General features: G+C 63.8%; 52 protein-coding genes (2 of these 52 only partly in view). 27 read left to right on the forward strand and 25 right to left on the reverse strand.

Annotated elements, in window-relative coordinates; all coding sequences use genetic code 11:
- From BTHE68_RS30920 to BTHE68_RS30930, 3 genes are all read left to right on the forward strand, one after another.
- A protein-coding gene (locus BTHE68_RS30920; protein ID WP_061177343.1) for a cold-shock protein crosses the window boundary here: on the forward strand, positions 1-114 show its 3' portion. The gene continues 90 nt to the left of window position 1, outside the view; only the last 114 of its 204 coding nucleotides appear in the window; its start codon lies beyond the left edge, outside the window; it ends in the stop codon at positions 112-114.
- A gap of 171 nt (positions 115-285) precedes the next feature.
- Positions 286-504, forward strand: coding sequence for a hypothetical protein (locus tag BTHE68_RS30925; protein ID WP_162070103.1), 219 nt, complete (start codon positions 286-288; stop codon positions 502-504).
- Between the two features lie 147 nt (positions 505-651).
- Positions 652-1386 carry a S1 family peptidase gene (locus BTHE68_RS30930; RefSeq protein ID WP_162070104.1) on the forward strand — a complete coding sequence of 245 codons (735 nt, stop codon included), beginning with the start codon at positions 652-654 and terminating at the stop codon, positions 1384-1386.
- A gap of 9 nt (positions 1387-1395) precedes the next feature.
- Here BTHE68_RS30930 and rpoD read toward each other — a convergent pair whose 3' ends face one another.
- The 3 genes from rpoD to BTHE68_RS30945 all read right to left on the reverse strand — a co-directional run bounded on the left by rpoD (position 1396) and on the right by BTHE68_RS30945 (position 4207).
- Positions 1396-3300, reverse strand: a complete 1905-nt coding sequence (gene rpoD, locus BTHE68_RS30935; RefSeq protein ID WP_162070105.1) for an RNA polymerase sigma factor RpoD — start codon at positions 3298-3300, stop codon at positions 1396-1398.
- A gap of 365 nt (positions 3301-3665) precedes the next feature.
- Positions 3666-3881: a hypothetical protein gene (locus BTHE68_RS37045; RefSeq protein WP_225936478.1), complete on the reverse strand. Its 216-nt coding sequence runs from the start codon at positions 3879-3881 to the stop codon at positions 3666-3668.
- Between the two features lie 47 nt (positions 3882-3928).
- A complete protein-coding gene (locus BTHE68_RS30945) occupies positions 3929-4207 on the reverse strand; it encodes a hypothetical protein (RefSeq protein ID WP_162070107.1) in 279 nt (92 codons plus the stop codon).
- 445 nt (positions 4208-4652) lie between these two features.
- On the opposite strand from BTHE68_RS30945, the gene BTHE68_RS30950 reads away from it, so the two are divergent.
- Positions 4653-4922, forward strand: a complete 270-nt coding sequence (locus tag BTHE68_RS30950; RefSeq protein ID WP_162070108.1) for a hypothetical protein — start codon at positions 4653-4655, stop codon at positions 4920-4922.
- Between the two features lie 4 nt (positions 4923-4926).
- On the opposite strand, the gene BTHE68_RS30955 is transcribed toward BTHE68_RS30950, so the two are convergent.
- The 3 genes from BTHE68_RS30955 to BTHE68_RS37050 form a co-directional block, all read right to left on the reverse strand.
- Positions 4927-6456: a M12 family metallopeptidase gene (locus tag BTHE68_RS30955; protein WP_232078288.1), complete on the reverse strand. Its 1530-nt coding sequence runs from the start codon at positions 6454-6456 to the stop codon at positions 4927-4929.
- A gap of 401 nt (positions 6457-6857) precedes the next feature.
- A complete protein-coding gene (locus BTHE68_RS30960) occupies positions 6858-7796 on the reverse strand; it encodes an aldo/keto reductase (protein ID WP_162070109.1) in 939 nt (312 codons plus the stop codon).
- 87 nt (positions 7797-7883) lie between these two features.
- On the reverse strand, positions 7884-8264 hold the full coding sequence (locus BTHE68_RS37050; protein ID WP_232078290.1) for a DUF3563 family protein: 381 nt from the start codon (positions 8262-8264) through the stop codon (positions 7884-7886).
- Here BTHE68_RS37050 and BTHE68_RS30970 point away from each other — a divergent pair.
- From BTHE68_RS30970 to BTHE68_RS31020, 11 genes are all read left to right on the forward strand, one after another.
- A complete protein-coding gene (locus BTHE68_RS30970) occupies positions 8252-9034 on the forward strand; it encodes a bestrophin-like domain (RefSeq protein ID WP_162070110.1) in 783 nt (260 codons plus the stop codon). The genes BTHE68_RS37050 and BTHE68_RS30970 overlap by 13 nt on opposite strands.
- Before the next feature lie 148 nt (positions 9035-9182).
- Positions 9183-11057, forward strand: a complete 1875-nt coding sequence (locus tag BTHE68_RS30975; RefSeq protein WP_162070111.1) for a serine hydrolase domain-containing protein — start codon at positions 9183-9185, stop codon at positions 11055-11057.
- Positions 11058-11175: 118 nt separating this feature from the next.
- Positions 11176-13560, forward strand: coding sequence for a bifunctional salicylyl-CoA 5-hydroxylase/oxidoreductase (locus tag BTHE68_RS30980; RefSeq protein ID WP_162070112.1), 2385 nt, complete (start codon positions 11176-11178; stop codon positions 13558-13560).
- Positions 13561-13562: 2 nt separating this feature from the next.
- The gene (locus tag BTHE68_RS30985; protein ID WP_232078292.1) at positions 13563-14324 is read left to right on the forward strand and encodes an SDR family NAD(P)-dependent oxidoreductase; all 762 of its coding nucleotides are present in this window, start codon (positions 13563-13565) and stop codon (positions 14322-14324) included.
- A complete protein-coding gene (locus BTHE68_RS30990; protein ID WP_162070113.1) occupies positions 14321-14881 on the forward strand; it encodes a MarR family winged helix-turn-helix transcriptional regulator in 561 nt (186 codons plus the stop codon). Before BTHE68_RS30985 ends, BTHE68_RS30990 begins: the two co-directional genes overlap by 4 nt.
- Before the next feature lie 11 nt (positions 14882-14892).
- Positions 14893-15744, forward strand: coding sequence for an enoyl-CoA hydratase family protein (locus tag BTHE68_RS30995; protein ID WP_162070114.1), 852 nt, complete (start codon positions 14893-14895; stop codon positions 15742-15744).
- Complete coding sequence (locus BTHE68_RS31000; protein WP_162070115.1) at positions 15745-16926, forward strand: acyl-CoA dehydrogenase family protein; 1182 nt, start codon at positions 15745-15747, stop codon at positions 16924-16926.
- On the forward strand, positions 16923-17372 hold the full coding sequence (locus BTHE68_RS31005; protein ID WP_162070116.1) for an acyl-CoA thioesterase: 450 nt from the start codon (positions 16923-16925) through the stop codon (positions 17370-17372). Before BTHE68_RS31000 ends, BTHE68_RS31005 begins: the two co-directional genes overlap by 4 nt.
- Positions 17369-17764, forward strand: a complete 396-nt coding sequence (locus BTHE68_RS31010; RefSeq protein WP_162070117.1) for a RidA family protein — start codon at positions 17369-17371, stop codon at positions 17762-17764. Before BTHE68_RS31005 ends, BTHE68_RS31010 begins: the two co-directional genes overlap by 4 nt.
- A 12-nt stretch (positions 17765-17776) precedes the next feature.
- Positions 17777-19414, forward strand: coding sequence for an AMP-binding protein (locus tag BTHE68_RS31015; RefSeq protein ID WP_162070928.1), 1638 nt, complete (start codon positions 17777-17779; stop codon positions 19412-19414).
- An 85-nt stretch (positions 19415-19499) separates the two neighbouring features.
- Complete coding sequence (locus BTHE68_RS31020; RefSeq protein ID WP_162070118.1) at positions 19500-21107, forward strand: ABC transporter substrate-binding protein; 1608 nt, start codon at positions 19500-19502, stop codon at positions 21105-21107.
- Here the strand turns inward: BTHE68_RS31020 and BTHE68_RS31025 are convergent, their stop codons facing one another.
- Positions 21108-21389 (reverse strand): hypothetical protein, encoded by a 282-nt coding sequence (locus tag BTHE68_RS31025; RefSeq protein ID WP_162070119.1) that lies wholly within the window; start codon positions 21387-21389, stop codon positions 21108-21110.
- 349 nt (positions 21390-21738) lie between these two features.
- Here BTHE68_RS31025 and proP point away from each other — a divergent pair, with 349 nt between their 5' ends.
- Positions 21739-23211: a glycine betaine/L-proline transporter ProP gene (proP, locus tag BTHE68_RS31030; protein WP_162070120.1), complete on the forward strand. Its 1473-nt coding sequence runs from the start codon at positions 21739-21741 to the stop codon at positions 23209-23211.
- A gap of 12 nt (positions 23212-23223) precedes the next feature.
- On the opposite strand, the gene BTHE68_RS31035 is transcribed toward proP, so the two are convergent.
- From BTHE68_RS31035 to BTHE68_RS31080, 10 genes are all read right to left on the reverse strand, one after another.
- Positions 23224-23850 (reverse strand): DAK2 domain-containing protein, encoded by a 627-nt coding sequence (locus tag BTHE68_RS31035; protein ID WP_162070121.1) that lies wholly within the window; start codon positions 23848-23850, stop codon positions 23224-23226.
- A 12-nt stretch (positions 23851-23862) separates the two neighbouring features.
- Complete coding sequence (locus tag BTHE68_RS31040; RefSeq protein ID WP_162070122.1) at positions 23863-24873, reverse strand: dihydroxyacetone kinase subunit DhaK; 1011 nt, start codon at positions 24871-24873, stop codon at positions 23863-23865.
- A gap of 663 nt (positions 24874-25536) precedes the next feature.
- Positions 25537-26538, reverse strand: coding sequence for an ABC transporter permease (locus tag BTHE68_RS31045; protein WP_162070123.1), 1002 nt, complete (start codon positions 26536-26538; stop codon positions 25537-25539).
- On the reverse strand, positions 26535-28079 hold the full coding sequence (locus BTHE68_RS31050; RefSeq protein WP_174258133.1) for a sugar ABC transporter ATP-binding protein: 1545 nt from the start codon (positions 28077-28079) through the stop codon (positions 26535-26537). The genes BTHE68_RS31045 and BTHE68_RS31050 overlap by 4 nt, the downstream gene beginning before the upstream one ends.
- A 49-nt stretch (positions 28080-28128) precedes the next feature.
- Entirely contained in the window at positions 28129-29229 is a 1101-nt protein-coding gene (locus tag BTHE68_RS31055; protein ID WP_162070125.1) for a sugar ABC transporter substrate-binding protein, read from the reverse strand.
- Between the two features lie 51 nt (positions 29230-29280).
- A complete protein-coding gene (locus tag BTHE68_RS31060; RefSeq protein WP_162070126.1) occupies positions 29281-29952 on the reverse strand; it encodes an L-fuculose-phosphate aldolase in 672 nt (223 codons plus the stop codon).
- Entirely contained in the window at positions 29949-31016 is a 1068-nt protein-coding gene (mtnA, locus tag BTHE68_RS31065) for an S-methyl-5-thioribose-1-phosphate isomerase (protein WP_162070127.1), read from the reverse strand. The genes BTHE68_RS31060 and mtnA overlap by 4 nt, the downstream gene beginning before the upstream one ends.
- A gap of 11 nt (positions 31017-31027) precedes the next feature.
- Positions 31028-32293, reverse strand: coding sequence for an S-methyl-5-thioribose kinase (gene mtnK / locus BTHE68_RS31070; protein ID WP_162070128.1), 1266 nt, complete (start codon positions 32291-32293; stop codon positions 31028-31030).
- A gap of 38 nt (positions 32294-32331) precedes the next feature.
- Positions 32332-33027, reverse strand: coding sequence for a GntR family transcriptional regulator (locus BTHE68_RS31075; RefSeq protein ID WP_225936475.1), 696 nt, complete (start codon positions 33025-33027; stop codon positions 32332-32334).
- A 198-nt stretch (positions 33028-33225) separates the two neighbouring features.
- Positions 33226-33840: a DJ-1/PfpI family protein gene (locus BTHE68_RS31080; protein ID WP_162070129.1), complete on the reverse strand. Its 615-nt coding sequence runs from the start codon at positions 33838-33840 to the stop codon at positions 33226-33228.
- A 99-nt stretch (positions 33841-33939) separates the two neighbouring features.
- Between BTHE68_RS31080 and BTHE68_RS31085 the strand changes: the two genes are divergently transcribed.
- A complete protein-coding gene (locus BTHE68_RS31085) occupies positions 33940-35277 on the forward strand; it encodes an aminotransferase-like domain-containing protein (protein WP_162070130.1) in 1338 nt (445 codons plus the stop codon).
- A gap of 62 nt (positions 35278-35339) precedes the next feature.
- On the opposite strand, the gene BTHE68_RS31090 is transcribed toward BTHE68_RS31085, so the two are convergent.
- Together BTHE68_RS31090 and BTHE68_RS31095 are read right to left on the reverse strand one after the other, a co-directional pair.
- A complete protein-coding gene (locus BTHE68_RS31090) occupies positions 35340-35660 on the reverse strand; it encodes a helix-turn-helix domain-containing protein (RefSeq protein WP_162070131.1) in 321 nt (106 codons plus the stop codon).
- Positions 35653-36018, reverse strand: a complete 366-nt coding sequence (locus tag BTHE68_RS31095; RefSeq protein WP_162070132.1) for a type II toxin-antitoxin system RelE/ParE family toxin — start codon at positions 36016-36018, stop codon at positions 35653-35655. Before BTHE68_RS31095 ends, BTHE68_RS31090 begins: the two co-directional genes overlap by 8 nt.
- Positions 36019-36181: 163 nt before the next feature.
- Between BTHE68_RS31095 and BTHE68_RS31100 the strand changes: the two genes are divergently transcribed.
- Positions 36182-38677, forward strand: a complete 2496-nt coding sequence (locus tag BTHE68_RS31100; protein ID WP_162070133.1) for a hybrid sensor histidine kinase/response regulator — start codon at positions 36182-36184, stop codon at positions 38675-38677.
- On the opposite strand, the gene BTHE68_RS31105 is transcribed toward BTHE68_RS31100, so the two are convergent.
- A complete protein-coding gene (locus BTHE68_RS31105; protein ID WP_162070134.1) occupies positions 38619-40550 on the reverse strand; it encodes a CaiB/BaiF CoA-transferase family protein in 1932 nt (643 codons plus the stop codon). The genes BTHE68_RS31100 and BTHE68_RS31105 overlap by 59 nt on opposite strands.
- Before the next feature lie 65 nt (positions 40551-40615).
- On the opposite strand from BTHE68_RS31105, the gene BTHE68_RS31110 reads away from it, so the two are divergent.
- On the forward strand, positions 40616-41515 hold the full coding sequence (locus BTHE68_RS31110) for a LysR substrate-binding domain-containing protein (protein ID WP_162070135.1): 900 nt from the start codon (positions 40616-40618) through the stop codon (positions 41513-41515).
- A gap of 690 nt (positions 41516-42205) precedes the next feature.
- Here the strand turns inward: BTHE68_RS31110 and BTHE68_RS31115 are convergent.
- Both BTHE68_RS31115 and BTHE68_RS31120 read right to left on the reverse strand, forming a co-directional pair.
- Complete coding sequence (locus BTHE68_RS31115; protein ID WP_162070136.1) at positions 42206-43009, reverse strand: enoyl-CoA hydratase/isomerase family protein; 804 nt, start codon at positions 43007-43009, stop codon at positions 42206-42208.
- Positions 43010-43024: 15 nt separating this feature from the next.
- A complete protein-coding gene (locus BTHE68_RS31120) occupies positions 43025-43780 on the reverse strand; it encodes an SDR family NAD(P)-dependent oxidoreductase (RefSeq protein WP_162070137.1) in 756 nt (251 codons plus the stop codon).
- Positions 43781-43983: 203 nt separating this feature from the next.
- Here BTHE68_RS31120 and BTHE68_RS31125 point away from each other — a divergent pair, with 203 nt between their 5' ends.
- Positions 43984-45285, forward strand: a complete 1302-nt coding sequence (locus BTHE68_RS31125) for an MFS transporter (RefSeq protein ID WP_162070138.1) — start codon at positions 43984-43986, stop codon at positions 45283-45285.
- A gap of 33 nt (positions 45286-45318) precedes the next feature.
- Positions 45319-46491 carry a thiolase family protein gene (locus tag BTHE68_RS31130; protein WP_162070139.1) on the forward strand — a complete coding sequence of 391 codons (1173 nt, stop codon included), beginning with the start codon at positions 45319-45321 and terminating at the stop codon, positions 46489-46491.
- Here the strand turns inward: BTHE68_RS31130 and BTHE68_RS31135 are convergent.
- Positions 46472-47251 carry a DeoR/GlpR family DNA-binding transcription regulator gene (locus BTHE68_RS31135; RefSeq protein ID WP_162070140.1) on the reverse strand — a complete coding sequence of 260 codons (780 nt, stop codon included), beginning with the start codon at positions 47249-47251 and terminating at the stop codon, positions 46472-46474. The genes BTHE68_RS31130 and BTHE68_RS31135 overlap by 20 nt on opposite strands.
- A 251-nt stretch (positions 47252-47502) precedes the next feature.
- On the opposite strand from BTHE68_RS31135, the gene BTHE68_RS31140 reads away from it, so the two are divergent.
- From BTHE68_RS31140 to BTHE68_RS31155, 4 genes are read left to right on the forward strand one after another with little or no spacing between them, the layout of a single operon-like run.
- Complete coding sequence (locus tag BTHE68_RS31140; RefSeq protein WP_162070141.1) at positions 47503-48501, forward strand: 2-keto-3-deoxygluconate permease; 999 nt, start codon at positions 47503-47505, stop codon at positions 48499-48501.
- Complete coding sequence (locus tag BTHE68_RS31145) at positions 48498-49781, forward strand: four-carbon acid sugar kinase family protein (RefSeq protein WP_162070142.1); 1284 nt, start codon at positions 48498-48500, stop codon at positions 49779-49781. The genes BTHE68_RS31140 and BTHE68_RS31145 overlap by 4 nt, the downstream gene beginning before the upstream one ends.
- The gene (pdxA, locus tag BTHE68_RS31150) at positions 49778-50779 is read left to right on the forward strand and encodes a 4-hydroxythreonine-4-phosphate dehydrogenase PdxA (RefSeq protein ID WP_162070143.1); all 1002 of its coding nucleotides are present in this window, start codon (positions 49778-49780) and stop codon (positions 50777-50779) included. Before BTHE68_RS31145 ends, pdxA begins: the two co-directional genes overlap by 4 nt.
- Positions 50780-50831: 52 nt before the next feature.
- Positions 50832-52211 (forward strand): CoA transferase, encoded by a 1380-nt coding sequence (locus BTHE68_RS31155; protein WP_162070144.1) that lies wholly within the window; start codon positions 50832-50834, stop codon positions 52209-52211.
- A gap of 10 nt (positions 52212-52221) precedes the next feature.
- On the opposite strand, the gene BTHE68_RS31160 is transcribed toward BTHE68_RS31155, so the two are convergent.
- Positions 52222-52845: an FMN-binding negative transcriptional regulator gene (locus BTHE68_RS31160; RefSeq protein WP_162070145.1), complete on the reverse strand. Its 624-nt coding sequence runs from the start codon at positions 52843-52845 to the stop codon at positions 52222-52224.
- Positions 52846-52932: 87 nt separating this feature from the next.
- Between BTHE68_RS31160 and pdxR the strand changes: the two genes are divergently transcribed.
- Positions 52933-54381, forward strand: coding sequence for a MocR-like pyridoxine biosynthesis transcription factor PdxR (pdxR, locus tag BTHE68_RS31165; RefSeq protein ID WP_162070146.1), 1449 nt, complete (start codon positions 52933-52935; stop codon positions 54379-54381).
- Between the two features lie 76 nt (positions 54382-54457).
- Positions 54458-56080: a D-alanyl-D-alanine carboxypeptidase/D-alanyl-D-alanine-endopeptidase gene (locus tag BTHE68_RS31170; protein ID WP_162070147.1), complete on the forward strand. Its 1623-nt coding sequence runs from the start codon at positions 54458-54460 to the stop codon at positions 56078-56080.
- A 7-nt stretch (positions 56081-56087) separates the two neighbouring features.
- Here the strand turns inward: BTHE68_RS31170 and BTHE68_RS31175 are convergent, their stop codons facing one another.
- Positions 56088-57349 carry the 3' portion of an L-lactate permease gene (locus tag BTHE68_RS31175; protein WP_162070148.1) on the reverse strand. 547 nt of this gene lie beyond the right edge of the window, so the window shows 1262 of its 1809 coding nt (coding positions 548-1809); the start codon falls outside the window, past its right edge; the stop codon is at positions 56088-56090.

The following is a 57349-nucleotide window of genomic DNA, read 5'->3' on the forward strand; positions in this document are numbered from 1 at the left end:
TTCTCCGAAATTCGCGCCGATGGTTTCAAGACCCTCGTCGAAGGTCAGAAAGTAAGCTTCGAAACGAAGCGCGGCCCCAAGGGCATGCAAGCGTCGAACATCAAGCCGCTGTAAGCGTAGTATCCGGGATCCGGCGTCCGGATCCCGTCCCTTCAGGTCCTTTCCCCGCACCCCCGCACCCCCGCTTCATCGCAGCGAGTCCCGACAACGGTCGGTATCTACGCACGCACTCCTCCATTTCCGCGTTCGAACCTAAGTGTCGACGCTCAAAAATATAAAATTCAAATGACATCCATTCAGAGCTACCGCGGCTATGCGGTACAAGCATCCGCACACCGTCTACCCGATCGAACCTTCTCGGCCAATGTGTCCGTCGACCGTTCGAACGAGCATTTTCCTGAATCGCAGTACACCTTTTATTCCATCGGTTATTTCTCGAAGGAAGGCGAGGCGATCTCCTACGCGCGCCGCTGGGCGAAGGACTGGATCGACACACGCGGATAGACGAAGCGAAAGATTCATTTTGCACGCGCGCTGAAGCGCGTACCATGAATCACTCCGCCCGGATGTCCGTTCTGGCGTGTCTTCCTTGCAGGAACCACCGCCATTTCCTATTTGCTCAACGAGCCTGACACAGCGCGCAAGCCCACGGTGGAAGCACTCTTGCTGACCGCCGTGCGAGTTCGCACATTTGCACAAACGCGCCATCTGACCAACGCGAGCGGTTTCTTCTTCGCGCGCGAGGAGCGTCTCTTTCTCGTCACGAGCCGTCATGTGCTCGTGGATGCGCCAAGCCAGCATTTTCCGGATCACGTCGAGATCGAACTGCACGTGGATCGCGGCAATCTGGGCGCTTCGGCGTGGGTGTCGCTGCCGCTCTATGCCACAGGCATGAGCCTGTGGCGGCAGGCATCGGATGCGGGCGGCGAGATCGACGTCGCCGTGCTCGAAGTTCCACGGGATCAGTTGCCGCGCACGGCGGTATTTGCCGCGTTTCGTCCTGAACATCTGCCTACATCGAGCGACTCGATGCCGATCGGCGCTTCCGTGCTGATCGTCGGTTTTCCGCTGGGATTTCACGACTCGCTGCATCATCTGCCGGTGGTGAGGCAGGGCGTCATCGCGTCCGCTTTCGGGCTGCGGTTTCAGGGCAAAGGCTGCTTCATCACCGATGCCCGCACACACCGGGGCACGAGCGGCGCGCCCGTCGTGATAAGCCACCTGTCGACCGATGCCAACGGCGCGTCGTGCGCGCTTCCCTGGCGCCTCCTGGGCATCCATTCATCGACCATCGACATGACCCAGCGCGACCTGCACGTCGACGAAACGCTCGGCCTCAACAGCGCCTGGTACGCCGATGTCCTGATGCGCCTCACCGAAAACTGATTCGGCAAGCTAACGATCGAGAAACGAACGCAGCTTGTCCGCGCGGCTGGGATGCATCAGCTTGCGGATAGCCTGGCTTTCGATCTGCCGGACGCGTTCGCGCGATACGCCCAGTTGCGTACCCAGCTCGCCAAGCGTGAATTCGCTGGGCATATCGATTCCGAAGCGCATTCGCAGCACCTTCGCCTCGCGTGGCAACAGCACGCTCAACGCATCGTTTATGGCGATACGCATGTCCGCGTGCTCGGCGGCCTGGAGCGGCGAAGCCTCGTTCGAATCCTCGATCATGTCGCCGAGCGTCGTTTCGGCTTCGTCGTTGGCCGGCGCGTCCAGCGAGATCAGATGCATCGCCATCTTCTGAATGCTGCTGATGCGCGCCTCGGGCAACTCCATGCGCTCGGCCAAAGCAGCCGACGGCGCAGGCTTGCCGGTCTGCTGCAGAATCTCGCTCGAAATGCGGTTGAGCTTGTTGATCGTCTCGACCATATGCACCGGCACGCGGATGGTGCGCGCCTGATCCGCGACCGCGCGCGTCACCGCCTGACGGACCCACCACGTCGCATACGTAGAGAATTTCCAGCCGCGCCTGTACTCGAATTTGTCGACGGCCTTCATCAAGCCGATATTGCCTTCCTGAACCAGATCCAGAAAGTGCACGCCGCGATTCACGTATTTCTTGGCGATCGAAATCACCAGGCGCAGATTCGCCTCGATCATGTCGTTCTTCGCGCGCCGCATGCGCGATTCAGCCGCGAGCAATTGCCGGCTGACTTGCTTCAACTGTTGAATCGGCATCGCCGCGAGCCGTTCGAGATCGATCAGACTGTGCTGCTCGGCCTGGATATCGGGCAGGCTGCGTTCCAGCGATGCGCCATATTCGTGCGATTTCGCGGCGGCTTTCGTAGTCCAGCCGAGATTGGTCTCGTGGCCCGGAAACGATGCAATGAAATGCTCGCGCGGCATCCCGCAACGGTCGATAGCGATGCTGCCGATCCGCCGCTCGATCTGACGCACATTCGCGAGGCGCTGCTGCATGTCGCTGCAAAGGCGATCGACGGTGCGTGCCGTGAAGCGCACGCGCGCAAGTTCGCTGCGAATGGCGTCGTGAGCCTTCGGGTCTTTGCGCGATCGATCGACGCACTCGCCCACGCGGGCAAACAGGACAAGTGCGCCGTCCCTGAGTTGCGTCAGCCGCAAGCGGTTCGCTTCGTCCTCTGAATCGGCGTCGCTTTCGTCATCGTCGCGCGTGGATTGCGCGACCTCCAGCGCTGCCGGCATGCTGTCGTCATCGATACCATCGATCAGTTCATCGATGCCGAGTTCGCCGGCCGCAACCTGGCGCGCGCTTGCGAGGATCATCGAGATGATCGGCGGGCAGGCCGCGATGGCCTGAATCATCTCATTGAGACTTTCTTCGATACGCCTGGCAATCTGAAGCTCGGCCGTGCGCGTCAGCAATTGCTTCGCGCCCATCTCACGCATGTACATACGCACCGGATCGGTCGTGCGGCCAAGTTCGGCATCGACGGTGGACAGCGCGCTTTCGGCATCCTCGTCCGACTGGTCGTCGAGCGTGACGATCGGGACCGTGTCACCGAGCAGCAGCGTCTCGGGGTTGGGCACGTGTTCGTAGACCGCTACGCCCATCTCGCGGAAGGTGCGCGAGATGTCGTCGAGCACGGCGGGTTGCGCGAGATCGCCCGGCAGATGATCGTTGATCTGTGCGTGCGTGACAAAGCCCTGATCCTTGCCCAGATGGATCAAGGCGCGCACTGCGTGTTGCTGTTCCGTCCGCAACATATCGACGGGTGCGGCCGCGATGACCAGCTTGCCCTTCTTCGCCGTTGCGGCGCGGGCCTTCGGCGCCTGTGAGCGCGAATCTTCAGTTGCTTCTTTTACGTGGGAACCGGCCATTCTCTCTCCGCCGCAAGCTGCATTGCCAATGTGAGACTCAGGGTCTGTTCACCTATAAAACGGCCATGCGAACGCCCGAAATCGGCTGCAGTGCAAGGAGCGCGTCGCGCCGTTTGGCCGCCCCAAACAAGCGACGCGCGACGCCGCAATGCGGCCGATTTCGGGCGTTCCCCTGACTTGAATTTAGAGCTAGGGGTTGCCCCGTAAAAGGGCCGCTCGCGGCGTCATGCTCCTCGCGAATACGCCCGGTATTAGCTTCGTCGCATTCCTTGCGATCGGCCCTTTTACGGGGCAACGCATGGCCGTTTTATAGGTGAACAGACCCTGGCCAGCACGCGTTTCAATCGACGGAAAAAGAAGCCGATTCAACCGAAACGAACATGGAGCCATTCCTGCGCCCAGTTCCTCGCGAACGCGACAGCTTCGTCACGCCGGTCGAAGCCGGCAAGATCGCCGCTGATGAAAACATCCGTTTCGCTGCCATCCACACCGTTGGTGCTGATGCGCGCATGCGCCATATACTCGCCGTCGGCCCGGCGCGGTGTTGGATCGATGCGAAAGCTGGTGGTGCTGGGTTGCATATCGTTGTCTCTCTCATGATCGCGGATTGCGAAGATGACGCGTATCGCTAATCGAGGAACGACCTCGCCTGCGGACACGTATCGATCATCTGCTCGGCATAGGCAGTCGATGCGCGACGCGCGTCGCCGGCGCTCTGAAACGGCTCCTCGCTGACTTTGAAGACGCGGCTTCGCGGTACGCCCATCGGCACTGGCGGTTCCTGGATACGCACGGCGGCGTCGTATCCCTCGTCCGGATTGGCACCATGTCCAGACCCCGCGGGCCGATGCGCAAAAACGAGCGGATAAATTTCCAGGCCACGATAAAGACGGATTTCGGCTGTCATCAGATGATCCCGCGCCGCATTCACGCGGCAATAAGGCAATTAAGTAAGGGTGCGTGGAGCAGTATCGGCAAAGCTGACTCACGACCGCGTTGCACGGTCTCCGATCTGAGACTGATCCCGTTCAGGGCAGGCGCTCAAGCGCCAGCGAGTGCGCGAAGTGTGCGCCGCTCACTTGATAGGCCCATCCTACGCGGTTTGCAGGTTTTGTATAGCGAAATTTTGCCTTGCAGCCCGGCCCGGCTGGGTAGACGATGTCTATTCTTCCCTGATCGCCGCGTGCCGAATGCGCGCGGACGCTTCGAATAGCGTGGGTACACGTATTGCGCGCCATCCACGCGCAAGACTTCCGCGAGAATTCGCGCATCCTTCGCGTGTTCACGACAAGGACGACAAGTGCCGCTGTCATCGCACCCCTCAACACTATGCCAACGATCCCGAGGTATGCATGAAAGTCCGCTTCATCACCTACGTGAACTGCCCCTGCGGTCATCGCGGCTCGATTGTCGAGAGCATCTACGATGATGGACAGTCTCACTGGTATCAGGCCACGCTACACGACCTGTCGCACGCCGGTCACTACGACGGAGCCGATCGGCTCTTCGCTGAGAACACGCCCGCGTGCGCCGCGTGCGGCCTTTCGCTGACGCCGGAACATGTCGATTCGAACGAGTACATGACCCGGCAGATCGGCAGGCACGCGGCGAACAGCGCTTAGGCGCTCAACGCGCCACGACCACGAAGGGCGCAACGTTGCTGTACACGGAACCGCTCGTGAACGACCGCATCCCGAGGTCGATGCTTCGGTACTTTCCGTTAGCCATCTGCTTCAACTGACTGACGGACCATGTGCCTTCCTGTTCGAGAAAGATCGATTGGGTCGTCGGCTCGTACTGGATGAAGTCGACCGGTTTCGAGGCGCTCAGCAAGGTCGCCTTGGCTCGTGTCGTCACGTCATAGAGAATGACCGGACTCGGGCTTGTAGCATGGTCATCGGCAAAGAGGATTTGCTGATTTCCGATGGCCGTGAGCGATGTCGGCTGCTTTTCCGCCAGATCGGTCAGCACACGCGTGATGCCGCTCTCCAGATCCATTTCCGTCAACCTGCCGTCGGCGAGCGGCGACGCAAAGCTGACGAAGTAGGCCTTCTTCGCATCAGGCGTCACGGTGAATTGATCACGGATCACGCTGGGCACCGAGCCCGCCGGATAACCGCCCGTGATCAACGCGCTGGCGATATCGATGCGAAGCACTTCCAGATTCGTCCCCGATGCGTTCGTCAGCGCGAACAGGGTTCCGGCGTCGTTTCTGGCCGTTGCCATCCGGATGACGGCATAGCCTTCGGGCACCGCGATTTTCCTGAGCAGCGCCCCCGAGTCCGTGTCGATGATGCCGACGAAGCCCTTGCTCGACAGATAGACCTGCCTTCCATCCGGCGCGGGCAGGAGGCTATAACCGGTAGAAGCCGCCAACAAAGGACCGATGGGCGTGACGTGCAGCACCGTATTGCTCGCGGTGTCGATGGTGGCGAGATCGATCGAGGTCGGACTTCTCTCCAGCAGCACATGCAGACGCTTTCCGTCGGTGCTGGCGAACATCTGATCGACCCGTTTGTAGTCGCCCGTCAGCGTAAGATCGATCGACGCCTTCACGGCGCGCGAAGCGAAATCATACGCGGTCACCTGCGCCGGAGCCTGAGCGCGCGTCAACGCATAGACGGTCTCGTCGGTCCTCGGAGGCCCGTAGTACTTCTGCGCCATTTCGATGTCGGTAGCACTTAATTTACCGTCGCCGTTCCAGTTCGGATTGCAGTAATTCATGATCGATGCGAGATCCCACTCGCCGATCATCGTGTCGCCCGAATTGCCTTGCACGGGCTCCTTGCAGGTCGAAGGTGTGTCGGGCCTGTTCTGTTCATGCGCGAAGCCCAGCGCGTGACCGAATTCGTGCGCGGCAATCCGGCGAATGCAGTACTCCTCGCGCCCCTGACAACTCGGACTCCAGTTCTTGAACGTGAAATCGAGCGTCATTCCACCCACGGCGTTATTCAGCATTGCGCCGAGGCCGAAGGTATGCGGTCCGGTCTCGGCATTGTCCTCGACCTTGACCCGTATGCCATAGTAGTTCGGATCGCTCTTGCATTGCTGCCAGCCCGTGAACCGTGCGCCGGAATGCTGCTCCCAGGTTTCCTGGACCGCGAGACGGCTCCAGTTGCGCTGCGCCGAGTAGCGCGCGAAATCGGCGTTGTTCATGTCCCAGCAAACGCCGATTGGTACGCGGTCCCAGATGACGGTCGACAACGCGTAACCCTTGGTCGTGGCCGCTCCCTGTGAGGCGGATTGTCCGGCGGTGCTCTTCGCGTTCGAGCCCAGTGCATCCGAGCCTGAGTCGCCGCCGCATCCACTAATCAATACTCCTGACGATATAGCCAGTGCCAGCGCGCATATCCTTCTCATTTTCGTCTCCGTGTATCGAGACCATGCGAACCTGCGCGCATGGCGGAAGGAAGGGTATTCTCAGCGTGTAATCAAACTGGAAGCTTTATTACGGAGTATTGCTGAAGCTTGTGCCCTACAGCATGAATACGTCAATCAATAATTCTCCGAATTGTCGGATCAGAGAGACGGCGCGCTTTGTGATCGCATAACGCGCTCTAAGCGCTGCGTGGAATGAAGCCGGGGCTGCCGGTTTTCACGACTTCGTTGAACCTGACCCGGGTCTGGATCGCGTTGATCGCGTCGAACGCATCATCGGGCAATGCGCAGATATCGAAGTTTTCCTGGGCGCGCTGCGCGCTCTTGGGCGTGGTCAGCAAAGCCGTGCCACGCTGCACGGCCCAGGCAAGCAACACCTGAGCAGGCGTGCGTTGCAATCGCGCGGCGAGCGCCGTGATGACCGGATCGTCCAGCGGCCCGGGCTTGATGCCGTGCCCGAGCGGCGCGAATGCGAGCAACACGATGTCATGCGACTTGCAGAAATCCAGCAGATCGGCTTCCGGAAGATAGGGATGCGCCTCCACCTGCACGACCGCCGGTTTGATTCTGGCGGATTCGTACAGCGGCCGCAGTTCCTCCAGTCCGATGTCGGACAGTCCGATGGCGCGGCATCGGCCACGGTCGACGAGGTCTTCCATCGCCGTCCACGTGTCGAGCAGCGTCACGCCATCGTCATAAACGATGTTGCCGTGTTCATCGCGCGGATCCTGCTCGTCGCCTGGCCGAAACGCAAACGGCGTATGCATGAGATAGAGGTCCACATAGTCGAGCCGAAGCCTTTCGCAACTCGCCTCGAAAGCCGGCCCGACGCGCTCTGGCCGATGATTCGAATTCCACAACTTGGTGGTAACGAAGATTTCATCGCGCGCGATTCTTTCGGACGATAGTCCCGCCTGCAACGCCTCGCCTACCTCGCGTTCGTTTCGATATCGCTCGGCGCAATCGAAATGCCGGTAGCCGACCTTCAGCGCATCGCGGGTCGCGCTTTTCGTCGTGGCGGCATCGGCAATGAGCGTGCCGAAACCGATGGCGGGCATCGCGCCGCTGCCTCGGGCGAGCGGCAACCTGACAAGCCGGAAATCTGAAAGCGTGGTCATAACGATACCCTCCGTAATCCGGAGAGTATGCGCCTCCATACCGGATGCCGCGGGACGACCGTTTCTGCTAGATTGGGCGCGATCCGCTCACTGCGCAAACGCATTCCGATCGCGCGATACGCTACCGCAAAACGCCATGCTGTAGGCGCGATCGTCGTATTCGACCTGACGCATGCGGCGTTCGAGATCCGCCATATCCGATGACGACGCGAGATAAGCGCGGTTCGAAGGAACGTCCGCGCTGGAAACCAGTTTGCCGATGAGATGCGAAAGAAGTGCGAACATGATGTGCTCCTTGTCCTGAAGATGGCGACGTTCGCGGAATGCCTCGCCGCCTGACGCAGCGCACGTAAAATCCGTTTCGTTGAATCGCTTCACATGCACCGCCGATGTGAAGCAGATTAATGCCTGAGAATTAGCTTCCAATGAGTGCGCCGAATGGGGAGCAGGCCGCAATGATGAGTACATGGCTGCACAATCTGCCGATCGGACTCATGGCGCTCGTCGTCTTCGGCGCGACGTTTCTCGCGGGCGCAGTGATTCATGTCATTACCAGCTCGCTCGCCGCCGGCAGGCACGGCAAGTCGTACAAGGCGATATCACCGGGCCTGCTTTCTCCGATCGGCGTCATCTTCGGTTTGTTCATCGCATTCACTGCCGCGCAGGTCTGGAACGACACGACGCGCGCCGATGCCGCCATCGATTCGGAAGCCGGCGCACTCAGATCGGTTGTCGTCATGTCGGCCGTTCTTCCACCGGAAGCGCAGACCGAATTGCGCAAGCTGATTCGAGACTACATTCGGGAAGTCGCCAGCTCCGAATGGCCGTTGATGGCGCAAGGCATCGTGACGCTGAACATCAGCCCTCCTGCGCTGAACAAGGCAATCCAGTTCACGCTGTCCCTCAAGGTCGATACGCCCGGACAGCAGACCGCGCAGCGCGACGTGGCGGCATCGCTGGAGCAGGCGCTCGCCGCGCGACGCGAGCGCATTCTGATCAGTCGCTCCGAAGTGAGCGGTGTCAAATGGGCATGTCTGTCGTTTCTGGCCGTCTGCCTGCTGTTCGCGATCGCGCTGGTTCATGGCGAGAGCCGGCTGACATCAGCCGTGGCGATCGGCTTGTTCTCGGCGGCGCTCGCAACGACCGTCCTGCTGATCCTCGCGCACGACCGGCCTTTCACGGGCGAAATCGCCCTGACGCCCGAACCGCTTCTGCAAGTAATGCCCGACGATCGTTGATCGTCGCGGAGGACTTTGCTTTGTAAGGAGCGGTTAACTATCCTTGCAATTCCCGTCGTATATTTCGCTACGGCGGCTCGGGACGACATTCGCCGTAACGCAGGGACCGCACACCGCAGATTCCGAAACAATAACAAGGAGAACGGCCGTGTCCAGAATCAAACGCAATTATCCAGACCCCTTCCGCGCCGGTCGCCGGCAATTTCTCGGCGTCACCGGCGCGGGCATGCTTGCGACGCTCTTGCCCGGTTGCAGCGGCAGCGACGACAACGGCTCGCCCTATCCCCAGACTATCGCGATGGGTCAGCAGATGATCCAGCAGGCCGTCAGCAATACCGCGCAACCTCCCGTGGCGGGGATTTCCATCGCCATGCTCAAAGGCACCAGCGTGGTCTGGCAGGAGGCGTTCGGCGTATCGTCCGTGCCGGGCCAGACCAAGGCGACGGCTCAGACGCGCTTCAATATCGGCTCGGTCAGCAAGCTCTTCGCGGCGCTCGCGGCTGCCATTCTTCAGGATCGCGGACTGATCGAACTCGATACGCCGATCGTCCATTATCTGCCGACCTTCACGATGCTTTCGCCCCAGTACGCGCAGATCACCACGCGGCATCTGCTGTCGCACGCGTCGGGGCTGCCAGGCACCAATTCGCGTAACCTGTTCACGTTCGCGCCGGTTCCCGGCTACGCCGCCGATACGCAAGCCGAATTGGCGAATACGCATCTGAAGCATCTGCCGGGCGAACTGGCCGTGTATTGCAACGACGGCTTCACGATGATCGAACAGATCGTCCTCGCGCTGACCGGGCAGAGCTTTGCGAGTTTCGTCGAAACGAACATCCTCGCACCGTTGAAGATGACGAACTCCAGCTATCTGACGAGCGTGCCCACCAGCGGCTCGTTCTCGTATCCGTTTGCAGATGGCACGCAGTATCAGGAATTCGTCAACGCTTACGCGACCGGCGGGCTGAGTTCCACGCCCGGCGACATGATGAATCTCGCACAGATGATTCTCGGCGGCGGCGTGTTTCAGGGGCAACGTGTGATATCCGCTGCGGCCATCGCCGAGATGGGCAAGGATCAATCTACCGGACTCCTGATCAACCCTTCACCCGAGTGGCGCTGGGGGCTCGGCTGGGATTCCGTCCAGCAGCCAGCGCTCGCCGCGGCCGGCGTTCTCGGATGGGAGAAGGACGGCGGAACCGCGTTCTACTCGAGCGAGTTCTTCGTCGTGCCGCAGGCGCAATTCGCGCTGATGGTGACGGGCAATTCAGGCTACGACGCTCGCAAGCTCGCCGAAACGCTCGTGTTGTCCGCGCTGAAGGAAGACGGCACGATCGCCGCGTTGCCGGCGCAGGTCGGCGGCACGGCACCGCCGGCCGCTTCGGGTCCGGCAATCGCGAACGCAGGCGGCATCTACGGCAACTCCGATTCTCCGCTGCAAGTGGTCGCCAACCCGGACGGCAGTGTGCAGCTCAATCAGTGGAACGGACCCAAGCGCGTCTGGACGCAGCTCGGCGCGTACCAGTACCGCAACGACGGCTGGTGGTGGAGCAACAGCGATCCCGCGTCGTATCGCTTTACCGTCGTCTCCGGAACCGACAGCGCCGGCAACGCGTTCAGCTATCGCTATCTGATGAAGCGCGTCGTGCCGGGCGCGGGCTACGCCTTTCTCACGCTGGCGATCGGTCAGCAACTCGCGCCGCTTGCACCGCTCGACAGCGCGTGGCAGCAGCGCCTCGGCACACAATGGACCTTGACCAATGATTCGCCGACGGCCGTGCCGATCGTCATCCTCGGCAACGAACCGGCTTATCTCACCACCTTGTCCGAGCTTCCGGGCTACGTCCTGTACGGCAATACGGACCTTCGCTATCAACTCTTCGTGCCGCTCTCGGACGATCGCGGCGGCATGTCGGTGAAGGTGCCCGGCAACTTCGGCCGCGACCTGTATGAGATCCGCTTCGCTTCGGCGAGCAGCGCTACTTCGCTAACGCTGGGTAGTTCGATCTACGCGCTCGCCTGATTGCGTTGGGGCGCGCAACGACGCGCCCCGATTCCTCATATCTGAAACCAATTGCTTGACATCTAAACTATCTAAGCCTAAATTACCATTTCGAGGAGACACCAGTCGGAGAGCAAGCATGCGCATCGTCTGCATCGGCGGAGGCCCGGCGGGCCTGTATTTCGCGCTTTTGATGAAACACCGCCACCCCACGTACGACGTCACCGTGGTGGAACGCAACCGCCCGTACGACACCTTCGGCTGGGGCGTCGTCTTCTCCGATCAGACCCTCGGCAACCTGCGCGCAGCGGACCCGCAAAGCGCCGACACCATCCTCGATGCCTTCAATCACTGGGATGACATCGAAGTGCATATCAACGGCCGCACGATCCGCTCGTCGGGTCACGGCTTCTGCGGCATCGGCCGCAAGCGCCTGCTGAACATCCTGCAAGCGCGTTGCGAAGAACTCGGCGTGAAGCTCGTATTCGAAACGCACGTCCTGAACGACGAAGACTACGACGCCGACCTCATCATCGCGAGCGATGGCGCGAACAGCGCGGTCCGTCAGAAATACGCGTCGACATATCAGCCCGATATCGATCTGCGCGAATGCCGCTTCGTGTGGCTCGGCACCAACAAGTGCTTCGAAGCCTTCACGTTCGCATTCGAAAAGACCGAATGGGGCTGGTTCCAGGCACATGCCTATCGTTTCGACGAGAACACCTCGACGTTCATCGTCGAAGCGCCCGAGGGCGTATGGCGCGCCGCGGGCCTCGCCGACATGAGCAAGGAAGAAGGCATCGCGTTCTGTGAAAAGCTCTTCGCGAAGTATCTCGACGGCCACGCGCTGATGTCGAACGCCACGCACTTGCGAGGCTCGGCGCAATGGATCCGCTTTCCGCGCGTCGTGAATCGCGAATGGGTGCATTGGCGTGACGGCGCGAACGGCAAGCGCACGCCCATTGTGCTGATGGGCGATGCCGCGCATACGGCGCACTTCTCCATCGGCTCGGGCACGAAGCTCGCGCTCGAAGATTCGATCGAACTCGCGAACAGCATCGACACGGCCTTCGCGAAACAGGACGGCGATCTCGATGGCGCGCTCGCGCATTACACGCAAGTACGCAGCGTCGATGTGCTGCGCATCCAGAACGCCGCGCGCAATTCGACCGAATGGTTCGAAAACGTGGACCGTTATGCGTCGTTCGAACCCGAGCAGTTCGCTTATTCGCTGCTCACGCGCTCGCAACGGATCTCGCATGAAAACCTGCGCGAACGCGATGCACGCTATCTCGCCTCGTTCGAAGACTGGCTGGCCGCGCGCGCGGGCATCGAACGCGACGCGCAGCAACGTTCCGTTCCGCCGATGTTCACGCCATTCACACTGCGCGGCGTCACGTTGAAGAACCGCGTGGTCGTCTCGCCGATGGCGCAGTACTCCGCCATCGACGGCATCGCGGGCGACTATCACCTGATGCATCTCGGCGCACGCGCGATGGGCGGCGCGGCGCTCGTGATGACGGAGATGACCTGCGTGTCGCCCGAAGCGCGCATCACGCCGGGATGCCCCGGCATGTACGCACCGGAGCATCTCGCGGCGTGGAAGCGCATCGTCGATTTCGTGCATGCGCAGTCGGACGCGAAGATCGGCATGCAGCTCGGTCACGCAGGCGCGAAGGCGTCGACGCGCGTGAGCTGGGAAGGCATCGATCAGCCGCTTCCCAGTGACAACTGGTCGCTCGTCTCCGCTTCGCCGCAGCAGTATGTGCAGGGCGTGAGCCAATGGTCGCGCGAGGCATCGCATGAAGCGTTGCGCGAGATCGAAGCGCAATTCGTGCGCTCCACCGAAATGGCCGCGCATGCAGGCTTCGACTGGCTCGAACTGCATTGCGCGCACGGCTATTTCCTGTCGGGCTTCCTGTCGCCGCTCACCAATCATCGCACTGACGAATACGGCGGTTCGCTCGAAAACCGTCTGCGTTATCCGCTCGAAGTATTCAAGGCGATGCGCGCCGCATGGCCGCAGGACAAGCCGATGTCGGTCCGCATCTCCGCGCACGACTGGGTCGATGGCGGCACGACACCGGACGATGCCGTCGAGATCGCGCGCGCGTTCAAGGCCGCGGGCGCGGACATGATCGACGTCTCGTCGGGGCAAGTCAGCAAACAGGAGAAGCCCGTGTATGGCCGCATGTTCCAGACGCCTTTCGCCGATCGCATCCGCAACGAAGCGGGCATCGCGACGATCGCGGTCGGTGCGATATCGGAAGCGGATCATGTGAACAGCATCATCGCGGCGGGACGCGCGGATCTGTGCGCGGTGGCGCGTCCGCATCTCGCGAATCCATCGTGGACCCTGAACGAAGCCGCGAAGATCGGCTACTTCGATATCGCGTGGCCGAAGCAATACGCCGCCGCGAAGTCGCAACTCGAACGCAATCTGGAACGCGAACGCTCGATGGCCGCCGACAATGCGCGCCTCACGCCGCAAGAACGTGCGCAACGCGCCGAAGGAACGGTCTGATCATGACAGGGCTTGCCAATCAACACGCGGTCGTCACGGGCGGAGGCAGCGGCATCGGCGCCGCGTGTGCAGAAGCGCTCGCGCGCGCCGGTGCGCGCATCACGCTGATGGGCCGCGATATCGCGCGTCTCGAAGCGCAGCGCGACGCGATGCGCGCGCATGGCGATGTCGCGTGCATCAGCGTCGATGTAACGAATGAAGCTGCCGTCGATGAGGCATTCGGGCGCGCCGGTCCGGTCGATATCCTCGTCAACAACGCCGGCCACGCGCAGGCCGCGCCGTTCACGCACACCGATGCCGCGCTCTGGCAACGCATGCTCGATGTGAACCTCACGGGCGTGTTCCTGTGCACACGCGCCGCGCTGCCTTCGATGCTCGAACGCGGCCATGGCCGCATCGTGAATGTCGCGAGCACGGCGGGGCAGATCGGCTATGCGTATGTCGCGGCCTATTGCGCCGCGAAGCACGGCGTGATCGGCCTCACGCGCGCGCTCGCCGCCGAAGTCGCGACGAAGGGCGTGACGGTCAACGCGGTCTGTCCCGGCTACACCGAAACCGAACTGTTGCGCGCATCGCTCGACCAGATCATGTCGAAGACAGCGCGCAGCGAACAGGACGCACGCGATGCGCTCGTGCGCCACAACCCGCAACGCCGCTTCGTGCAACCGGAAGAAGTCGCCAGCGCCGTGCTATGGCTATGCGCGCCCGGTTCCGAAGCGATGAACGGGCAATCCATTTCCGTATCCGGTGGAGAAGTAACGTGACCCAAGCCGCACGCAACAGAAAGACGACGTCCGCGACGGAGCCCAGGGCGCCGCGCAAGGGCATCGAGAAGCCGGCGGAAAACGTCGTCGATCTGGAGATGAGCACGGGCGCCGACAGCCACATGGGCCTGCGTCTGTGGCTGCGCATGCTGACCACGACGAACCTCGTGCAGACCGAATTGCGCAAGCGCCTGCGCGCCGAGTTCGATACGACCTTGCCGCGTTTCGATCTGATGGCGCAACTCGAACGGCATCCGGAAGGCCTGAAGATGACCGAGCTGTCGCGCCGCATGATGGTCACGGGCGGCAATGTGACGGGCATCACGGATCAGCTCGAAAAAGAAGGACTGGTGTCGCGCTATACCGATCCGAACGATCGCCGCTCGATCAGCGTGCGTCTCACGCCGCAGGGCCGCGCCGCGTTCGACAAAATGGCGACCGCGCATGAGCAATGGGTCGTCGAAATGTTCGGCGGTCTCGAACTCAACGAGAAATCGCAGACGCATCAGCGGCTCGGAAAGCTCAAGCAGCATCTCATGAATACATTGAAAGACTGAAGGAGATGGCGATGACCCGATCCTCCGCCGACGCGCTGCTCGCCGGCAATCGAACCACGCTCGCGGCCTATCGCGCGACGCATTTTCTCTGGTCCGTGACGAACGGCGTCGCGACCATCACGCTGAATCGTCCCGAGCGCAAGAACCCGCTGACGTTCGAATCGTATGCGGAGTTGCGCGATCTGTTTCGCCAGCTTGCCTACGCGAGCGACGTGAAAGCCGTCGTGATCCACGGCGCGGGCGACAACTTCTGTTCCGGCGGCGACGTGCATGAAATCATCGCGCCGCTGATCGATCTGCCGATGCCGGAACTGCTGCTCTTCACGCGCATGACGGGCGATCTCGTCAAGGCGATGCGCCATTGCCCGCAGCCGATCATCGCCGCTGTCGATGGCGTGTGCGCGGGCGCGGGCGCGATTCTCGCGATGGCCTCCGACATGCGTCTCGGCACCGCGCGCAGCAAGCTCGCGTTCCTGTTTGCGCGTGTCGGCCTCGCGGGCTGCGACATGGGCGCGTGCTCGATCCTGCCGCGCATCATCGGTCAGGGGCGCGCGGCGGAACTGCTCTTCACGGGCCGCTCGGCAACGGGCGATGAAGGCCGTGACTGGGGCTTCTACAACCGCCTCTGCACGCCCGAAACCCTGCTCGACGAAGCCGCGAAGCTCGCCTCCGAACTCGTCGCGGGCCCGACCTTCGCGCATGGCATCACGAAGAAGATGCTGCATCAGGAATGGAGCATGAGCATCGACGAAGCGATCGAGTCCGAAGCGCAGGCGCAAGCCATCTGCATGAGCACGCGTGACTTCGAGCGCGCCTATCGCGCGTTCGCGGCAAAAGCGCGGCCCGTGTTCGAAGGAGACTGAATGAACGCCGATCCACACAGCGCGCTCGCGTGGCCTTTCTTCGATGCGCGGCATCGCGAACTCGCAAGCGAGGTCGATGCATGGGCCACGGAGCATCTGCAGCACATCGATCATGCCGATACCGACGCAACCTGCAAGCGCCTCGTGCGCATGCTGGGCGATGCGGGGTGGCTGCGGCATTGCATCGGCGGCACGCAATACGGCGCGACGAACGACACGATCGATACGCGCGCCGTATGTCTTCTGCGCGAGACGCTCGCCAGGCACGATGGCCTCGCGGACTTCGCCTTCGCGATGCAGGGACTCGGCTCCGGCGCGATATCGCTCGCGGGCACGCACGAGCAGAAGGCGCGCTATCTGCCGCGCGTCGCGAACGGCACGGCACTGGCGGCGTTTGCGTTGTCCGAGCCCGAAGCGGGTTCGGATGTCGCGGCGATGTCGCTCGATGCGCGCGCCGATGGCGACGACTACGTGCTGAACGGCGACAAGACCTGGATCTCGAACGGCGGCATCGCGGATTTCTATGTCGTGTTCGCGCGCACGGGAGAAGCGCCGGGTGCGCGCGGCATCAGCGCGTTCATCGTCGATGCGGATACGCCGGGCCTGCAGATCGCCGAACGCATCGATGTGATCGCGCCGCATCCGCTCGCGCGCCTGCATTTCGCCAACGCCCGCGTGCCGCGCAGCCAGATGCTCGGTGCGGCAGCCGAAGGCTTCAAGATCGCGATGCGAACGCTCGATATCTTCCGCACGTCGGTTGCCGCCGCGTCGCTGGGCTTTGCGCGCCGCGCCATGCAGGAAGGGCTCGACCGCGCCGCATCGCGCAAGTTGTTCGGCCAGACGCTCGGCGATTTCCAGCTCACGCAAGCGAAGCTCGCGCAGATGGCATTGACCATCGACACGAGCGCGCTGCTCGTCTATCGCGCCGCGTGGCTGCGCGATCAGGGCGAGAACGTGACGCGCGAAGCGGCGATGGCGAAGTGGCACGCGAGCGAAGGCGCGCAGCAGGTGATCGATGCGGCCGTGCAGTTGTGGGGCGGGCTCGGCGTGAAAAGCGGCACGGCGGTGGAATCGCTGTATCGCGAGATTCGCGCGCTGCGCATCTACGAAGGCGCGACGGAAGTGCAGCAACTGATCGTCGGACGAGACTTGCTGAAAGCGCACGGAGAACGTCAACGATGAGCCGAACCTTCGACATGCCGGTGCGCATCCGCTTCTCACATTGCGACCCAGCGGGCATCGTCTATTTTCCGCAATACCTCGTGATGACGAACGCACTCGTCGAGGACTGGTTCAACGACGCGCTCGGTATCGACTATGCGCAGATGATCTCCGCGCGCCGTGTCGGACTGCCCATCGTCAGGCTCGGTTGCGATTTCTCGCGGCCGAGCCGCATGGGCGAAACGGTGACGCTCACGCTGTCGGTCGATTCCGTGGGACAGCGCTCGATTCGCATCGACATCGTCTGTCATTGCGATGGCGAAGTGCGCTTTCGCGCGAAGCAGGTTCTGGTGACGACATCGCTCGACGATGGACGCTCGATCGACATTCCCGGCGACATCGCCCGCGCCATCGAGCAGTTCGCGCCGGGCACGAGCCGCGCATTGCAAGAGGAGACACGCTCATGAAAAAGACCCTTCTGCCTTCGGGCTGGATCAAGCCGCGCGGCTATGCAAACGGCGTCGCGGCGCGCGGCACGCAGGTGTTCATCGCCGGACAGATCGGCTGGGACGAACAGGCGCGCTTCGTCAGCAGGGAGTTCGGCGCGCAGGCCGTGCAGGCGTTGCGCAACGTCGTGGCGATTCTGCGCGAAGCGGGCGGCAAGCCCGAACATCTCGTTCGCATGACGTGGTACGTGACCGACAAGCGCGCCTATCTCGCGGCGGCGAAGGAAATCGGCGCGGCGTTTCGCGAGCTGATCGGCGACTACGACATCGCCATGAGCGCGGTGCAGGTGGTCGCGCTCATCGAAGACGAGGCACTGGTGGAAATCGAAGCCACGGCTGTCATCCCCGACTAAGCGGAGAGCATGATGGAACGGTCAGCACACGTCGATACATTCGCGCGCGATCATCTGCCGCCAGAGGAGCAATGGCCGGTCTTCATGCTCGACGACGCGAATGTCGCCTACCCCGCGCGCATCAATTGCGCGACCGAATTGCTGGATCGCGCGATCGAAAGTGGACACGGCGATCGTCCCGCGATCTGGTCCGATGTCGACGGCAAGCCGCATGCAACGAGTTATCGCGCGTTGCGCGCGCTCGTGAATCGCAGCGCGCACGTGCTCGTCGATGAGATGCGCTTGCGTCCGGGCAATCGCGTGCTGCTGCGCGGGCCGAATACCTTGCAGATGGCCGTCGCGTTTTTCGCGGCGCTGAAGGCGGGTCTCGTCGTCGTGCCGACGATGCCGCTGCTGCGCGCGAAAGAGCTGAAGCAGATCATCGACAAGGCGCATATTTCAGCGGCGCTATGCGACGTGCGTCTCACCGACGAACTGCAACGCTGCGCAACCAGAGGCGACGAGTTCCATTGCGAAACGCTCGCGCAAATCCGCACGTTTCACGACGATGCAGCCGATTCGCTCGAAGCGCTCGCGGCCACCAGGCCCGATCAATTCGATGCCTGCGACACCGCCGCCGACGACGTATGCCTGATCGCATTCACGAGCGGCACCACTGGCGCGCCGAAGGGCTGCATGCACTTTCATCGCGACGTGCTCGCGATGTGCGATCTCTTCCCGCGCCATATCCTCAAACCGACCGCGAACGATGTGTTCTGCGGCACGCCGCCCCTCGCGTTCACATTCGGCCTCGGCGGCCTGTTGTGCTTTCCGCTGCGCGTCGGCGCATCGACGGTGCTGCTCGAAAAGCTCACGCCCGAAACGCTGCTGCAAACCGTCGAACGCTTTCACGCGACGATCATGTTCACCGCGCCGACGTTCTATCGGCAGATGGCGCCGCTCGTCGGGCGCTTCGACCTGTCGAGCCTGACGAAGACCGTATCGGCGGGCGAAGCCTTGCCCGATTCCACGCGTGCCTTATGGCGCGAAGCGAGCGGCATCGAGATGATCGACGGCATCGGCGGCACGGAGATGATCCATATCTTCATTTCGTCGGCGGGAGCGGACGTGCGCGAACATGCGATCGGCCGCGCGGTGCCGGGCTATATCGTGCAGGCCGTCGACGATGCGATGCAGCCTGTGCCGACCGGCACGATCGGCAAGCTCGCGGTGCGCGGTCCGACCGGCTGCCGCTATCTCGCCGACGAGCGCCAGTCGAAGTTCGTGCGCGACGGCTGGAACCTGCCCGGCGATTCCGTCGTGATCGATGAAGACGGCTACGTGTTCTATCAGGCGCGCGCCGACGACATGATCGTATCGGCGGGCTACAACATCTCAGGGCCGGAAGTCGAAAGCGTGCTGATGCAGCACGAAGCCGTTGCGGAATGCGGCGTGATCGGCGTACCCGACGAAACGCGCGGACAGATCGTGAAGGCGTTCGTCGTGCTCAATCCCGGCTTCACCGGCGACGACGCGCTCATTGCGCACTTGCAGGACTTCGTGAAGCGCAATGTCGCGCCGTATAAGTATCCGCGCGTCGTAATGTTTCTCGACGCGCTGCCGCGCACGGAGACCGGCAAGCTCAAGCGCTTCGCCTTGCGTTCGATGTAGCAAGCTCGCAAAACGTTTGCTTGGTAGAGTATGGCTCACGCCCGCCGCGAGGCGGCTTGCCCACTCTTCCGAGCAAACAAGAAAAATGGCTTCGACGCACCGACTCCTCGCCGTCTCCCTCTTTGCTGCATTCGCATTGACCTCACAGGCCGCATCGGCCGCGAGCAAGACGCTCGTGTTCTGCTCCGAAGGCAGTCCCGCCGGCTTCGATTCCGCGCAATACACCACCAGCACGGACTTCGACGCGGGCGCTCACGTCGTCTATGACCAGTTGGTCGAATTCAAGCGCGGCACGCTCGATCTCGTGCCGGGTCTCGCGGAGAAATGGGACGAGTCGCCGGACGCGAAGACCTTCACATTCCATCTTCGACGCGGCGTGAAGTTTCAATCGACGGCGTGGTTCAAGCCTACGCGCGACTTCAATGCGGACGATGTCGTGTTCACGTTCAAACGCATGATCGATCCGAACGAGCCGTTTCAGAAGGCGCATCCGGTCAGCTTTCCGTATCTGACCGATCTCGGCTACGACAAGAACATCGCATCCGTCGACAAGCTCGACGATTACACCGTGCGCTTCACGCTGAAGACCGCCGATGTCGTGTTCGTGCGCAACATCGCGATGGAATTCGCGTCGATTGTCTCGGCGGAATATGCGGCGCAACTGCTCAAGCAGGGCAAGCCGGAAGACTTCAATCAGAAGCCTGTGGGCACGGGCGCGTTCGTATTCCGCGACTATCAGAAGGATGCGACGATCCGCTACGACGCGAACCCGAGTTACTGGAACCGCAAGGACGTGCATATCGACAAGCTCATCTTCTCGATCACGCCCGATGCCGCCGTGCGTCAGCAAAAACTCTCGGGCGGCGAATGCCAGGTGACCTCATTCCCGCGCCCCGCCGATATCGCCGCATCGAAGCAGGACCCGAAGCTCACGGTGCTGTCGGGCGTGGGCTTCAACGTCGCATACGTGGGCTACAACACGACGCACAAGCCGCTCGATAACGTGAACGTGCGCCGCGCGCTCGACATGGCGATCGACAAGCAGGCGATCATCAGGACGGTCTACGAAGGCGCGGCTACCGTCGCGACCAACCCGATGCCGCCTTCGCAATGGTCGTATAACAAGGCATTGAAGGACGCGCCGCACGATCCCGCGAAGGCAAAGGCGCTGCTGAAGGACGCGGGCTTTCCGGACGGCTTCACGATCACGCTATGGGCCATGCCCGTGCAGCGCGGCTATAACCCGAACGCGCGTCTGATGGCGCAACTGATTCAGTCGGACTGGGCGAAGATCGGCGTGAAGGCAAACATCGTCACGTACGAATGGGCCGAGTACAACAAGCGCGCGAAGACCAACGGTGAGCACGACGCGATTCTCTACGGCTGGCTCGGCGACAACGGCGATCCGGACAACTGGCTCGGCACGACGCTCGGCTGCGATGCGGTGCACGGCAGCAATATGGCGAAGTGGTGCAACCGGCAGTTCGACGATCTGCTCGCGAAGGCGCGCCTCGTCACCGATCAGAACGCGCGCACGAAGCTCTACGAAGAGGCGCAAGTGGTGTTCAAGGATCAGGTGCCGTACACGCCGCTCGCGCACGCCAATATCTTTCAGCCGATCTCGAAGCGCGTGCACGGCTATCTGATCAGCCCGCTCGGCGGGCATCGTTTCGACGGCGTCACGTTCGACTGATCAGCCTCCGCGATACCACGCATCGATGCTGTCGCGCTGTTCCCGCTTGCCCGCCTGCATCCGGTACGTATCGGCGCCGCCGACCGCGCTGGTCGCGGCATCGGGCACGACGTGCGTGATGGGCTTCGCGCTCATCGCATGAACGGCGCGCGTGTCGTGCGATACCGGCGCGACCGCGCCACGGCAATGCATGCTTGCCGTGGCGCAATCGTCGGCGAAAGCGTGAATGGCTGAGAACGCCGCGCTCGCGGCCAAAAGAACAGCAATGGTCTTCGCTTGCATGGCGATCCCCGTGAACATGTCGATAAAAAGAGGCGCGTGCCGAAGCAAGGCGCCCGCGCCGACAAGTGCACGGCCTGTGCCAGGAATGGTTCCGATTCGCTGAGAGCCTTGCAGGCGGACGGTTTCGGCGTGACGCACGGTCACGCCGAAAGCGCCCGCATGTCGGGATCGCGCCAACGCTTTCGCCACGCCATGTGCGACGCAATCCGACAGCACGACTGTGCGGGTGTCGTTTTCTGCCGATTTCCGGACGCGTGAGCGAAGGCACGCGCGCCGCTCGATCCGCACACTCTATCGAACCATCATGCCGAGGGCCGCGCGCCTCATCGGCAAATCAGGAGTGAGACAATTGAGCCTTTCGCACGAGCGCAACGCCCGCATCGAATCGTCGCCGCATCTCACTGCAGGCGATATCACCGTCGTCGATCATGCCCTGCTGAAGCGCGCCGTCGGCGCGATGGCGCTCGGCAATGCCATGGAATGGTTCGACTTCGGCGTGTATAGCTACATTGCCGTCGTGCTCGGAAAGGTGTTCTTTCCGTCGAGCAGTCCATCCGCGCAATTGATCGCGACCTTCGGCACGTTCGCCGCCGCGTTCCTCGTGCGGCCGATCGGCGGCATGGTCTTCGGTCCGCTCGGCGACAGGATCGGCCGCCAGCGCGTGCTCGCGATGACGATGATCATGATGTCCGTCGGCACCTTCTGTATCGGCCTGATTCCCAGTTATGGCTCGATCGGCATTCTCGCGCCCGTGCTGCTGCTCGTCGCGCGGCTCGTGCAGGGCTTCTCCACGGGCGGCGAGTACGGCGGCGCGGCCACGTTCATCGCCGAGTTTTCGACCGATGCGCGGCGCGGCTTCTACGGCAGCTTTCTCGAAGTCGGCACGCTCGTCGGCTACATACTCGGCGCGGGCACGGTCGCATTGCTGACCGCGACGCTCTCGCACGACGCGCTGCTTTCGTGGGGATGGCGCGTGCCGTTCATGATCGCGGGGCCGCTCGGACTCGTCGGCCTGTATATTCGCGTGAAGCTCGAAGAAACCCCGGCCTTCAGGAAAGAAGCCGAGACGCGCGAGGCGCATGAACGTTCCCGGCCGAAGCAATCGTTCAAAGCACTGCTCTCGCAGCAGTTCAAGCCGATGATGCAATGCGTCGGGCTCGTGCTGATATTCAACGTCACCGACTACATGGCGCTGTCGTACCTGCCGAGCTTTCTCTCGGCGACGCTGCATTTCGATGAAACGCACGGCCTCTTTCTCGTGCTGCTCGTGATGGTGCTGATGATCCCGATGACGCTCTTCGCGGGCCATCTCTCCGACCTGATCGGCCGCAAGCCTGTGATGATGGCTGGCTGCATCGGCCTCTTCGCGCTGTCCATTCCGGCGCTGCTGCTGGTGCGAACGGGCGCGCTGCTGCCGGTGTTCCTCGGACTGCTGATTCTGGGGGCACTGCTTTCGACGTTCACCGGCGTCATGCCTTCTGCGCTGCCCGCGCTCTTCCCGACGCGCATACGTTACAGCGCGCTCGCCATCGGCTTCAACGTTTCGGTGTCGCTGTTCGGCGGCACGACGCCGCTCGTGACCGCATGGCTCGTCGATGCGACCGGCAATCTGATGATGCCCGCGTACTATCTGATGGCGGCATCGGCGATAGGCGTGGTGTCCGTGCTCGCGTTGCGCGAAACCGCGCGCCAGCCGTTGCTCGGCTCGGGACCATGCGTCGCCACGAAGGCGGAGGCGCTCGCCCTCGCGCGCAAGAAGCTGAAGGTCGTTCGTTCGGGCAGACGCGAGCGCGACGTCGTTCCGCAAAAGAAGCGCGCATGAATCGGGCGGCATTCATGCCGTCAGCGCATTTCTCAACGCTTCGAGAAACCTGACGTAAGCGGTCGCGCCGGGGTCCGCGTGCCCGATGCTGCGTTCCTGCACCCACGCGGCGCGGCCTTTCTTCGATTGCATCGCGGCCGTCGCGCTGACCTGCTCGCGCGCTTTCGCGATCATCGCGTCGAGCCTGTCGGTTGCGCTGCCTTGCGACGCAGCCAGTATGTCGAGACTAGGCACGAGTGCGTCGAGCACGGTCTTGTCGCCGACCTGACTCTTGCCGCGTTCGATGATGCGCGTCGCCACCGCCTGCCCGATCGCGAGCGCTTCGTCGGGGCCGATCGCGTCCTTCCCGTTGACCGTTTTGGCCGCCGCGAGCAGGCCGCCGCCGACGAGCGCCGCGAACGTGGACGGATTCGCCGTCGAGAACGCCTTGGCCGCGGCCAGCATGACTTCGTTCAGCGTGGCCTCTTCGGGCAGCGCGCTCAACGACTTCACGACAGCCGCCGAACCCGCCTGTACCGTGATGCCGAGATCGCCGTCGCCGAGCGCCGCATCGAGGTCGCGCAGTTCATCGGCGTGTGCGGGAAGCGCGCTCAGCGCGCGCGTGAGGATGTCCCGCAGTTCCTTGCTCGTCACACTCATCGCACGCTCCTTTCAGGATGTGGTGCCGTCACGGAAGAACGGCGAATGCGCGGGCGCGTCGAGCAGCGCATCGAGTTCGTCGTCGAGCAGCATCACGGTGATCGATGCGCCGGCCATCTCCAGGCTCGTCACATATTCACCGACATACGAGCGCGCGACCTTCAGTCCTTCATCGGCGATGAGTTTCGCCGAGCGCCGATACAGCAGATAGAGTTCTTCGAGCGGCGTCGCGCCGAGGCCGTTCACGAGCAGCGCGACGCGCGAACCTTTGGGCGCTGCGAGATCGCCGACGATCTGTCCGGTGAGACGTTCGGCGATGGCATCAGCGGATTCCAGCTTGCCGCGATGCGTGCCCGGTTCACCGTGAATGCCGATGCCGATTTCCATCTCGCCGTCGGGCAGCGTGAAGGTGGGCTTGCCTGCGGCGGGCAGGATCGTGGGTGACAGGCCGACGCCCATCGTGCGGCAGTTGGCGTTCGCCTTGGCGCAGATGCGTGCGACTTCATCGAGTGAATCGCCGCGTTCCGCGGCGGCGCCCGCGCATTTGAATGCGAACACCATGCCGGCGACGCCGCGACGGTCGGCGGCGCGTTCCTTGGGCGCGGAGGCTACATCGTCGGTGAGCACGACGGTTTTGATGTCGATGCCTTCGGCTTCAGCGAGGTCGGCGGCGAGGTCGAAGTTGAGTACGTCGCCGCCGTAGTTGCCGTAGACGTAGAGCACGCCTGCGCCGCCGTTCACGGCTTTCGTCGCTTCGAAGATCTGCTCCGATGAGGGAGAAGAGAAGACGTTGCCTACCGCTACGCCACTGCACAGGCCCTCGCCTACGTAGCCGAGGAAGCCCGGCATATGGCCCGAACCGCCGCCGGTGACGATGCCTACTCGGTCCGCGTTTGGTGCGTCGGCGCGGACTAATGCGCGGTGGTCTGCTGTTGCTGACTTGATCCAGTGCGGATGCGCAAGCAGCAAGGATTCGATGATCTCGTCGACGAATGCTTCCGGGTGGTTGATGATCTTTTTCATGTCTGTTTGTCTCCGTGAGTTTGGTTGGATTTGGCTTCTATGGATGGCCTGTGTTCGTGTCGGTCTATTAGCATTGCCCCTCCCCGGGGCGGGGGTCACTTTCTTTGCTGCTGCAAAGAAAGTAACCAAAGAAAGCAGCTTTCCCCATCCAAAGTACTTCATGCCGGCCCCGGCACAGGCGATCGGTCTTGGCACAGCAGTAGCGAGTGCCCTCAGAGGCCATCTCGGGCGTGGACCGCGCACGGTCTGACACATCGCGCCGCAAACGTGGCTGGTTCAGCACCAAATAGCTCCGGCCCGCTGCGCGGCCGACGGGTGCATCGGGTCTGCGAGTACTTCTACGTTTCCCTTTTTTTCGTCGGTTTCCCTTGCGTACCCAACGGCAGCGCGTAGCGCTGTGCCGGAACTCTTTCGTGCTGAACCGGCGCCTTAAAAGTCCTCGCTCGGCAGACCGTGCGCGGTCCAAGCCCGGTCAGGCCTACGAGAGCACTCGCTACAGAGGTCACGAACAACGAGAAGAACACTCAAATTGCGTATGACCGCGGGCGTCTCGAGCTGCTTTCTTTGGTTACTTTCTTTGCAGCAGCAAAGAAAGTGACTGCCGCCCCGCACAGGGGCAACGCCAATAAACCGACACCAATACGGGATCCGGCGAAAGAAACCTCAAACCTTCTTGCGCTGACTGAGCGCATCAAGCAAAACGGCAGCAAAAATAACCCCACCTTGAATGAACTGCGTCCAGAACGGATTCACGCCGAGCAACGAAAGCCCGACATTGATCACCCCGATGAGCACGACCCCGATGAAGGTGCCAACAATCGACCCTCGCCCGCCAGCAAGCGAAGTCCCCCCAATCACGATAGCCGCGATAACCTGCAACTCGAGCCCATTAGCCGCCGAAGGCAAAGCCGAGTTCAACCGCCCGGCAAGCACGATGCCCGCGATCGCCGCCGTGACTCCCGCCAGCATGTAAGTGAAGAACACGACGCGCCGAACCGGAATCCCCGCCAACCGCGCCGCCTCCTGGTTCCCGCCAACGGCGAACACCTGATGCCCAAACGTCGTCTTGCGCAGCAAAACGTGCCCGACGACAAAAACCACGAGCATCACGATCATCGGCATAGGCAAACCCGCAACAGTCTTCGCACCGAAAAATGTGAACGCGTTGGGAAAATCGAACTTGGTACGGCCATCGGAAATGGCGAGCGTGAGGCCTCGCGCCATGGCCATCGCCGCCAGCGTGACAATGAAGGGCACGAGCCTCAACCACGACACCACGAACCCATTGAGCGCGCCCGCAACCGCGCCGACTGCGAGCGCCACGCATAACCCCGTCACGCCCAAACCGACCGCGCCGGGACTCGACCCCGCCATCACAGTCGCGGCGACCATGCCGCTCAGCGCCACGAGCGATCCAACCGACAAGTCGATCCCCGATGTGATGATGACGAACGTGCCGCCCACCGCCGCGATTCCCACCACGGACACCTGCACCATGATGTTGGTGAGCGTGCTCGTCGTAAGAAACTCGGGCGAGGCGATCGACAATGCAATACAGATGATGACGAGCGCCGCGAACAAAGGCCCGATGCCGCTCCTCAACTGACGGATCACACGGCGCGACAGCGCCTCCGTATCCGAACGATTGGCTGCCGTGGAGGTCATGCGCCTGCTCCTGTCGTTGCCCACTGAATGACCGTTTCCGAATTCGCCTTGTCGCGCGCAATCTCGGTCACGATGCTGCCGCGATACATCACCAGCACGCGATCCGACATGCCGAGCAACTCCGGCAACTCCGAACTCACCATGACGACCGCCGCGCCCGCGCGCGCCATCGTCACCATGTGCGCGTAGATCTCGGACTTCGCGCCCACGTCGATGCCGCGCGTCGGTTCATCGAGCATGATGACCACAGGACTCGTCGCCGTCGCGCGGCCCAGAATCACCTTCTGCTGATTGCCGCCCGACAGCGTGCCCGTCATCTGCAACACCGACGAAGCCCGCACGCCGAAGCGCGCGCTCGCTTCCTGCGCAAGTTTGCGCTTCTTCGCGCGGCTCACGAAACCGCCGCTCGCGAGCGCCTTCAGGCTAGACAGCGCGATGTTCTCCTCGATGTTCGCCTCCAGCACGAGCCCTTCGAGTTTGCGGTCCTCGGATGTATATACCAGCCCGTGACGCACGCCTTGCGTCGGCGAATGATTGCTGACCTTCCTGCCGCGCACGAGGATCTCGCCGCCGGTCACGGGCAGCGCGCCGAAAATCGTTTTCAGCAACTCCGTGCGCCCCGCGCCCGCGATTCCCGCAATCCCGACGATCTCGCCCGCGCGCACCGAAAAGCTCGCGTTGCGCAACAGCGGCGCACTCGCAAGACTGCGCACTTCGAGCACGACGGGACCATACTCGCGCGGTTCCCACGGATAGAACGATTCGAGGTTGCGCGCGACCATCGCCTGCACGAGATCGGCTTCGGTCCATTCGGCCATCGGACGCGCGCCGACGGTCGCGCCATCGCGCATTACGACGGCGGAATCGGCAAGCTCGAACACTTCTTCCAGATGATGCGAGATGAAGATGATGCCCATGCCTTCCGCGCGCAGCCGCCGCACCACCGCATACAGATTGGCGATATCGTGGCTTTGCAGCGCGGCGGTCGGCTCGTCCATCACGAGGATGCGTGCATCGCGCGCGATCGCCTTCGCCACTTCGACGAGTTGACGTTTGTTCAACGGAAGATCGCCGAGCCGCATCCACGGCGGCACGTTGTCCAGGCCGACGCGCGCCAGCGCTTCGCGCGCCATGGTGTTGGCCTCGCGCATGCGCACGAAGCCGTTGCGCGAAGGCATGCGGCCGAGGAACAGGTTCTCCGCGACCGTCATGTCGTTGATGAGCGACAGCTCCTGATAGATGACGGCGACACCCGCATCGATCGCTGCATGGGTGCCGCGCGCGAGCGGCATGCCGTCGATCTCGATGGTGCCTTCGTCGGGTTCATACGCGCCCGACAGCACCTTCACGAGTGACGACTTGCCCGCGCCGTTCTCGCCGACGATCGCCATCACATGACCCGCGCGCAGGTCGAGACTCACGCCGCGCAGCGCCTTCACGCCGGGAAAGCTCTTGACGATGCCCTGCATGCGCAATAGCGGCGCTTCGGCGTGCGTGGCCGTATGCGTGTGCGCTTCGGTTTCCACTTTCATGTCGTGCATTCCGTGTGCGGGCCGCGCGTTTCGGGAAACGCGCGGCCGCCGGTTGCCCTTACTGCTTCACTTCCTCGGACCACAGGCCATATTTCTTCACTTCATCCGAATCGATGTTCGACTTGTCGATGAGCATCGTCGGCCACGCGTAGTTCGCGGGCACGTCCTTCTTCGCGTTGTAGTCCGCGATGAACTGCAGCGACTTCGCCGCCATCTGGATCGGGTTCTGCGAGATCGTCGCGTCCTGCTTGCCCGCGCGGATCGCGGAAAGCGCCTGCGCGGTGCCGTCGGCGCCGATCACGAGAATATGCTCCTTGTCGCCGAGCGGCTTGTAGCGGCCCGCATTGTCGATGGCCTTTTCCGCGCCCACGGTGTTGTCGTCGTTCGCGCCGAACACGGCATCGATCTGCGGGTATTTCTGCAGGATGCTGGTCATCGCGTTGAGCGACTTCTCCTGATCGAACGCGCCTTCCTGACGGGCGACGACCTTGATGTGCGGATACTTCGCGATCTCTTCGCTGAAACCCTTTTCGCGGTCCGTCGCGGCCGTCGTGCCGACGAGACCGATCAGATCGACGACGTTGCCTTTCTCCTCGCCATAGCGCTTCTTCAGTTGCTCGGCGATCCATTTCGCCCCTGTCTGCCCGAGCGCGACATTGTCCGACGCGACGAACGACGTCACCTTGCCGCCATCCGAGCCGCGATCGAGCGTGAAAACCGGGATATTCATCGAGTTGGCCTTTTCGACGGCGGGAATGATCGCCTTCGAATCGATCGGATTGAGCACGAGCGCGGTCACGCCCTGGCTCAACAGATTGATCGCATCGTTGACCTGTTGCTGCGCGTCGCCGTTCGCGTTGGTCTGCACGAGCTCGAAGCCCTGATCCTTCGAACCGCGCTCGACGCCCGCTTTCAGGCCGACGAAAAAGGCATTGTTCAACGTGGCGATCGAGAAGCCGATCTTGGGCTTGCCGCCCGCTGCGGTGGCGGGCGCGCTGGCGGGTGCGCTCGCGCTCGCCGCCGAACTCGTACTGCTCGTCGACGACGAGTTGTCGCTCTTCGAACATCCGCTCAACGCGGCCGCCGCGCACAGCAATACGGCGCTCGTTGACTTGCCGAACGTTCCCCAACTGTCGAATCTTGTCGTGCTCCAGGCCATGACTGTCTCCGTTGTACGCATTGTTCAAAGCGAATTTCGTTGCGGTGAGTCTTATCGATCCTCTTCGTTGCGCCTGCCGTAAGTCTTGAACTTCTCCAGCACTTCATCCATCTGTTGATCGGAAAGCAAGGGCGGTGCGCCGATCTGCAGTGCAAGCAGATACTGCTTCGCGAGCACTTCCACTTCATGCGCGAGCCACACGGCGCGCGCGAGATTCGCGCCGAGCGCGATCACGCCATGATGCGCGAGCAGACACGCGCGACGATCGGCGAGCGCGGCGAGCGCGTGATCGGATAATTGCTGGCTGCCGAACACGGCATAAGGCGCGCAGCGTATCGACTTGCCGCCCGCCGCCGCGACCATGTAATGCAGTGCGGGAATATCGCGGCCATGAATGGCGAGCGCGGTCGCCGCGATCGAATGCGTGTGCACGACCGCGTCGACATCGGCGCGTGCGCGCAGGATGTCGCGATGAATGCGCCATTCCGACGATGGCCGTTCGATGCGCAAAAGCTCCGCGTCGTCGCTGATGTCGAGCGGCAGCCACACGATATGCTTCTCATCGAGTTCACGCGCGCTCGTGCCGCTCGGCGTGATGAGCAAGCCGTCTCGATACCGCGCGCTCACGTTGCCCGACGTGCCCTGATTGATGCCGAGCCGCTCCATTTCGAGCGACGTCTCGACGATCGCGCGGCGCAGCGCGCTTTCATCGGCCGCGATCATGCGGCGTTCCCCTCTGCGGCGAACAAACTTCTCAGCGAGCGCTCGAACGGCGCGCGCACGATGCCGCGCTCCGTGATGAAGCCGCTGACGAGCGCATGCGGCGTCACATCGAAGGCGGGATTGCGCGCCTTCATCGCGTCCGGCGCGATGCGCCGTCCGGCGAGATGCGTTACTTCTTCCGCGTCGCGCTCTTCGATTTCGATGCGCGCGCCGCCCGGCGTCTGCAAATCCAGCGTCGATGAAGGACAGGCGACATAGAACGGTATGCCGTAATGATGCGCGGCGATGGCGACCCCGAGCGTGCCGATCTTGTTGGCGAAGTCGCCATTCGCGGCGACGCGATCCGTCCCGACGATGACGACATCCACGAGCCCTTGCGACATGATCGATGCAGCCGCGCTATCGATGATGAGCGTGACATCGACGCCCGCCTGCTGCAATTCGAACGCCGTCAGCCGCGCGCCTTGCAAAAGCGGCCGCGTTTCGTCGGCATAGACCCGGAACGCGATGCCCGCGCGATGCGCCGCATAGATCGGCGCGGTGGCGGTGCCGAGGCCCGTCGTCGCGAGCGCGCCCGCATTGCAATGCGTGAGCACGCCGCAGCCTTCGGTGATGAGCGGCATGCCGTGCTCGCCGATGCCTTCGCACAACGCGCGATCCTCTTCGTGTATTCGCGTGGCTTCGTCGACGAGGGCTGCGTAGAGCGTCGCGGCATCGCTGGCGTCGATATCGCGCGAATGACGCAGCATGCGCCGCACGCCCCAGCTCAGGTTGACCGCCGTGGGCCGCGCCGTTTCGATGTAGTCGGCATGCCTTGCGAGTTCCGCACGAAACTGCGCGACGGGCAGTGCCGTCGATCCGCGCATCGCGATGCATAGCCCATACGCCGCCGCGACGCCGATCGCGGGCGCGCCACGCACGCGCAGCTCGCGAATGGCGCGCCACACCGCTTGAACATCGGCGATGTTCTCCACCACGATCTCATGCGGCAAGCGCGTCTGATCGAGCAGCAGCAGGTCGCCGTCGCGCCATTCGATCGTCGGGGGAAGCGTGCGTGAAGCCATGAGGTCTCCTGTCACATCGTCGCGGTGTCGCGTTGAATGTCGCGGGCGAGCGGCGCCACCTGTTCGATATCGCCGAGCGATGCGCGCCCGACGAGCAAGGCTTCCGCGCATCGCAGACAACGCACTTCGATGCGTGCGCGGGCGTCGGCATCCGCGATGCGCGTGATCTCCGCGACCTTGGCCATGCCGACGATGCGGCGAATCATCTTGCAGCCCGCGAAACCGAGGGTATCGGCCAGCAGACGCCGCATGAAATGCGCGCGATACGCCGTGAGCGCGCCGCTTTCCGCCTCGCCGCCGATGAAGCGGCGCTTGCTGCGGTTCTCGTGATCGCGCCACAGTTCGAGAAACCGCGCGCTGAAGCCGGTCCAGATGCGCGTCATCTGTTCGAGCAGCCATTCCTGATACGCAACGGGATCGCGGCCGTCGATGCGGCCGTGCCAGTCGCGCGAAAAGTACGCGAGCAACAGGTTCGCGATCACCGCGCCGACATCGAAGCCCATCGGTCCATAGAACGCAAACTCCGGATCGATCACGAACGTCTCGTCTTCGTTGACCATGATCGAACCGGTATGCAGGTCGCCGTGCAACAAGGTCTCGGCATGATTCATGAAGGCCCACTTCATGTCTGCCGCCGCGAGGCGCAATGGTTCGTGCGTTCTGAGCCGCTCGATCGCGGCCTTCGGCAAAGCGGGGCTATATACGTTCGACGGATGATCCTCGAACGGAAACGTGAAGACGAGGTCTTCGGTGATCTTGCACAGCTCGGCATTGACCGCCGCGCTCGCGGCCTGCTTCTTGATGTCGGGCGCGAGAAACAGATCGGAGCCGTAGAACAGCGTGTGCGCGAGATAAGTCGAAAGATGATCCGCGAGGCGCGGATAGGTCATGCCGTCGATCAGACCTTGCCGCAGGATGCGATGCGACGCGAGGTGCTGCATCACCATCAGAAAGCGCTTGCTGTCGGCGTGATAGACCTTTGGCACATGTTGCGGGCACAGCGCGCCGAAGCGCCGCAGCGCAGCGACTTCGTGTTCCATGCGCTGACACGAAAGCGGCCACGCCTTGCCGACGAGCCGCAGAAACGGCGGCGCCTGCTTGACCACGACACTGCGTTCGCGCGCCTTCGCATTGGTCACGAAGTACACGTAGTTCAGATTGCCGTCGCCGACTTCGGCGACTTCGAGATCATCCGGGTTGCCCAGCAGCGCGCGCACGTCGGGCACGCCGCCTAGATAGGCGGCGAGTTCCTGCGCGGTGAAAGCTTCAAACTCCATCGGTGTCTCCTCCGATGAGCGACCGCACGCGCGTCCTGTCAGCGACGCTTGCGCACCAGATCGAACTTGAAGATGCTCGTGTTGTAGTAGTCGTTGCTATAGCAGAGCGGCTCGCCGCTCTGATCGAAATCCACTTCGTCCAGCAGCAGAAACAGACCGAAACCGTCGCCCAGTTCCGGCAGATCGCGCGGCGTGAGAATGGTCGGCTGTATCGACGTATGCGTATGCGACAAGCGACGCCCGGTGCGCGCGAACATGCCGAAGAGCGATTCGCCCAGTTCGCCCTCGGCGGCATCGAACACGCGCTGCGGAATCGTGTCGATGCAATACGCAGCGATGGCGTCGTTCGCGCGCCGCACACGCTCGATCCTCACGCAAGGCGCGCCAGGCTCGATGGCGAGCTTTTCCGCGAGGCTCTCCGAAGCCGCGACGTGCTCCATCTGCATGCGGCTCGTCGAAGGCACCGCGCCCACACTGCGAATCATGTCCGTCACCGACATCAGATCATCGAGCCCGCCGTGCAGCGTCAGCGAAATTTGTCTGATGAAGGTGCCCTTGCCCTGCTGACGCGACAGCAAGCCATGCGAGATCATCTGCGCGACGGCTTCGCGCAAGCTGGACCGGCCGACGCCGAGCAGCTCGCAAAGCTCTATTTCAGTGGGAATCTGGTCGCCGGGCTTGAGCTTGCGCTCGCGGATCATGGTGAGGAGCGACTCCTGGATCTTGTCGCTCATCGATCGCTCGACGCTCAGGCGCATGAGGGTCTCTCGGATGACAGTCCCTGAAATATACATCAGACGTCTGATGTTTCTCTAAGGACTTTCCCGAAGCGTTTAATGCTTTACGGTGCGCGTTTTCGTTACGCGGATGCAGCAAGAAAACGCCCGTCACGCGCAATGCGACGGGCTTTGCAGTGCACGATTTTTTCGTTATTACGCGAGTGTGGCCACGTCGAGATACGGCGAAATATTTTTCATCGTGCGCTCGACGTAGATCTCCTTCTCGCCGACCGGCGCGACGTAATGCATTGCGCTGCGCGCCGCCTCGACGCCTTCGAGCCGCGCGATCACCCATGCCGCCAGATACTGCGACGCGAGACATCCGCCCGCCGTGGCCACGTTGCCGTTCGCGACGAACGGTTGATCGAGCGTCTGCACGCCCGCTTCCTCGACCCACGGCTTCGTCGTCAGGTCCGTGCAGGCGGGAACGTCCTGAAGCAATCCGAGCTTGGCGAGGATGAGCGTGCCCGAGCATTGCGCGGCCAGCAACTGGCGCGCGGGATCGAGCCTGATGCGCGCCATCAGTGCCGCATCGGCGACGACTTCGCGCGTCAGCATGCCGCTGCCGACGATCACGGCATCGGCGTTCGCGGCGTCTTCGAGCGTCGCTTGCGCCTTCAGGACGACGCCGTTCATCGACCGCACTTCCTGCGATGGACACGCGATCGACACCTTCCAGTCCGGCTTTTTCACGCGATTGAGAATGCCGAGCGCGATCAGCGAATCCAGTTCGTTGAAGCCCTCGAAGGTGAGAATGGCGATGTGCATGAGGATCTCCTTTCAGCGCATGAATCACGTAGGCGCATGCTAAGGCTCAAAACAAATACAATCAAATGATTGTCATGGATACATCCGATACCTCCGCTCATGCCCAAACCGCCGCGCTACAAGCAGATCGTCGACCGCTTCGTCGAGGATATCCGTTCCGGCCGGCTCAAGCCGGGCACTCGTCTGCCGACACATCGGGAACTGGCCGCGCGCGAGGGACTCGGCATCGTGACGGCGACGCGCGTCTATGCGGAACTGAACGCGATGGGGCTCGTCAGCGGCGAAACGGGACGCGGCACCTTCGTGAAGGAAACGACGCTGGCGCGCGAACTCGGCATCGATCAGGTCGCCATTGCCGCGGACAGGGTCGATCTCAACTTCAACTATCCCGCGCTGGCCGGCCAGGCGGAGCTGCTGCGCGCTGCGTTGCGGCAGTTGTCATCGGCGGGCGATCTCGAAGCGCTGCTGCGCTATCAGCCGCACGGCGGACGCGCGCGCGACCGGGCGACGGTCGCGCGCCATCTGTTGCGCCGTGGGCTCGATGTGAGCGCGGATCGCGTCATGCTCGTCGATGGCGCGCAACACGGCCTCGCGACGACCGTGATGGCGCTTCTGAAACCCGGCGATGTGGTCGCCGTGGACACGCTGACCTATCCCGGCTTCAAGCTGCTGGCGCAGGCGCATCGGCTCGAACTCGCGCCTTTGCCGGCAGCGGGCGCGGGCCTCGATCCCGATGCGCTCGATGCGCTATGCAAGCGCCGGCGCGTGCGCGCGATCTACACGATGCCGACGCTGCACAATCCGCTCGGCTGGGTCATGACGGCGACGCGACGCAGGCAACTGGCGTCGCTCGCGCGCAAGCATGGCCTCTTCATCATCGAGGATGCCGCGTATGCCTTTCTCGCCGACGATGCGCCGGCACCCTTCGCCGCGATCGCGCCTGAACTGACGGTGTACGTGTCGGGCTTTTCGAAGAATGTCGCGACGGGATTGCGCGTCGGCTATGTCGCCGCGCCGCTGGAATGGGTGCCGAAGATCGAACGCGCCATCAGGGTGACGACGTGGAACACGCCTGGCGTGATGACGGCGATCGCGTGCGGCTGGCTCGAAGACGGCACGGTCGAGCGGCTCGAAGCGGAGAAGCGCGCGGATGCGTCGATGCGGCAGGTCATCGCGAGTCGCGCGTTGGGGCGCCTGAGACGCGTGGCGCACCCGGCGTCGTACTTCGTGTGGCTGCCGATGCCCGAGGAAGTCCGCGCGGACCGCATCGCGGCCGCGCTGATGGACGAGCGGATTTCTGTATCGACGGCCGAACCGTTTTGCACCGCAACGCCTGTGCCGCATGCGTTGCGGCTGGCGTTGGGGTCGGTGGACGTAGGGACGTTGAGGAAAGCGTTGGGGACGGTGGCGGAGGTGGTGGGGCGGTATGCGTATTGAGCGTGACAACCTTGAAGAAAGGCCGCAAACATCGCGACCTTTTCTGTCCTGACGCGGCGAAATCAACCGAATATCGCCAGACCGTTTTTCTGCACGAGTTGCAGCATGCGAGCCGCGATACCGCTGGGTTTCTTGTCGCCCTGTTCCCACTGTCGGACGGTAGACGCCGTCGTGTTCAGGTACAAGGCGAACACGCTTTGACTGACGTTCACGCCTTTCCGGATGCGAACTATTTCCTTGGCACCGAATTCGGGTGCCTTTTCAATGCAAAGATCGTCGTACTCACGCATGGTTTTTTTATCGATGACCTTTGCATGATGCAGACCGGAAGCCGCGCTATGAATTGCTTCCGACGCATCGCTTCTGAACCGTGTCTTAGCCATTGCAAATCTCCGCAAGATCTTTCGATTCCAGCATCCGATCGATGTCGGCATGCCTCGCCTTGCCGTAGTCACGAGCGAGCTTTTTGAAGTCGCGCAACTCGCGCTCGTCGATGTTTTCCCGATCACTCTTTGCGAACAGATAAACGAACACCCAGAAGTCGCCGACTTTGGTGACGACGATACCGCGCTTCGTGTTTCTATCGAGGCGCTTCTTCCAGACGTTTCCGCCAAGATCGTCGCCCTGACCAGCAATGAGTTCGCGCGCCGTTTTGCACAGTTCCGCATCCGCGATGCCCGCGGCTTTTGCCTTCTTCGCGAACCAGGCTGTCTTGAATACTCTTGGAGTCGATTTCTGCATCTACGGATGAATCGTGAATACTCCAATACTATACCACTTGGTGGTATAGAACAAAAGCTTCGAATTTCCCCGTGCAAACGATTGCCCCCGCATTTGTGTTCCAATTGAACCCATCATCGATCGCACCAACCCACCCTCGCGATCCATCAATCGGAAATGGCCCATGCGGACTCAATACGAGGCGTCGACGCCGGACCAGCGAAACAAGGCGGAGCACAAGCGTCAGGCGCACTTCCAGCGGTGGTTCGCCACCTTCGCCAGCCTCGCCCATTCACGGCTTCCGCTCCCCGACTATCTGCAGAAAGTCACTGACACCCTTCGTGAAGTCGCCGGCGTCGCGTCCGCCGTGGTCGAATGGATCGAGGGCGAGGAACTCGTCTATCGCGCGGCGAGCGGCGCGGCGGCGGTGCACACCGGCGTGCGGCTGCCTACATCCGGCAGCCTGTCCGGCCTGTGCATCACGCGCCAGCAGCCGCTCATCTGCCGCAATTCGGCGACCGACCATCGCGTGGATCGCGCTGCGTGCGAGGCCGTCGGCGCGGTGTCGATGGTCGTCGCGCCCGTCATCTACGAAGGCCGCTCGGTCGCGGTGCTGAAGCTCATATCCGGCGAAGTCGATCACTTCGGGCAAGCGGATATCAGCATTCTCGATGCGTTCTGCGCGTGCATCGCCGAAACCATCGCGCGCGAGCAGATCGGGCAGGAAAATCGCGCGCTTCTGAAGGAGAACGCGAGCGTCGCCGCGACTCTGTCGGTCGAGTCGTCGCTGCGGATCGAATTCGAAAAGAAGCTCGCCGACGCCATGCGCCGCCGTCAGACCGTGCTCGACAACGCGCACGTCGCGTTCGTATCGATGGACGAGGCCGGCATGGTCGTCGAATGGAACGAGGCCGCGACGCTGCTGTTCGGCTGGAAGCAGCAGGACGTGGCGGGGCGCGAGCTGGCGTCGTTCATCGTGCCCGAGCGCCTGCGCGACGCGCATCGCGCCGGGCTCACGCGCTATCTCGCGACCGGCGAGGCGCGCATGATCAACCAGCGCGTCGAGTTGCCTGCGCTGCGCCGCGACGGCAGCGAGTTCGCGGCCGAGCTGACGATCAGCGAAGTCTGGTACGAGGGCCAGCGCCAGTTCGCGTGTTTCGTGCACGACATCACCGACCGGCGCGCCGCGACCGAGGCGAACGAGCGCCTGCGCCTGCTCATCGACTCGGTGAGCGATTACGCGATCTGCATGCTCGACCAGAACGGCTACGTGCGCTCGTGGAACGAAGGCGCGCATGCCATCTACGGCTTCGCGGCGCATGAAGCGATCGGCCGGCACGTCGCGCTCTTCTACACCTCCGACGAACACGGCCGCGACCGCCCCGGCGACGATCTCGCGCGCGCGGCCCAAAGCGGCCGCGTCGAGCACGAGGACTGGCAGGTGCGCAAGGACGGCTCCGAGTTCTGGACGCACGTGATCCTGAGCGCGCTGCCGAATCCGACCGGCGGCGCGCAAAGCTTCGTCAGAATCACGCGCGACATGACCGCGCGGCGGCGCCTCGAAGAACTGGAAGCGTCGAGCCGACGCATGAACGAGTTTCTCGCGCTGCTCGGCCACGAGTTGCGCAATCCGCTCGCGCCGATCCGCAACGCGGTGAGCATCCTGAAGCTGAAATCCTCCGACGACGCCGACGTGATCCACAGCCGCCAGATCGTCGATCGTCAGCTTGCGCATCTGACCAAGCTCGTCGACGATCTGCTCGACGCCGGGCGCGTGAGCTCGGGCAAGATACGTCTCGCCACCGGCATCGTCGATATCGCGGATGTCGTGCATCTGAGCGTCGAAGCGAGCCAGCCCTTGTGCGACGAGCGCGGGCAGCGCATCGACGTGCAGGACGGCGGCCAGCCGCTCTTCGTCAACGGCGATTCGACGCGGCTCGTGCAGGCGCTCAACAATCTGCTCAACAACGCCTCGAAGTTCAGCCCGCCCGATTCGACCATCACGCTCGAAGTCGGCCCGCGCGGCGGCTCGGTGCTCGTGCGCGTGACCGATCAGGGCCGCGGCATCTCTCCCGAGGCGCTCGGCATGGTGTTCGATCTGTTCGTGCAGGAGCATCCGCCGGGCGCGCATCTCGACGAAGGCGGTCTCGGCATCGGCCTCACGCTGGTGCGCGCGATCACGGAACTGCACGGCGGACATGTCGAGGCGAAGAGCGGCGGCGCGGGACAGGGCAGCGTGTTCTCGCTGTGGCTGCCGCTCGCCGAAGCGCCCGCGCGCGGCGCAGCGGCGGATGCACCGCCGTCCGCCGCCGTGACGCGTGCGCTCGACGTGCTCGTGGTCGACGACAACCGCGATTCCGCCGACAGCATGACACTGCTCGTCGACATGCTCGGTCACCGCGCGCGCGCCGTCTACGATGGCCCGGGCGCGCTCGATTCATTCGAGGCGTCGCGGCCGCAGGTCGTGCTGCTCGATCTGTCGATGCCCGGCATGACCGGCTTCGACGTGATCCGCCGCATGCGCGACGACCGGAAGCGCGTGATCGTCGCGGCGATGACCGGCCTCGGTTCCGACGAAGACATGGCCCGCACGCGCGCCGCCGGCTTCGACGCGCATCTCGTCAAACCGGTCGATCTTCCGGAACTGGAGCGCGTGCTGGCGCTGGCGGGGCGCGTCTGACGGGTTCGGGCGCGCCGGGCACCGCACGCACGCTGGCGGGCGTTCTGCTCAGCCGATAAGGCACCTTCAACACCGGCCAGAACGCGCCGTTCGCATCGCGCGCGGCGGAGAGTACGTCCGCGAGGAAGTCGCGGTCTTCAAGCAGTTCGTCCACGCGCAGCACCGCCACGGCGCCCGCGATGCTCGCTGCCGCCGCCGCTTTAGGCAACGTGATGCAGCGTGCGCGCTCGGCGTCGGACACTTCGCCTTCGATCCACACATGGCCGTCCAGACAGGCGAACGCCTCGCCGCGCGGCGCGTCCTGGCCCGCCGCGAACAGCGCGCCCCACGCGGCGACGTCCTGCATCGAAATCTCGATGAACGTGCCTTGGTCCGCAGGCGATGCCAGGCGCGCTACGATCGCGAACAGCGCCGCCTGGCCGCCGAGAATGTCCGCGCCCGATGCGCCGATCTTGACCGGCGCGCCGTCGCTTTTGGTGAGGTCCATGAGGCCGCCCATCGCCTGAATGACGGTATCGAACGCCGGCCGCGACGGATACGCCGACGCGATGCCGAAACCCGATATCGAACAATAGACGAGACGCGGATTGATCGCGCCGAGCGTCTCGCGCGTGAAGCCGAGCTTCGCGAGCGCGCCGGGGCGCAGGTTTTCGACGAGCACGTCGGCGTCTTTCAGCAGCGCGCGCAGATGGGCGCGATCGGCTTCGTGCTTGAGATCGAGCGCGATCGTCTGCTTGTCGGTGTTGTTGAGCGCGAAGAAATAGCTCGTGCCGCCCTGCCCCGGCTGCCACGAACGCGCGACTTCACCGTCGGGCGGCTCGATCTTCACGACTTGCGCCCCGAGCGCGGCGAGGTGCTTGCCGACGAGCGGCGCGGTCGTGTACTGGCCTATTTCGATCACCTTCACGCCCGCGAGCGGCGCCGCTTGATCGTCGCTTTTGCGCGCGTGGGTCTTCGCGACGCCACGCGCTTCGCTCAACGCGAACGTTTCGAATATCGAAACCTGCCGATACGTGTGCGCGTCGATGCCGTTCGCTTCGATCGCGCGCGCTGCCTGCGCGTGACGCATACGGAAATTCGGCTCGCCGTGCAACTCCGCGATGCCGACGATCGGTCCCGCCGCCACGCCGATGCGCTCGCACAGGCGCGTGCAATCGTCGGTGGCGAGCGTCGTCGTCCAGGTTTCGATGAGCGCGTCGAGTTCATCGACATGACGCACGCGAGCGGCGAGCGTCGCGAAACGCGCGTCGTCCATTTGCGGCACGCGCGCTTCCTGTCTGAGCTTGCGCCACTGTTCCTCGGTGCTCGTGCAGATGAGGATCCAGCCGTCGCGCGTGCGGTACGCGTTCCACGGCGCGCACGCCGGATGGCGGTTGCCCACGCGGGCGGCCGTGCGGCGCGCGAAGGCGGCGGGCAGGAAGGTCGTGAGCGCGCTGGCCGCGCAACTCATCAGCGTCACGTCGATGTTCTGGACGATGCCGCGCTGGCGCTTGACGCGCACCGCCGACGCGATGGCCGAAGCCGCATAGAGCGCCGCCGATATCTCCGCGAACGCAATGCCGATCCGCACCGGCGCGCCGTTGGCGAAGCCGGTCGTGTCCATGAGGCCGCTCATCGCCTGGATTTGCGCGTCGGTCCAGGGCGTGCCCGAGCGCGAGTCCTGCGCGCCGGTCGCGGTGATGTCGCACACGATATGCGCGCCCGATGCCTTCCACTGCGCGCTGTCCATATCCGACGATACGACGATGACCTCGTAATCCGCGCCGTCTGTCGCGGCGGAATCGACTTTGGCGCCCGCCCGTTCGAGCAGCGTCGCGCACAGCTTCACCGCGTCGCGCGCGCCGCAGGCCAATACTCGCAAACCTTCCAGCATTTTCGTCTCCTTCCTTCGTATCTGCACGGCTGGCGCGCCCGCGCCCGCGTTGCTACCATCGTCCGATGCGAACCCTTCCGTCACTCAACGCGCTGCGCGCCTTCGAAGTCTGCGGGCGTCTGCTCAGCATCCAGCTCGCCGCCGATGAGCTGAACGTCACGCCCGCCGCCGTCAGCCGCCAGATCAAGCTGCTGGAAGACCAGCTCGGCGTGCTCCTTTTCGAGCGCGGGCATCGCGCGATCACATTGACGCCGATGGGCTCGCGCTATCTCGCCGACGTGATCCGCAGCTTCGACACCTTGCGCACCGCGACCGTCAATCTCACCGAGGCCCGCAAGCGCCGCACGCTGAAGATTCGCGCGTACACCACGTTTTCGATGAACTGGCTGCTGCCGCGTCTCTCGACGTTTCATCGCGACCATCCGGATATCGAAGTGAGTTTGACCACGTCGCTGCAACCGGTCGACTTCAACACCGAAGACGTCGATGCCGCGATTCGTCTTTCGCACGCGCCCTCCTCCGATCTCGGCTTCGACCGGCTCGTGCCGAACGAGCTCGTGCCGGTGTGCAGCCCCGGGTTTTTGCGCGCGCATCCTGAACTCGGCGATGCATCGCCTGAAGCATTGCGCAACGTGCCGTTGCTGCATTCGCTCGCGCGTCGCGAGGACTGGGCGAAGTGGCTCGACGCGGCCGGGGTTCAGGGCGTGAATCCGCTGGGCGGGCTGAGCTACGAGAGCTCGATCCTTGCGTATTTCGCGGCGACGCAAGGGCATGGCATCGCGATGGCGCAGCGCGTACTCGTTGCGGATCAGTTGAGCGCGGGCACGCTCGTCATGCCGTTTTCCTTCGTGCTCGATCTCGGGGCGTTCACTTATTACCTGATCTATCCGCCTGAGCATCTTTCCAGTGCGGAATTCGCTGCGTTTCGGACTTGGTTGCTCTCTACCGGCGAGGCTTCGGGGTGATGTGGTTGCTATGGGCATTTTTTGGTGCTCCTGCTGCGGGTCGGTTTTCTGGCGCTTTCGTGGAAGCCTGATTTCGTGTCGGTCTATTAGCGTTGCCCCTGTGCGGGGCGGCAGTCACTTTCTTTGCTGCTGCAAAGAAAGTAACCAAAGAAACAGCTTTCCCCATCCAAAGTACTTCATGCCGGCCCCGGCACAGGCGAACAGTCTTGGCACGGCAGTAGCGAGTGCCCTCATAGGCCACCTCGGGCTTGGACCGCGCACGGTCTGTCACATCGCACCACAGGACAAACTGGTTCAGCTCGAAATGGCTCCGGCCCGCTTCGCGGCCGATGGGTACATCGGGTCTGCGTGTGCTTCTATATCAAGGTATCCATACCAATGGTTTCCCTGGCAAACCAAACGGCAGCGCGAAGCGCTGTGCCGGAACTCTTTCGTGCTGAACCAGCACGCTGAAACGACTAGCTAGTCAGACCGTGCGCGGTCCACGCCCGAGATGGCCTATGAGGGCACTCGCTACTGAGCCCACGAGCGACGAGAAGAACACCCAAATTGCGTGTGACCGCGGGCGTCTCGAGCTGCTTTCTTTGGTTACTTTCTTTGCAGCAGCAAAGAAAGTGACTGCCGCCCCGCACAGGGGCAGTGCTAATAAACCGACGCGAATTCAGGATTCCATAGAAGAAGCCCAAAACCCTAACGCCCGCAATACCGAGGACCACGTTTCTCCGCAAACGCCTTGCGGCCCTCTACCCGATCCTCCGATTCCCGCATCGCCCCCCAGGCCAGTTCGGTAAATTCAAGCGCCTGCGCAAGCGGCACATTCGCGCTCGTCTCGATGACTTTCTTGATCATCTGCACCGCAAGCGGCCCGTTCGCCGCGATCGCCCGTGCGAGTTGCAACGCATCGTCCATCAACGCTTCGGGCTCCGCGATATCGGATATCAAACCAACGCGATGTGCATACTCCGCATCGATCCTGCCGCCAGTGAGCAGCATCTTCATCGCGATGGCGGAGGGCACCGCGCGCTGCAGCGCCTGAATGCCGCACACAGCTGGAATGCTCGCGACGACCGCTTCCGGCAACCCAAACACCGCGCTCTTCGACGCGATGCGCAGATCGCATTGCAGCGCAAGCTCCAGGCCGCCGCCCAGGCAATAACCATTGATCGCAGCGATCATCGGCTTGAAGATGCGCAACGAACTCAGCTCCATCAAACGCACGTAAATGCCTTCAGCACCCGCACGATCGAGCGACTTCACGAACGACGACCCGAACGATGTCGATGGCGGCAACGTGCGCTTCAAATCCGCGCCGACGCAAAACGACTTCACGCCCGCGCCAGTGATGACGATCACGCGAACATCGTCGTCTTCGCGCGCATCGGTGAGACGGGCGCGCAGTTCGGTAAGGGTGTCGATATCGAGCGCGTTGAGCGCTTCGGGCCGATCGAGCGTCACGACGGCGACGTAATCGGTCACGCTGTAGCGAATGGTCATGATCTTCTCCGCGACTCAGACGCTCGGCGACGAAAGCGAGCGCCCGCCGCACACATAGAGCGTCTGCCCGGTGATGTACGACGCCTCGCGCCGCGCGAAAAAGCACACCGCCTGCGCGATATCCTCCGGCGTGCCGATACGCTGCACCGGCACCGACCCCTTCAGCTTCTCCTGCAACTCGGGATCGAAGGCCTGAAAGAGCGGCGTATCGACGATGCCCGGCGCGACCGCGTTCACCGTCACGCCGTCCTTCGCCCATTCGAGCGCGAGACTGCGCGTGAGACTCACCACGCCGCCCTTCGCCGCCGAATAGTTCGCCTGCCCCACGCCGCCGAGCCACGCCCGCGACGAAATGTTCACGATGCGCCCGTGCTTCGCCGCGCTCATATGCGCAAGCACCGCGCGGCAGCACAGAAACTGCGACTTGAGATTCACGTCGATGACGGCGTCCCAGTCGTCATCGCTCATGCGCGTGATGCGCTTGTCGCGCACGATGCCCGCGTTGTTCACGAGCACGTCGATGCGTCCGTAGCGTTCGATCACCGCCTCGACCGCGCGATTCACCGATTCGCTTTTGGTCACATCGACGGCGAGCGCGATCACGTCCGCGCCGGATGCGGCGAGCCGTGTCGCGGCTTCGTCGAGCGCCGCGCGATCGAGATCGAAGAGCGCGATGGTTTTGCCGTCGCGTGCAAGCGTCTGTGCGATGCCGAATCCAATGCCCTTCGCGCCGCCCGTGACGATCGCGACTTCCGTTGATGAAGCATTCATTGCTGTCTCCTTGAACGAATGCCCCGATGCTAGGCCGCCTCGTCACGTCTGCTCAAACGACATTTTTTGCGGCGTCGATTGAGTTTTTGTGCGCGCGGTTTCGATTGATCAGAAGTCAATCGAGAACGCAGAAAAAGTCGTTTGAGCGCGCGAAGAGCCGAACCTACGATGCGTCCATCATGAACACACACGGAGACGACATCATGGACACCACGCTTCCCAACGTCGCGGAACCCGCCGCGACGCCACTCAGCCGCACGCAGAAAAAAGCCATCGTCGCGGCGACGCTCGGCACCATCGTCGAGTTCACGGACTGGATCATCTATGCGACGTTCGCGTCGCTGTTCTCGCGGCAGTTCTTCCCGGCGAACAACGCCAGCATCGCGCTGCTCGCGACTTTCGCCGTGTTCGCGGTCGGCTTCGTGATGCGGCCCATCGGCGGCGCGCTGCTCGGCGCCTATGCCGACCGCCACGGCCGCAAGAACGGCCTCGCGCTATCCGTCGCGCTGATGGCGGGCAGCTCGCTCGTCATCGCGGCGTGTCCGGCGTATGCGTCCATCGGCGTCGCGGCGCCGCTCGTGCTCGTCGCCGCGCGGCTCGTGCAGGGGTTCGCGGCGGGCGGCGAGTTCGGCTCGGCATCGACGTTCCTGATGGAATCGGCGTCGCCCTCGCGGCGTGGGTTCGCGGGATCGTGGCAGCACTTCGCGGTGAATGCGGGCGTGCTCGTGGCGGCATCGATCGGCGCGCTGCTCACGTCGATGATCGATGCGCCCGCGATGGCCGCGTGGGGCTGGCGCGTCGCTTTCACGATCGCCGGCCTGATGGGCTTCGTCGCGCTGTGGTTTCGCCTGGCCGTCGCCGAAACCGATGCCTTCAAACGCAGCGCGTCGGCGCGTCAGCACACGCGGCATCCGTTCATCACGATCGTGCGTGAGCATCGCCGCGCGGCGCTCCGTGTGATCGGCATCGCGATGGCGGGCAATCTCTGCATCTATCTCTGGCTCGTGATGTTCCCGACGCTCGCTCACATGCGCGGCCTGCCGTTGCGCGATGCGTTCAGCGCCAGCGTGGTGTCCATCGTCGTGTCGCTCGTGGCGATTCCGCTGCTCGGCATGCTGTCGGACCGCATCGGGCGCAAGCCGGTGCTGATCGCGTTCGCCGCAGGCTCCGCGCTTTTCGCGTATCCCGCGCTGCACTTTCTCAACAACGATTACTGGAGCGCGACGGTCATCGTCACCATCGGCATGCTGCTGTCGTCCGGGTTCGCCGCGACCTGCGCGACGGTCATGGCCGAGCAGTTCCCCGCGCATGTGCGGGCGACGGGCGTCGCGCTGCCCTACGCGATTTCGGCTGCGCTCTTCGGCGGCACGCTGCCGACCATCGTCACCGCGATGAACAGCGCCGGTCTCTCGCAATACCTCTGGATCTACGTGGCCGCCGTGTGCGCCGCGAGCTGCATCGTCTATGCGCGCATGCCGGAAACGCGCGGCAAGACGCTCGACTGAGACTTTCTTCTTTTACATGCAATGGAGACAACCATGCGCAAAGTAGTGATCGGCGGCGTCGGCATGACGCCCTTCGGCAAGTTTCTCGAACGCAATCTGAAGTCGCTCGCGGAGGAAGCCGTGTCGCTCGCGTTGAAGGACGCGCACGCGACCGTGAACGACGTAGACCGGGTGTTTTTCGGCAATGCGGCGGCGGGCGTCGTCACCGGACAGGAAATGATTCGCGCGCAGTCGTCGCTGCGTAACACCGGCCTCGACGGCAAACCCATGTTCAACGTCGAGAACGCCTGCGCGTCCGGCAGTTCGGCGTTGAATCTCGCGCGGCTCGCGGTGGCGTCGGGTCAGGCGGAGACGGCGCTGGTCGTCGGCGTGGAAAAGCTGTCGCACGAGGACAAGGCCGTGTCGTTCGGCGCATTCGCGAAGGCCGTGGATCTCGAAGAGCCGCTGCCCGAAGGCGTGACGACCGGAACCGGCTCGCTCTTCATGGACCTGTATGCCGCGAAGGCGCGCAAGTGGATGGAAAAGACCGGCGCCAAGGCGAGCGATTTCGCGCGCGTCGTCGTGAAGAGCCGGCATGCGGGATCGCTCAATCCGCACGCGCAGTTCCGCAAGGAAACGAGTGTCGAGGAAGTGCTGACGAGCCGCATGGTCAGCGATCCGCTGACGCTCTTCATGTGCTCGTCGATCGGCGATGGCGGCGCGGCCGTGTTCATCTGCTCCGAGGACTTCGCGGCGAAGCACGACATTCGCCCGGTGTATATCCGCGCGAGCTCGATCGTGTCGGCGAAAGCGGATGGCTCGGGCGAACTCGTCGCGGTGCGCGCGGCGCGTGAAGCGTACGAGGAAGCGGGCATCGGACCGGAGGACGTGCATGTCGTCGAATTGCACGATGCCTCCGCGCCTGCCGAGCTGATTCACTACGAAAACCTCGGCCTGTGCGCGCCCGGCGATGCGCCCAGGCTGATCCGTTCGGGCGATACGGACATCGGCGGAAGGATTTCCGTGAATCCGAGCGGCGGCTTGCTGTCGCGCGGGCATCCGGTCGGCGCGACGGGCGTCGCGCAGATCGTCGAGCTGACGCAGCAGTTGCGCGACAAGGCCGGCGCGCGGCAGCGGCCCGGCGCGAAAGTCGCGCTCGCGGAAAACAACGGCGGTCAGCTTGCGGGCGATTCGGCCGTCGCGCTGGTCACGATTCTTTCGACGTAAGCTCGGCGCATTCCACCGTCACATTCCCCCGCTCCTCGAAGCGCGCGAGCACCGGCGCTTCGGCCATCGCATCGGTGACGAGCGTCCAGTTGCGCTCCAGCGGCGTCCAGTGCTGCTGGTTCGCGCGCTCCAGCTTGTTCGACGTGACCAGCACGAACACGCCCGCCGCCTGCCCCACGATGCATTCCTTCAGAAACGCCTGCTCCGCCGTGGCCTCGCACAGCCCGCGCCCCGCGACGACGCCGTCCGCGCCGAGAAACGCCTTGTCGAAGGTGACGCGCGTGAGCGCCACCTGCGCGATCGGCCCGAGCGTGCTCATGCTCGACGGCCGCACGTCGCCGCCGATCAGCGTCACGCGCACGTCCGCCGCCGCGAGCACGCTCACCGCGAGCAGATTGTTCGTGACGACGTGAACTTCCGAACGACCGGCGAGGCAGCGCGCGAGCGCGGCGGTCGTCGTGCCGCCGTCGAGGAAGATCGTGTCGCCGTCCTGCACGTGCCGCGCGGCGGCGCGCGCGATCGCTTCCTTCTGCTCGCGAAAACTCTCGCGCCGCGTATCGAGCGATTCCTCCGGCTCGTGCATGCCCACCGATGCCGCGCCCCCATACGTGCGCACGATGCGCCGCTCGTCGGCGAGCGCGCGCAGGTCGCGCCGCACCGTGGCTTCCGACATGCCGAAGTGGTCGCATAGCGCAGCGACATCGTTCATGCCGGACAGCACGGCCTTGAGCATGGCTTCGCGGCGTTTCTCGACTTTCATCCTTATTCCTTTCTGGCGAGGACGCTCAGTGTAGCGAACCGGCCGGGTCCGTCGAATGCTCGCGCTGTCTTTGACCCAAACGCTCACAATTGATCGTTTCGATCATTCGAACAGGCAAAATGATCGACATCGATCAGAGTAAACACGTATACCGCGCGATTTGCGCAAAGCACGACGGAAGACTACACTTCGGTTTGATCGATTCAATCAATTTATGATCGAATCGGACAGAAACCACTCTGGAGACTCGCATGGCTCAGATCCACATCAAGCGCGCCGTCGAGCGCGTCCCCGGCGGGATGATGATCGTCCCGCTGCTGATCGGCTCGCTGATCGCGACGTTCATGCCCGGCATGCCGAAGTTCTTCGGCTCGTTCACCAACGCACTCTTCACCGGCGCGCTGCCGATTCTGGCGGTGTTCTACGTGTGCATGGGCGCGAGCATCGACGTGAAGGCGACGCCGTATCTCATCAGAAAAGGCGGCGCGCTGTTCGCGACGAAAGTCGGCACGGCGATCATCGCGGGCGTCGTGCTCGGGCACTTTCTCGGCGAGCAGCCGATCTCCTCGGGACTGTTCGCCGGCATTTCGACGCTCGCCGTCGTGGCCGCAATGAACGACACCAACGGCGGCCTGTACATGGCGCTGATGGGCCAGTACGGACGCTCGGAAGACGTGGGCGCGTACACGATCATGTCGCTCGAATCCGGCCCGTTCCTGACGATGGTCACGCTCGGCGTCGCGGGCCTCTCCGCGTTTCCGTGGCCCACGCTCGTCGGCAGCATTTTGCCGCTCGCTGTCGGCATGCTGCTCGGCAATCTGGATCGCGAGATGCGAGACTTTCTCGGCCGCGCCGTGCCGGTGATGATTCCGTTCTTCGCGCTGGCGCTCGGCGCGAGCCTCGATCTGCACAAGGTCTGGCAAGCCGGTTTGCTCGGCATCGGGCTGGGTTTCGCGGTCGTGATCGTGACGGGCATTCCGCTCTACTTCGCGGATCGTCTGACGGGCGGCACGGGCGTCGCGGGCGCGGCGGCGGCGAACACCGCGGGCAACGCAGCGGCGGTCCCGGCGCTGATCGCGGCGGCCAATCCGGTCTACACCGAAGCGGCGAAATCGGCGACATTGCTGGTCGCGGCCTGCGTGGTCGTGACGGCGATCGTCTCGCCGATCCTGACAGCGTCGATCGCAAAACGGGTGAACGCACGTGAAGCAGCACGCGCCTCGTCCAGAACACGCGAGGCCACGCAATGAAGAGTCTGCTGATCGTCGCCGACGATCTGTCGGGCGCGGCCGACTGCGCGATCGCGTTCGCGGCGGCGGGCCTCAGGACCGTCGTATCGCTCGATTCGAATGCATCGAATGCGAATGCGACGGTGATCGCCGCCGACACCGACACGCGCCGCCTCTCGCCCGCCGACGCCGCCAAGCGCACGGCGAGCGCGTGGCAGGCCTTGCGTGCGCCGGGCCGGCGTCTCTACAAGAAGATCGATTCGACCTTGCGCGGCAACTGGAGCGCCGAAGTCGCGGCGCTGACGAAGCTCGCGGGACCCGCGATCGTCACGCCGGCGTTTCCCGCGACGGGCCGCACCGTGCGCGACGGCCGCGTGATCGTGCGCGGCGTGCCGCTCGAAGATACCGAGACGTGGCAACTCGAACACGCCGGGCAGAACGCGGATTTGCGCGCGATGCTCGACATGGTCGGCCTGCGCGTCGCGCATGTTTCGCTCGATGCGCTGCGCGCCGCGCCGCAGGACATCGCCGCGATGGTCGCGTCGGCGGCGGCGAGCGCGCATGGCGTCGACGCGATCATCGTCGATGCAGAAACCAGCGACGACCTCGCGTTGCTCGCGCGCGTCACGGCATCCATCGACGAACAGTTTTTCTGGGTCGGCTCGGGCGGACTCGCGCGCGAACTGGCCGCCCTGCCCGATCTCTTCGACGCGAGCGCCGCCGCACGCGCAACGCGTTCGATCGAGCCGGCGCAAGGCCCGATCCTCGCGCTCGTCGGCAGCCTCTCCGCCATCTCCGAGCGTCAATGCGCGCTGCTGCGCGCCGAAACGGGCATCGGCGAAATGATCGTGCCGCCCGCCGTATTGCGCGACGGCGCGCGTCATCCGCACTGGCAGGCGTGGCATGAACGCATCGACGCGAGCGTGCGCGGCAAGGAAGACGCGATCGTGCGTATCGGCCGCGACGAGGCCTTCGATCCCGCCGAAGGCGCGCGGCTGTCGAACGCGCTCGCGGCGCTCGTCGCGCCGCACTTCGACCGGCTCGGCGGGCTCATCGCGACGGGCGGCGAAACCGCGCGCGCGATGCTCGCGGCGGCGAACGTCGGCAGCCTCGAACTCGTGCGCGAAATCGAAGCGGGCGTCGCGCTCGGCCGGCCATCGAACGGCATGGGCCCTTCGATCGTCACCAAGGCAGGCGCGTTCGGCAGCGAACACGCGCTGCTCGGGGCTTACCTGCATCTGCGCGGCGCGGAATTTCCCCGCGCGCGTCAGGACATGAACATCACAGGCGAAACATCATGAGCAACACTCTCCCCGTAATCGGCATCACGATGGGCGACGCGAGCGGCGTAGGCCCCGAAGTCGTCGTCAAGAGCCTCGCGCACGATGCGGTCTACCAGCAATGCCGCCCGCTCGTGATCGGCGATGCGCGCCGTCTCGAGCGCGCGAACGAACTCGTCGGCGGCAAGGCGCGCGTGCGCCCCGTCAAGGATGCGAGCGAGGCGCGTTATGAGCCGGGCGTGATCGACTGCATCGACCTCGGCCTGATTCCCGACGATCTGCCCTTCGGCGAGCTTTCCGCTATCGCGGGCGATGCGGCTTATCAGTACATCGCGCGCGCGGTCGAGCTCGCGCAGGCCGGTCAGATCGATGCGATCTGCACCGCGCCGCTCAACAAGGAAGCGCTGCACGCGGGCGGCCACAAGTTTCCCGGCCACACCGAAATGCTCGCGCATCTGACGGGCGTGGACGAAGTGTCGATGATGCTCGTCGCGCCGCAACTGCGCGTGATTCACGTGACGACGCACATCGGCATCATCGATGCGATCCGCAAGATCGAGCCGGGTCTCGTGCAGCGCACGATCGAACGCGGCAACGCGACGCTCGTGAAGGCGGGCATCGCGAAGCCGCGTATCGGCGTGTGCGGGATCAATCCGCACGCGGGCGAAAACGGGCTGTTCGGTTATGGCGAGGAAGAGGAAAAGATCATCCCCGCCGTACAGTTGCTGCAGGAACGCGGGCTCAACGTGACCGGCCCGCTGCCCGCCGATACGCTGTTCTATCGCGCGGGACGGGGCGACTTCGATCTCGTCGTCGCGATGTATCACGATCAGGGACATGGTCCCGTGAAGGTGCTCGGCCTCGAAGCGGGCGTGAACGTGACGGTCGGGCTCGACGTGATCCGCACGTCGGTCGATCACGGCACGGCGTTCGATATCGCGGGCAAGGGCATCGCCGACGAAGGCAGCATGCTCGAAGCGCTGCGGCAGGGCGCGGAGCTGGCGACGCGGCGGCATTGAGCGCGCGGCGCGATAATGGGCGCTCCACACGAAGCGCGCGCGCCGACCGATCATGACATCTCCGCTCGATACGCTGCATGACCTATGGCGCATCGCCGGCTTGCCCGACGATGCGCTTTCCTTCATCGACCTTTCTGGTCGCGATCCCGTTTTTCCCACGACCTTCGCCGTCGGCACGGCGGCGCAGGCGACCGTCGGCGCGGCGGCGCTCGCCGCGTGCGAGCTTGGCGCGGCGCGTGGCGTCGAGCGGCAGCGCGTGGCGGTCGACATGACGCATGCCGCCGTCGAATGCACCGGCGCGTTCACGGTCGACGGCAAGGAGCCGGAAACGTGGGGACGCTTTTCCGGCCTCTATCGCTGCGCCGATGGCTACGTGCGGATTCACGCGAACTTCGAACATCATCAGGACGGCGCGCTGCGTCTGCTCGGGCTCGATCCGCGCACGGCCACGCGCGAGGATGCCGAGCGCGCGTTGCTCGCGTGGCGCGGCGCCGAGTTCGAGAACGCGGCGGCGGAACGCGGTCTCGTCGTCACGATGTTGCGCACCTTCGAACAATGGGACGCGACGCCGCAGGCGCGGGCCGTCGCCGCGCAGCCGTTGATGACCCTCACGCGCATCGGCGATGCGCCGCCGCTCGCGTTGCCTGCGCTGTCTCCTCAGGCGCGCCCGCTCGACGGGCTGCGCGTGCTCGATTTCACGCGCATTCTCGCCGGGCCGGTCGGCGGGCGGGCGCTCGCCGCGTTCGGCGCGGATGTCATGCTCGTGAACGGGCCGCATCTGCCGAATATCCCCGCGATTGCGGATACCAGCCGGGGCAAGCGCTCGGCGCTGCTCGATCTGCGCACGGCGAACGATCGCGACGCGCTCTGGCAGTTGATCGACGAGGCGCATGTGTTCGCGCAGGGGTATCGGCCGGGCGGGATTGCTTCGCTGGGATTCGGGCCGCAGGCGCTGGCGGCGCGCAGGCCGGGCATCGTCTATACGTCGCTGAGCGCGTATGGCACCGAAGGACCGTGGGCCGAGCGGCGCGGTTTCGATTCGCTCGTGCAGACCGCGATGGGCTTCAACGCAGCCGAAGGCGAAGCGGCAGGCGACGGCAAGCCCCGCCCGCTGCCGATGCAAATGCTCGATATGGCGAGCGGTTTCCTGATGGCCTTCGGCGCGGCGGCGGCGCTCTGGAAGCAGCAGCGCGAAGGCGGAAGCTGGCACGTGCAGGTTTCGCTCGCGCAGACGGGGCATTGGTTGCGCGGACTGGGACGCGTCGACGGCGGGTTGAAGACCGCGAAGCCGGATTTCGCGCCTTACGTCGAGCGTTATGAATCGGGCTTCGGAGAGTTGATGGCGGTGCGGCCGAGTGCGCAGTTCGCCCGGACGCCGGCGGGTTATGCGCGGGATGCGGCGCCGCCGGGAACCTCGGCGGCGCGGTGGTGATGGACGGCCGCTACTCCGCGCGCGACATCGCTTCGCCCAGTTCCTGATTTCCGCGCGATTTCAGCGTATCGGCGGCATTGAGGCGATCTCGCGCCTCCTTGTTCTGGCTCAGCTTCGATTTACCCACCAGCGAAGTCACCGCGATCTCGATGCCGACGATATTGCGCAACATGCCATCGATGAACTCGCGCTCGGAGTCGCCCATCTTCCACGGACGCGGCTCGTTCGCCTCGTGCCGCCGCGTCAGGCGCGCGACCAGTCCACGCACGAACTGCTCATCGTCGCGCACGGTGAGCACGCCGTGGGCGTGCACCACTTCGTAGTTCCACGTCGGCACCTGCCGATGCGCTTCGTGCTTGCTCGGATACCAGTTCGGCGAGATATAACCTTCGGCTCCGCGAAAGATCACCATGACGGGAGTACCGGTCGGGCAGCGCTGCCATACGTCGTTCGCGCGCGCCACGTGCGCCGTGAGCAGGCCGTGCGTGCCTTGCGCCGGATCGAATTCGAACGGAATGTGATTGGCGTCCAGACCGGCGTCGCCGTGGGTCACGAGGACGCCCAACGCGTGCGTGCTGATGATCCGTTGTAGTTCTTCAGGGCGAGTCTCGGCGAAGTGCGGCGGGATATACATCGTGGATGTCTCGGCAAGAGGCGACTGAGGTCCGTCAATATTGCGCGAAACAGGCACAATGAGAAGGTCCAGTTTCGATCGATTTTCATGGTCCAGTCACACGTCCCCGGTACGGGCCGCCGCATCTACGACCTGCTGCGCGCGCAGATCGCCGACGGCACGCTGCCGACCGGCGCGCCGATGCCGTCGACGCGCGCGCTGGCGGCGGACCTCGGCGTGTCGCGCACGACGGTCACGGCGGCCTACGAGCAGCTCGCGGCCGAGGGTTTTCTCGTCACGGCGGCGGGCCGTGTCGCGCGCGTCGCCACGCCGCCAATGACACCCGCCACGCCCAGTCCCGCGCGCGCGGCGCGCCGCGCGCCCGCGCTGTCCGGCTACGGCCGGCGCGTCGCGAATCTGCCGATGCCTGCTCTGCCTCAACCGAAGCGCAACGGCATCGACTTTCTGTACGGCGCGGTGTCGGCGCGCGACTTTCCGTCGTTGATCTGGAAGCGCGCGTATCAGGCCGAACTGCTGCATCAGCCGGACCACCTGTATTACGCCGCGCCGGAAGGCGACGCCTCGCTGCGGCGCGCGTTGCTCGCTTATCTGGGCCGGGCGCGCGGCCTTGTCTGCGACAGCGAGCAGATCGTCGTGGTGAACGGCACGCAGCAGGCGCTCGATCTGTGCGCGCGCGTCTTGCTCGATCCCGGCGATGCCTTCGCTTTCGAGGACCCCGGCTATCTGATCGCGCGCCACGCCTTCGAGGCGGCGGGCGGGATGCCGCTCGGCGTGCCCGTCGACGAACACGGTCTCGACACGCGCCGCCTTCCCGCCGATGGCCGCGCGCGGCTCGCGTATGTGACGCCGTCGCATCAGTTTCCGCTGGGCGGCGTGCTGCCCATCGGGCGGCGGCTCGAACTGCTCGAATGGGCAGAGCGGCACGACGCGTGGATCATCGAGGACGACTACGACGGCGAGTTCCGCTACGGCCAGCGCCCGATCGACGCGTTGCAGTCCATCGATTCGAATGGCCGCGTGATCTATATCGGCACGTTTTCCAAGGCGCTCTCGCCGCACCTTCGGTTGGGCTACATGATTCTGCCGCACGATCTCGTGCCGGTATTCCGTCAGGCCAAGAGACTGAGCGACCGTCATTCGGCGATTCTCGATCAGCGCGTGCTCGCCTCGCTGATCGAGAGCGGCGCTTACGAACGCCATGTGCGGCGCGTGCGGCGGGAATACGAACGGCGTCGCGCGGCCTTGCTCGATGCCATCGCGGAGCTTCTGCCGGCGAGCGCGGAAGTGACCGGAACGGCGGCCGGATTGCATGTCACGCTATGGCTGCCGATGCTCGATTCGAACGACGAAACCGCGCTCGTGACCGCCGCGAATGCGCAGGGCGTGGGCGTCTATCCGGTATCACCGCTGTATATCGCGCAGCCAGGCGTCGCGCGTCCGGCCGGGCTGATTCTGGGCTATGCCAGCGTGCCGGTCGAACGGATTCGTACCGGCATACAGACGCTTGCTGGCGTGATCGCGCGTCTGAGCGCTTGAGCGCTTTGTATTCCCATCGCACGCGTCTATTCTGAATGTCGTTGTTCAACGAAAACAAGACGATGGGAACAAGAACATGCGCGCGAGAATCCTGGCTGTCCCGTTGTTGATCGCCTCCAGCCTTCTCGCCGCGAGCTGCGGCGGCGGATCGTCGGATGATCCCATCGATCAGGTGATGAAAAAGCCGCGCTACACCAGCGCGAATTCCCAATGGTCGATGGTCGTGATGGACGCGACCACGGGCGAAACGCTCGTCGCACTGCGACCGGACGCGCTCTCGTTCACCGGCTCCGTGCGCAAGCTCTATTCGGTCGGAAGCGCGCTCAACACCATCGGTGCGGATCATCGCTTCGAGACGCCGGTGTATCGCAACGGCACGCTCGATGCATCGGGCAAGCTCACGGGCGATCTGATCCTGAAGGCGTCCGGCGATCTGACCTTCGGCGGTCGCCAGAAGCCCGACGGCACCATCGACTTCACCGACTTCGATCACAACGAGGCGCGCGCCTTCGACGGCGCGATCCTGACGCCGGAAGATCCGCTCACCGCCGTGAACCAGCTGGCGCAGCAGGTCAGGGCGGCGGGCATCACGTCGGTGAGCGGCGATGTCATCGTCGACGACAGGCTCTTCGATGCGTTTCGCGTGCCCAACGGCAACGTGCTCATCTCACCGATTCTCATCAACGAGAACGTGATCGACGTGACGCTCGCGCCCACGGGCACCGGCCAGCCCGGACAGCTCGACTGGCGTCCGCGCACCAGCGCGATGACCATGCAGGGCACGACGCTCACGACGGCGGCGAACAGCGAGGCGGACATCGTCACCTCGGGCGATGCGCTCGACGAAGGCCCGCTCAGTTGTCTTGCCGCGCCGGGCTGTCACGGCACGATCTCGGGCGCGGCGAGTCTCTCCACGCCCGCGACGATTCCGCTCGGCTATACGTCGCCACTCGTGGGCAACGCGTTGTACGTCAGCAATCTGCGTGTCGAAGATCCGCCTTCGTTCGCGCGCACCGCCTTCATCGATGCACTGGCGCGCGCGGGCGTGACCGTGTCGGCGGCCGCCGTTCAGCCCAATGACAGAAGCAGGCTGCCATCGGCGCAAATCTATTCGGGCGCGACGCAGGTCGCGAACTTCACGTCCCTGCCCTACTCGGAAATCGCCAAGCTGATACTCAAGGTGAGCCTCAACACCGGCGCGAATCTGAGCCTGATGTACCACGGTCTGACGCAAGGCGCGCATACCGTCGACGCCGCGCTCGTCGCGGAGCGGCAGTATCTGACGAGCACGCTCGGCATCGACGGCGCGGGCTTCGACTTTCCGACCAACGGCAGCGGTTCGCCCGACAGCCGCGCGAGCGCGCGCACGACTGCGAACCTGCTGACTGTGATGAGCCGCCTGCCGATCTATCCGGTGTATCGCGACGCGCTGTCGATTCTCGGCGTCGACGGCTCGCTCGCGGCGATCGGCAGGGATGTGGTCGGCAAGGAGCATATCCGCGTAAAGAGCGGCGCGACCGTGACCAACGGTCAGATGGTTGCGATGAACATGGCGGGCTACATGGACGCGAAGAGCGGCCGCCGGCTCGCGTATGCGCTGTTCGTCAACAACGCGGGGCCGGTGCAGGCGCTCACCGACACGCTCGAAGTCTTCGACGATGAAGCGAAGATACTTGGCATCGTCTACGCGCGTTATTGAACCGGCGTCACTGCGGCGGCACCGGAATCATCCACGGGAACACATAAGCCTGCAGCATCGCGATCACGCCGATCACCGCCGCCCCCGCGATCGAATGGAAGAACACGGTCCGGAAGATCGGCCCGAGCGCGAAGGCGCGCTCCTTCGGATCGTCGTAGCACGCGGCGCACGCCACCATGATCGATTGCGCATCGATCATCTTGCCCATCACGCCGCCCGTCGAGTTGGTCGCGACGATCAGGATCGGATTGAGGTTGAGCTGTTGCGCGGTGATGCGCTGCAGGCTGCCGAAGAGCGCGTTCGACGCCGTATCCGAACCCGTCAGAAACACGCCGAGCCAACCCAGAAACGCCGCGAAGAACGGATAAAACACGCCCGCGCCCGTGAAGGCGAGTCCGAGCACGGCGTCGGTGCCCGAGTAGCGCGTGAGAAAGCCGAGGCCCAGCACCTGTGCGATCACCAGCACGGGAATCTTCATGCGGCGCATGGTCTGCATGAAAGCGTCCTTCCATTGCACGGCGGACAGACGCAGCACGATGCCCGACAGCATCGCCGCTACGAACACGCCGGTGCCCGCCGCCGACAGCCAGTTGATCGTGAAGCGGGCCGCTTCCGCTTTGGCGTTGACGGGCGCGACTGGCGGCATCCGGTGCACGAGGTTGTGCAGCGCGGGCATATCCCAGACGGGCAAGGACAGCGTGCCTTTGAACGGCGAGCCGAGGAGCGTCGTCGAGAAGGTGACGCCGGCGAACACGTTGTTGAGGAATTTCTTGAATTCGGGCACGCCCCACAGTGCGCAACACGCGATCAGAATCACCCACGGCATCCACGCATATACGGTTTCGCCGACAGAATATTTGTACTTCCACTCCGACTTGTCGGTCGCGACCGTGGCCGTGCTCTTGCCCTGCCGGGCGAGCGCCTCACGCTCGGACCTGAGCAGAAAGCGCGTCTTCGGATGCCAGACGAAACGCAGGAACAGCGCCGTGCAGATCACTGAGAACACGCCCGACACCACGTCGGTCATCAGGTGGAGCGCGTGACTTCCGGACGCATAGAACTGCATCAGCGCGAACGATGCGCCTGCGCACAGCATCGCCGGCCAGACTTCGAAGACTTCCTTCCACGAGCCGCCCTCCATTTTCACGAAGGTCGCGACGAGCCAGAACGGCACGAGCAGCGATACGAACGGCAACTGGTGGCCGGCCATCGCGGAGAGCGTGAGCTGGTCGAGCTCGCTCACGGCGGCGAGCGTGACGATCGGCGTGC

The sequence above is a fragment of the Burkholderia sp. THE68 genome, assembly GCF_009938265.1.
Taxonomy (GTDB): domain Bacteria; phylum Pseudomonadota; class Gammaproteobacteria; order Burkholderiales; family Burkholderiaceae; genus Caballeronia.

Bases quoted from the DNA above. Each gene is read 5' to 3' on its own strand.
- BTHE68_RS30925 (WP_162070103.1), top strand. From the start codon at position 286: ATGACATCCATTCAGAGCTACCGCGGCTATGCGGTACAAGCATCCGCA.
- rpoD (WP_162070105.1), bottom strand. From the start codon at position 3,300: ATGGCCGGTTCCCACGTAAAAGAAGCAACTGAAGATTCGCGCTCACAG.
- BTHE68_RS37045 (WP_225936478.1), bottom strand. From the start codon at position 3,881: ATGCAACCCAGCACCACCAGCTTTCGCATCGATCCAACACCGCGCCGG.
- BTHE68_RS30945 (WP_162070107.1), bottom strand. From the start codon at position 4,207: ATGACAGCCGAAATCCGTCTTTATCGTGGCCTGGAAATTTATCCGCTC.
- BTHE68_RS30950 (WP_162070108.1), top strand. From the start codon at position 4,653: ATGAAAGTCCGCTTCATCACCTACGTGAACTGCCCCTGCGGTCATCGC.
- BTHE68_RS30955 (WP_232078288.1), bottom strand. From the start codon at position 6,456: ATGAACAACGCCGATTTCGCGCGCTACTCGGCGCAGCGCAACTGGAGC.
- BTHE68_RS30960 (WP_162070109.1), bottom strand. From the start codon at position 7,796: ATGACCACGCTTTCAGATTTCCGGCTTGTCAGGTTGCCGCTCGCCCGA.
- BTHE68_RS30970 (WP_162070110.1), top strand. From the start codon at position 8,252: ATGATGAGTACATGGCTGCACAATCTGCCGATCGGACTCATGGCGCTC.
- BTHE68_RS37050 (WP_232078290.1), bottom strand. From the start codon at position 8,264: ATGTACTCATCATTGCGGCCTGCTCCCCATTCGGCGCACTCATTGGAA.
- BTHE68_RS30980 (WP_162070112.1), top strand. From the start codon at position 11,176: ATGCGCATCGTCTGCATCGGCGGAGGCCCGGCGGGCCTGTATTTCGCG.
- BTHE68_RS30985 (WP_232078292.1), top strand. From the start codon at position 13,563: ATGACAGGGCTTGCCAATCAACACGCGGTCGTCACGGGCGGAGGCAGC.
- BTHE68_RS30995 (WP_162070114.1), top strand. From the start codon at position 14,893: ATGACCCGATCCTCCGCCGACGCGCTGCTCGCCGGCAATCGAACCACG.
- BTHE68_RS31000 (WP_162070115.1), top strand. From the start codon at position 15,745: ATGAACGCCGATCCACACAGCGCGCTCGCGTGGCCTTTCTTCGATGCG.
- BTHE68_RS31005 (WP_162070116.1), top strand. From the start codon at position 16,923: ATGAGCCGAACCTTCGACATGCCGGTGCGCATCCGCTTCTCACATTGC.
- BTHE68_RS31010 (WP_162070117.1), top strand. From the start codon at position 17,369: ATGAAAAAGACCCTTCTGCCTTCGGGCTGGATCAAGCCGCGCGGCTAT.
- BTHE68_RS31015 (WP_162070928.1), top strand. From the start codon at position 17,777: ATGGAACGGTCAGCACACGTCGATACATTCGCGCGCGATCATCTGCCG.
- BTHE68_RS31020 (WP_162070118.1), top strand. From the start codon at position 19,500: ATGGCTTCGACGCACCGACTCCTCGCCGTCTCCCTCTTTGCTGCATTC.
- BTHE68_RS31025 (WP_162070119.1), bottom strand. From the start codon at position 21,389: ATGCAAGCGAAGACCATTGCTGTTCTTTTGGCCGCGAGCGCGGCGTTC.
- BTHE68_RS31035 (WP_162070121.1), bottom strand. From the start codon at position 23,850: ATGAGTGTGACGAGCAAGGAACTGCGGGACATCCTCACGCGCGCGCTG.
- BTHE68_RS31040 (WP_162070122.1), bottom strand. From the start codon at position 24,873: ATGAAAAAGATCATCAACCACCCGGAAGCATTCGTCGACGAGATCATC.
- BTHE68_RS31045 (WP_162070123.1), bottom strand. From the start codon at position 26,538: ATGACCTCCACGGCAGCCAATCGTTCGGATACGGAGGCGCTGTCGCGC.
- BTHE68_RS31050 (WP_174258133.1), bottom strand. From the start codon at position 28,079: ATGCACGACATGAAAGTGGAAACCGAAGCGCACACGCATACGGCCACG.
- BTHE68_RS31055 (WP_162070125.1), bottom strand. From the start codon at position 29,229: ATGGCCTGGAGCACGACAAGATTCGACAGTTGGGGAACGTTCGGCAAG.
- BTHE68_RS31060 (WP_162070126.1), bottom strand. From the start codon at position 29,952: ATGATCGCGGCCGATGAAAGCGCGCTGCGCCGCGCGATCGTCGAGACG.
- mtnA (WP_162070127.1), bottom strand. From the start codon at position 31,016: ATGGCTTCACGCACGCTTCCCCCGACGATCGAATGGCGCGACGGCGAC.
- mtnK (WP_162070128.1), bottom strand. From the start codon at position 32,293: ATGGAGTTTGAAGCTTTCACCGCGCAGGAACTCGCCGCCTATCTAGGC.
- BTHE68_RS31075 (WP_225936475.1), bottom strand. From the start codon at position 33,027: ATGAGCGACAAGATCCAGGAGTCGCTCCTCACCATGATCCGCGAGCGC.
- BTHE68_RS31080 (WP_162070129.1), bottom strand. From the start codon at position 33,840: ATGCACATCGCCATTCTCACCTTCGAGGGCTTCAACGAACTGGATTCG.
- BTHE68_RS31085 (WP_162070130.1), top strand. From the start codon at position 33,940: ATGCCCAAACCGCCGCGCTACAAGCAGATCGTCGACCGCTTCGTCGAG.
- BTHE68_RS31090 (WP_162070131.1), bottom strand. From the start codon at position 35,660: ATGGCTAAGACACGGTTCAGAAGCGATGCGTCGGAAGCAATTCATAGC.
- BTHE68_RS31095 (WP_162070132.1), bottom strand. From the start codon at position 36,018: ATGCAGAAATCGACTCCAAGAGTATTCAAGACAGCCTGGTTCGCGAAG.
- BTHE68_RS31100 (WP_162070133.1), top strand. From the start codon at position 36,182: ATGCGGACTCAATACGAGGCGTCGACGCCGGACCAGCGAAACAAGGCG.
- BTHE68_RS31105 (WP_162070134.1), bottom strand. From the start codon at position 40,550: ATGCTGGAAGGTTTGCGAGTATTGGCCTGCGGCGCGCGCGACGCGGTG.
- BTHE68_RS31110 (WP_162070135.1), top strand. From the start codon at position 40,616: ATGCGAACCCTTCCGTCACTCAACGCGCTGCGCGCCTTCGAAGTCTGC.
- BTHE68_RS31115 (WP_162070136.1), bottom strand. From the start codon at position 43,009: ATGACCATTCGCTACAGCGTGACCGATTACGTCGCCGTCGTGACGCTC.
- BTHE68_RS31120 (WP_162070137.1), bottom strand. From the start codon at position 43,780: ATGAATGCTTCATCAACGGAAGTCGCGATCGTCACGGGCGGCGCGAAG.
- BTHE68_RS31125 (WP_162070138.1), top strand. From the start codon at position 43,984: ATGGACACCACGCTTCCCAACGTCGCGGAACCCGCCGCGACGCCACTC.
- BTHE68_RS31130 (WP_162070139.1), top strand. From the start codon at position 45,319: ATGCGCAAAGTAGTGATCGGCGGCGTCGGCATGACGCCCTTCGGCAAG.
- BTHE68_RS31135 (WP_162070140.1), bottom strand. From the start codon at position 47,251: ATGAAAGTCGAGAAACGCCGCGAAGCCATGCTCAAGGCCGTGCTGTCC.
- BTHE68_RS31140 (WP_162070141.1), top strand. From the start codon at position 47,503: ATGGCTCAGATCCACATCAAGCGCGCCGTCGAGCGCGTCCCCGGCGGG.
- BTHE68_RS31145 (WP_162070142.1), top strand. From the start codon at position 48,498: ATGAAGAGTCTGCTGATCGTCGCCGACGATCTGTCGGGCGCGGCCGAC.
- pdxA (WP_162070143.1), top strand. From the start codon at position 49,778: ATGAGCAACACTCTCCCCGTAATCGGCATCACGATGGGCGACGCGAGC.
- BTHE68_RS31155 (WP_162070144.1), top strand. From the start codon at position 50,832: ATGACATCTCCGCTCGATACGCTGCATGACCTATGGCGCATCGCCGGC.
- BTHE68_RS31160 (WP_162070145.1), bottom strand. From the start codon at position 52,845: ATGTATATCCCGCCGCACTTCGCCGAGACTCGCCCTGAAGAACTACAA.
- pdxR (WP_162070146.1), top strand. From the start codon at position 52,933: ATGGTCCAGTCACACGTCCCCGGTACGGGCCGCCGCATCTACGACCTG.
- BTHE68_RS31170 (WP_162070147.1), top strand. From the start codon at position 54,458: ATGCGCGCGAGAATCCTGGCTGTCCCGTTGTTGATCGCCTCCAGCCTT.